We start from the raw sequence: 57,671 nt of genomic DNA, 5'->3' as shown, positions 1-57,671 counted from the left end.
AGCGATCTTGCCCGGTCGCAGGAAATCCCCCGCCCCCAGGCTTGTGCCGGACGCTTTCAACCCAAGGCCCGCAAAGCTTTCGAAGACGATGCGCGCCAGGCTGTTCCAATTGCTGATCAGGTAGGCAAAGACGCCGACAAAGAGCGTCTTCTTGACGAGGCGTGCGATGATGTCCTCGTCCGGCCCCCAGCTCCAGAACAACGCGGCAAGCGTGATGTCGATCGCGGCAAGCGTAGTTGCGAGATATCCCACGTCGCCACCCAGCAGCCCGAAGCCGTTGTCGATATAACGCGTGAACGTTTCCAGGAATTGATCAATGATCCCCGTACCAGTCATGGCTTGCTCGCCTCAGGGGCCGCCAGGTTCGGATATCCGTGCGGGATCCGGCTTTGATCCTTTGGAGCGAGCGCCACGCCGGCGGCGGAATCGTCGCGGCCTGGAACTGCGCCACCGTCTTTCTTGCCAAAGAAGCGACGGCGGTTTTCGGCCCAAACCTGCTTGCAACGCTCATAACCCGCTGCGTGGTCCGCAGTGACGTTGCGGCAGCGCGCGAGGTCTGAGCTGGTTGCGTCTGCCGTCTGCTCCGCCTTCGGCGGCGGAGGAGAACGATCTCCGCCACGAAGTTGAATCGTGCAAGCAGCGACGGCCACTACGCCGATTGTCGTAAGCAGCGACAATGCCTTGAATGCCCGGATGTCGGTCATCAGTGGAACATCTGCACGTTGGATGATTGATGGCCCTGCCCCGCCGTCAGGAAGCGCCGAAGCTGTTCTCGTCCCTGATCCTGGGCCGAGGCGCGCTGAGCCGCTTCAAGGCTTTGCGCTCGCCCCTGCGCCGTCATGACGGCTGTGAGGTCGGCGAGCTGCTGCGCGTGCAGCGCGAGAATCTGATTGCCCGCCTGCGTTGCCTGCAGCGCACCGCTCGCGCCTTGGCTTGAGGTTACGAGCGCGGACGTCTGGATACGGTTGGTGTCGAGGTTGCCAACGATGCCAGCCTGGACACGAAGCGCATCTTGCGTTGCCGCATAAGTGTTTTGCCACCGCGATTGAGCGTTGGTGACCAGCAACTGGCTGGATTGGTTGCCAGTGGCCGGCGCGTAGCTCGTCGAGAAGGCATGATCGATCTGCTGGACGTCATAGGCAATACGCTGCGCCTGGGCCAGCAATTGCTGAGTACGCTGGATCGAGGATTGCAGTTGCTGCAGCGACGAATACGGCAGGTTCGCCAGGTTCTTCGCCTGGTTGATCAGCATCTGCGCCTCGTTCTGCAACGAGGTGATCTGATTGTTGATCTGCTGGAGTTCCCGCGCAGCCGTCAAGACATTCTGGACGTAGTTGTTGGGATCAAAGACGATCCACTGGGCTCGCCCGGGCACTGTGATGCCCAGGATCAGCGCGACCGTGCCAGCGGCCGTTAACAGGCCAAGACGCCTCATAGTGATTTCTCCAGATTGACGAGATTGGGGAGCAGGTCGAGGGTCCAGGCCAAACCGCGGTGCTGGAGCCAGGCCGGTACGAAGCCGTGAGGTCCATGTTCGGCCAGGAGCTGCGTAATGGCAGCCTGGTCGGTCTTGGCAGAGGCCGCAGTGAATGCGAGCGCAATCTCACCAAGGCCAAGTTCGAACATCCGGTTGCCGCGACGGGACTGGCAGTAGTAGTCGCGCTTGGGCGTTGCCCGGCTCAGTAGCTCAATCTGCCGGTCGTTGAGACCGAAGCGTCTGTAGATGGCTGCGATCTGGGGTTCGATCGCCCTCTCGTTCGGCAGCAACAGCCGCGTTGGACAGCTTTCGATGATCGCAGGCGCGATTGCAGAGCCATCGATGTCCGAGAGCGACTGGGTCGCGAAGATGACGGAAGCGTTTTTCTTCCGAAGGGTCTTCAGCCACTCCCGGAGCTGTCCGGAAAAATCATCGTCGTCGAGGGCAAGCCACCCCTCATCGATAATAAGAAGAGTCGGCCGGCCGTCCAGATGGTCTCCAATCCGATGAAAGAGATAGGCCAGCACGGCAGGTGCCGCGCTCGTTCCAATCAACCCTTCGGTCTCAAACGCCTGAACGGAGGCCTCGCCAAGGCGCTCAAATTCGGCATCGAGCAGGCGCCCGGAAGGACCGCCGAGGCAATATGGTTGCAAGGCGCGTTTCAGAGAGTTCGATTGGAGCAGGACTGACAGGCCCGTCAGGGTACGCTCCACCCTCGGCGCCGAAGCGAGAGATGTTAGCGCCGACCACAGATGAGCCTTGACCTCCGGGGTGATCTCGACCTTTTCCCGGGCGAGGATCGCGCCGATCCATTCGGTCGCCCATCCGCGCTCGGCGGGATCGTCAATCCACGCCAACGGCTGGAGGGCGACTGGCTTTTCGCTCGCGTCGGAGAGTGCGCCGCCGAGATCGTGCCAATCACCACCCATCGCGAGCGCGGCCGCCCGGATCGAACCACCGAAGTCGAACGCAAAGACCTGAGAGTTCGGATAACGCCTGAACTGCAACGCCATCAGAGCGAGCAGCACCGACTTGCCAGCGCCTGTCGGTCCTACCACAAGGGTATGCCCGACGTCGCCGACATGGAGCGAAAATCGGAACGGGGTTGATCCCTCAGTCTTGCCCAACAGAAGCGGCGGACCTTTGAAATGCAGATCCTTCGCTTCGCCCGCCCACACCGCCGACATCGGAATCATATGGGCGAGATTGAGGGTGGACACCGGTGGTTGCCGCACATTCGCATAGACATGCCCAGGCAGACTGCCGAGCCAGGCTTCGACGGCGTTCACCGTCTCAATCATGCAGGTGAAATCGCGCCCCTGAATGACCTTCTCGACCAAGCGGAGCTTTTCGTCGGCCGCATCGGCATCGCGGTCCCAGACAGTGATGGTCGCTGTGACAAAGGCTTGCCCAATATGATCGGACCCCAGTTCCTGCAACGCTGCGTCGGCATCGATCGCCTTGTTGTGGGCGTCGGTATCGAGCAGCGTCGACGCCTCGTTGGTCATGACCTCCTTGAGAATGGCCCCAATCGACTTCCGCTTGGCAAACCACTGCCGCCGAATCTTGGTCAGCAGCTTGGTGGCATCGGTCTTGTCGAGCATGACCGCGCGGGTTGACCAGCGATACGAAAATGGCAGGCGATTTAGCTCGTCCAGGATCCCGGGGGTCGTCGCCCCCGGAAAACCGACAATCGTCAGAACCCGCAGGTGGGCTGAGCCCAACATCGGCTCAAGGCCGCCGGTCAGCGGCTGGTCGGCCAACAGCGCATCGATGTACATCGGAATTTCGGGCACCCGAACCCGATGACGCTTGATCGATATCGTCGAGTGCAGGTAGGTCAGCGTGTCCTGATCATCGAGCCAGGCACATTCGGGCATGAACCCTTCGACGAGCTGCAATACGCGGTTCGTTTGATCGGCAAATCCCCGCAGCACCTCGCGCGCGTCGGCGCCAACGGTGCGGTCGCGACCTTCATAGAGCAAGCGCTCCGCCTTAGCCGCTCCTTCCTCCGGCGGCAGATAGAGGAAGGTCAGGAAATAACTGGACTCATGGTGGGCACCCGCCTCTTCGAACTGAGCTCTGCGCTCGGCGTCGACCAATGCAGATGCGACATCCGGAAAGGTGTTCGGCGGATAGTTACCTGCAAAATGGCGCTGCGCTTCGACGAATACGGCCCAGCCGGATCCCAGGCGGCGCAAGGCGTTATTCAAGCGACCGGCGACCGCGACAAGCTCAGCCGGCACTGCGCTGTCGAGATCAGGCCCCCGGAACTTCGCCGTCCGCTGGAACGAGCCGTCCTTGTTCAGGATGATTCCCTCGTCCACCAGGGCTGCCCAAGGCAGAAAGTCGGCGAGCCGGGCATTGGAATGGCGATATTCGGCAAGGTTCATCATGACCGAGAGCTCAGGTGTTGAGATGACCGGGGATGCGCAGATGTCGGCGCACCACATCGACGAAGGCCGGGTCGCGCTTGGCGGCCCAGACTGCGGCCATGTGGCCGATAAACCAGAGGACCAGACCCGCGATCCAGAGCCGCAGCCCCAGACCTAGGGCTGCCGCAAGCGTGCCGTTGACGATCGCAAACGACCGCGGCGCGCCACCCAATAGGATTGGTTCGGTGAGCGCGCGATGAACGGGCCCGGCAAAGCCTGTGATCGGCTCATCCATCAGATCACCACGCCGCCGCCGAAGGAGAAGAACGACAGGAAGAAGCTTGAGGCGGCAAACGCGATCGATAGACCGAACACGATCTGGATCAGCCGGCGGAAGCCACCTGATGAGTCCCCGAATGCGAGTGTAAGCCCGGTCACCACGATGATGATGACGGCGATGATCTTGGCGACCGGCCCCTCAACCGATTGCAGGATCTGATTGAGTGGCTGCTCCCATGGCATGTTCGAACCAGCGGCCCATGCCGGCACCGCTGCCAAAAGCACCGTGGCGAAGGCAGCCAGCGATGCACCTCGAAGAAAACGAAATTGCACACGCATGTCAGTCTCCTGCTGATGAAAGATTGTAGTCGCCGCTGGCGCTGAGCCCCGAGATGAGGGCGAGTTCAGCGAGGCGACGATCGGCGCCGCGGCCTGCAAGCACGGCGACGAGGTTGATGGTTTCGGCGATCAGAGCACGCGGGACCGTGATGACGGCTTCTTGGATGAGTTGCTCGAGCCGCCGCAGCGCCCCGAGCGCGGTACCCGCATGAATGGTGCCGATGCCGCCGGGATGGCCTGTACCCCAAGCCTTAAGCAGATCCAGCGCTTCGGCGCCGCGAACTTCGCCAACTGGAATGCGGTCGGGCCGCAGTCGCAACGAGGAGCGGACGAGGTCCGACAGCGTCGCTACGCCGTCCTTGGTCCTTAACGCCACGAGATTGGGCGCTTTGCACTGAAGCTCGCGCGTATCTTCGATCAGCACGACCCGATCGGAGCTCTTCGCCACCTCGGCCAGGAGCGCATTCGTCAATGTTGTCTTGCCGGTCGATGTCCCACCGGCGACCAAAATATTTTTCCGTGCGGCGACCGCGCTCTGCAGGATCTCGGCCTGCTTCGAGGTCATGATCCCCCTGGCGACGTAGTCGTCGAGCGTAAACACGGCGACTGCGGGCTTGCGGATGGCAAAGGCTGGCGCTGCAACGACCGGGGGCAAGAGTCCTTCGAAGCGCTCACCGGTCCCGGGCAGTTCGGCCGATACCCTCGGCGCACCGGCATGCACCTCCGCGCCCACGTGATGCGCAACCAAGCGAACAATGCGCTCGCCATCGGCTGCGGAGAGAGTTTCGCCTGTGTCGATCAGGCCATTCGACAACCGGTCGATCCACAACCGTCCATCCGGGTTGAGCATCACCTCAATGATCGCTTCGTCTTCGAGGTAGCCGGCAATCGCAGAGCCAAGTGCGCTGCGCAGCATTCGCGCACCGCGCGAATTCGCTTCCGATTGAATGGAATGGATTGCCACCGCTCGCCCCCACGAATGAGGACGCCCAAAGCGCGTCCTCAGATGGGGATGATTAGAAAAAGCACCAATGGACTTGGCGCAACAAGCGCTTTGCGTGATCGTAGGCTAGCGTAGAAAAAGAAAGACTGAGAACCGATGTTTGAGGCCTACTTAATCGGCCGGCAGCTCACCACTCCGCATCGTCATCCGCAGGCAGGAGGATGATCGAATCCTCATACAACCCAACCGACTCGACGGCTCGGGAATCATCAGCCGGCTTGAAGACGAGGATTGAACTCATCCACGGAGTGATGGATCGGCGCCCGGGCAGCGCGAACCAGGCCAACGCCGCGATCTGCAGCGCTAGGTTGAGACCGAAGGCGACTTGATAGGCCTGGAGCGGCCGATGGCCATCGTTCGCCGACCATTGCTCCAGGATAAGACCTGTCGCGTATTGTGCCAGAAAAGCCCAACCAAAGTGCAAGACGTTCAAGGCGCCGTTGGCACGACCGGCAAGTTGCGGCGGAAAGTAATCCGCTATCACCGCGAAGCTGACCACAGTCGCCGTGCCGGCAATTGCGACAACGGACCAGGGCAGGATGGACGGCAGAGGCACTCGCAGGATCAAAGCTAGCTGCGCTGCGACAAACAGCACCGCAACCGTCGCTAACACCGTCTCCGCCCTGATTCCTCTTCGCTTGACGTAGTGGACGGTCATCCCGAACAACAAGGCGCCGCAGCTCAAGACGATCGACATTATGAACAGCTGTCTCACGAGACTTGTGCGATCAAGCCCCTCCACGTCGGTCAGCCACGGTGATGCCCACAGTCCTTGCAGAGACCAGGCTGATCCAATGCAAGTCGCCGACAACGGGGCCACTCGCCAGAAGCGACGATCGGCAAAAACGGAGCCAAGGGTGGCGCGCGGTGTTGGTGGGACAATGACCCGCTCAGGCACGACGACATAGATGAGAATGGCCGTCGCTCCGGTAGCGGCCGCCAGAGTTTCAAAGAGCTGCCGCCATCCCATCCAGGCGAGCAGGTGTTCGACGGGGACCGTAGCGGTTACCGCTCCTAGCGATCCCAGCATGACCATATAGCCGTTCAGCAGGGCAACTCGCTCCCTGGGGAACCAGATGATGATGGACTTCAGTCCAGCAGTCAGCGCTGCAGCGACACCAAGCCCGATCATTGCACGCGCGATCAAAAGGGACAGGAAGCCGGTCGATACTGCGAACAGTCCGGCGCCCACTGCTGCGAGCAAGAGCAAAACACTCTGGACGCGACGCGGACCAAAGCGGTCCAACAATATGCCGACTGGGATCTGCGCCGCCGCAAAAACGAGGAAATAGACCGAGGTAAGCAACCCGAGGTCGGCAGCCCCAACCCCGGCATCAGAGCTGAGATGACTGGCGATCAAAGCGTTGATCGTTCGAAACAGATACGAAAGATAGTATCCGACCGCAAACGGGAGAAATACGCGCGCGGTGAGGCGCCATGCCCCTGAGATCTGCATGCTGGCCCCCCTTTCTGTCGGCTCGTGCAAGCCGATAGCGTGACCAGCTTTTCGCGGTTCGGCTAAATCGCTGCGGTCGTAGGCTGGCGTAGAAAAAGAAGGGTCGGCGCGTTTGCGCATCCATGACGCTCGGTCAGGATTCGTCGACCGGTTCCTGACGGCGGATATCTTCCGGAATCTCGCGGAGAAAGCTTTGCCCCTTTTGCAGGCGGCGCCCGAGTGCCTCGACAAATCCTTCAAACCGCTCCCGGCCTTTTACTTGCGCGGCCGCCTGCGCGTCATTCGGTAGTGGCGGCGTGATCGTCAGCCAGAACCGTATGAAGAGCGCCAGGCTTTCGGCCGTCAAACCCACGTCGCGCTCCAACCTCTGCATCTGACGCGACAGCCGATCGAGGCGCCGGGCGTACGCTGCCTCCCGCCTGTCCGCTCCGTCGGGTGAAAGAAAGGAGGCGACCGCAGCTTCCACGATGGCAGACCGGGAAAGCTTCTTGCGATCGGCGAGCTCCGAGATCTGTTTCAGCAGCTCTGGCGGAAAATAGACGTTCATCCGGTCGCGCATATTGCCTCAGAGCTCCATACCGTCATTCGGATCCATGGCGACTTGACTGGCGACACCGCGCATCTGTTCGCGTATAAACTGGGACCGGCGGACCGCGGCCTCGTCTTCGTCAAGAACGGCGGCAAATTCCTCTGCCGGCGTTGGTTCGGTCGTTTCCTTGGCGATCGCGACGTGGTCGGGTAGTTCGGGCTCGCGACGGAGACCGCTATTCGCGGTATCTTCGTCTGCTTGTCCTCTGTTGGTTGGAAGGAACGCTGGCTTGAGCGCTCCAAGTGTTGACCATCCGTCCGTTCGCCGTGATCGGCCGGACGCCTCGGGATCGGGCGGGGGCAGAACGCGCTCGGTAAACCGCCGATCCTCGTAGTAGCGGACCTTCTTCGCCCGGATCGGCGCCGTGCCCGCCACCATGACGATCTCGTCTGTCGGCGGAAGCTGCATGACTTCGCCTGGGGTCAGCAGAGGCCTTGCCGTTTCCTGGCGCGAGACCATCAGGTGCCCCAGCCATGGGTTCAACCTGTGGCCGGCATAGTTCTTCATCGCCCGCATCTCGGTCGCCGTACCAAGGGCGTCCGACACCCGTTTGGCGGTGCGCTCGTCGTTGGTCGCGAAGCTAACGCGGACGTGACAGTTGTCGAGAATGGCATTGTTGGGCCCGTAGGCCTTCTCGATCTGGTTGAGCGATTGCGCGATCAAGAAACTCTTGATGCCATACCCCGCCATAAAGGCGAGCGCGGACTCGAAGAAATCAAGCCGGCCCAGTGCCGGGAACTCGTCGAGCATCATCAAGACTCGATGTCGGCGGTCACGAGCGTGCAAGTCCTCGGTGAGACGGCGGCCGATCTGGTTCAGCACCAGACGGATCAATGGTTTGGTCCTAGAGATGTCGGAAGGCGGCACCACCAGGTAAAGCGTCGTGGGGCCTTTATCCGCAATCAGATCGGCGATCCGCCAGTCGCAGCGGCAGGTCACCTGGGCTACGACCGGATCGCGGTAAAGACCCAGGAACGACATTGCGGTGGACAGGACGCCCGAGCGCTCATTCTCGGATTTGTTGAGGAGCTCACGCGCGGTCGAGGCGACCACGGGGTGAGCGCCCTGCTCGCCGAGGTGCGACGTGGTCATCATCGCCCTCAACGTCGCGTCGATCGGCCGCTTCGGATCGGAGAGGAAAGCCGCGACGCCGGCCAAGGTCTTGTCCTCCTCGGCATAGAGAACATGGAGTATGGCGCCGACCAGAAGCGAATGACTGGTCTTCTCCCAATGGTTCCGCTTGTCGAGCGAGCCTTCGGGGTCGACCAGGACGTCGGCGACATTCTGGACGTCGCGGACCTCCCACTCCCCGCGCCGGACCTCCAGCAGCGGGTTGTAGGCTGAAGACTTTGGGTTGGTTGGATCGAACAACAGGACGCGGCCGTGCCGCGAGCGGAAACCCGCGGTCAGCTGCCAGTTTTCGCCCTTGATGTCATGCACGATGGCCGAGCCTGGCCAAGCCAGCAGGGACGGGACGACAAGACCGACGCCTTTGCCGGACCGGGTTGGTGCAAAACACAACACGTGCTCCGGCCCGTGATGGCGGAGGTAGTCGCGATCGAGCTTGCCCAGCACCACGCCATCCGGACCAAGAAGTCCGGCCGCTCGGACCTCTTCCGCACCAGCCCAACGCGCTGAACCATAGGTCTCGACATTTTTCCCTTCACGCGCGCGCCACACCGACATGGCGATCGCCACCGCGATCGAAACGGCGGTCCCTGATGCTGCGATGAAGGCGCCCTCGACAAAGACCTGCGGCGCATAGGCATCGTAGACGAACCACCACCAGAAGAAGATCGGCGGATAGTAGATCTTGAAGCCGAACAGCTCGAACCAGGGCCGCCCAAGCTCGGGCTGGTAGGCAAGTCGCCAGGCCGTCCACTCGGTTGCTCCCCAGATGGCCAGCACGACGATCAGGCCGACAACGATCAGCTGACCCCAGAGGATTTTGGTTCCGGACATTCCTAGCGCCCTTCCGCAACTGAATTGGCGAGATACCTAGAGGCCGAGGTCGCGCTTCCGACCAAAACCCCATTCGATGCCACCGCCGTCTTTCACGACGCCGGTGACGTGTTGGCCAAGCTTGTTCTCGAGTTCGCGCGACCACGGCACGAGTTGGAAGCCGAGCCCGTTATCGATCATAGCGAAGCGTCCCGAGGTGAGCGTCACCCGCTGGCGGTACGTGCCCGCCACATGCTCCCCGGACGCGTCGTTCACATGAGGAAGGCCGGTGTCGGCCGAGATTTTTGAAGCCACCTCGTCCAGCTCGCGTCGGCGCAACGTGTTCAGGAGGTCGCGCCGCAAGATGAGGCGCTGGCCCTGCCGCTGCGCCAGGCCCTCCTGGATCAGATGCTCGGTACGGGCTTTCATGGCGTCGCGGGTCTCTCGGCCGAATCCGCCCATGGCAAGCGGCATGGGGTCGCGTTCGACCAGCCTGTGGTCGAGCCAGGTTGCTCCCCTCGCAGTGATCTGCTCACCAAGATCGAGGTCGGAACGGGTCGCGAGCACCACGGTCGGCCGCGGATCGCCGGCTTGACCGAAGCGTCGGACTTCAACGATGCCGCCGGCCGGCGGAGCATGTTCGAAAGCCTCTAGGCCTCGAAAGCGCACATGGTGCGCCAGTCCGTCTGTTCCGTCGATCAGGACATAGGCCTCGCCGGTCAGTTCGTCATGCAGTCCACGGTCGACCAGTCGTCCGATAATCTGGGATGCCGGCTGTCCAACCTCGATGACGAAATCGGCAACGCCGCGCGCTTCCCCACGTTCGGTAAAGGCCCTGTGCATGGTCTTGATGATGTCGCCGCGCATACCGAGGTCACGCAAGCTACGCTCGGCCTCGAGCCCGACCATCCATTCTCCCGGTAGGGCGGACGCGGCAAGGCCCATCTTCTCCAGGTGTTGAAGGCGACCGATCATCAGGCGCCGGATCTCGGAATCGGACTTGCCGGGATTCTCTGCGCGAAGATCGATATGGCCGGTCTCATCGGCCGCCAGCCGGATCTCCCGATCGAGCCGCGTCCATCGTTCCGCCGTGACTTCCCTCTCCAACGAATTCCGGATCTCGTGCTCCGGTTTTGGGCCCAGTTCGATGGCGACCAGTTCCTCAGCGCGCGAGCGCAGGCCCTTGCTGATATAGTCGCGAGAGATCACGAGATCCGCCCCTTCCTCATCTATCCCACGGACGAGAAGATGGACGTGAGGGTTGTCGGTATTCCAATGATCGACAGCCACCCAATCGAGCTGCGTGCCGAGGTCGGTCTCCATCTGCCTGGCGAGGTCGCGGGTAAACGCCTTCAGATCGGTCATGTCGCCGCCGTCCTCCGGCGAGACGATGAACCGGAAATGATGCCGGTCGTCCTTGCAGCGTTCTGCGAAAGCCGCGCTATCAGCGCGGTCGCCGCCGGCATCGAACATCTCGGCCCGCTCACCGCTCCGGGTCACGCCGTCGCGCTTCAGATATGAAAGGTGCGCGGTCAATGGTGCGGAACGGAACGCTCCGCCTTTGTGACGAACCACGCGCGCCTTCACCACAACGCGCCGCGTTGGATTGAACATTCTGGCGCGGCTAAAGGCCAGGCGCCCGCGGCCAAACGTCGAGTGCCCATAAGCCGTCGAGCGCCTGCCCACCACTGTCTGACCCGAGGTATGTCCTGCTTTCTTCGCCGCCCGCAGCACCTGATTGATGAAGCTCTTGGGCTTCGGCGCGCGGGTACTACGAATGCGTCCAGGCCGTATACGCAGGTCGCTGTCGCCCACGCTCACTACAGGGCCTCCCAACGATCAAAAGCACGAACGGTGCCGAAAACACCTTTGATCGCATTCGTAAAATTGCTAGGCGCGGCACGCGCCCCGACCGACCGGCACGCCAGAACCCAAGCCATGCCAATGGCTTGCGGTTCGACCGGCGAGCCCCTTTTATCTAGCCGTCCTGCCATCGCGTTCTCCTGGCTGCTGATTCCCAGGACCCAACGTCCAAGCCACCAGGCCCTCGGAAGGAGCGGCGATTTGGAACGTAATGCAGTTCGGGTCATTGCGGCGGATCCTCGAATAGCCCCCGCCCGAGCACGTCGGCTGACCGCCTCATTGCGAAAGAGCAGCAGCGACTTGGCAGCCGACTTGCGAAGCCCGAGTGCTTCTGAGCGCTTGCGATAGCGATCGTTACCCGAAGGGCCGAGACACCCGAAGGGTGGCTCGGTGAGGAGCGAAGCGACGAGTAGAGCGCGGGCCGAAGGCATCGCCCATACGCCGTCAGCTTGCGGACCCGCACACCTGATCATTGCGATGTTCCCGAACCCGATTGACGGACGAACACGCCAATAGGCCGGGGGACCATGGGCGCATCGGGCGCCGAGATTGCCGTCATGACATCGCCCGGCGGCACGAGCGCCAGCAACTGACGGCGCGTTTTCATGAGATCGGGTCGCCTGACGAATAGCGTCCCAGCCTTTGATGAATGGCTGCTGGACGTCCACCTCGCCGGCAGGTCGATGGCAAGCAGATTTGTAAGCTTTGCGACGTATGCTCGCGTCTCTTCTGGCAGAGGGCCGCCTGCGAGATGCTCTTCATAGCGTGATGGTCCCACGTTGTACGCGGCAAACACGCCAGGCGAGCCATACCGATCGAGCAGTTCGCGCAAGTACGCCGTGCCGGCCAGAATGTTGTCGTGCGGGTCGTAGGGGTCGTTCCCGAGATTGTAGCGCTCGCGAAGTTCCGCCCAAGTCGCCGGCATGATTTGCATCAGGCCCATTGCGCCTTTTGGCGATCTGGCGTGCACATCACCAGAACTCTCGATGCTTTGGACTGATCGGATCCAGTTCGGCGCAATCGCAAAGCGTTGTGAGGCTTCATTGATGAAGCCGGCAAATGAGTGAGCGGTCTGACTGATCGCCGGCTGGGCGGCTGATCCACTCTGGGCCAAAGCCTCACCGTCGAACGCGGTCAGAAGAAGCATCAAGGGCACGACAGCACAAATGCGCGTGCCCAACCGACCCAACCACGCCGTCGGGCTCGCGCCGGTCTTGCAGACATCGATCGAGGCGGAGGAATGATCCCGCAATCGATCGAACAAGGGAATGGCGAGGAGAACACGTCGAATGCGCACGATCACTCCTCCCACGTCCACACCGGCATCGCATGGCCGATCACGCTAGACGCCGGAAGAAATCCAAAATACCGGCCATCAAGAGAGTCGTCCGACTGCCAGTTCATCAGAAACAGTTCGCCGTCGCCGACGACGCGGCAGCCCTGCCATCTCGGCAATGGCCGCCCGCGTCCGTCGCGATCCCTCGCCTCGCCCATTGCAATGTCGTCGACCGAAATCTTGAGGCCGGTTCTGCAAACACTCTGGCCGGGAAGAGCAAGCACGCGCTTCAGCATGGGTACGCCAATGGGCAAATAGCCGTTGAGGTCGAGGAAGGCCGCGAGCGGCTCCGGCGGCTGCACGGCGACCAATTCAGTGACTTGGAATTGGTCCGCCGGGCGGAGGCGGTAGAGACCGATCGGAACGCTCGCGGATGCGTTCCAGATGAAAAGCGGAAGCGGCTCCAGGACGATCGTCGCGACGAGCGCAGCAGCGGCCCCAATCATCATAGCCAGCATCATGAGGCGGCCTGTCATCGCATCACCTTTTGGCGATGAAGCCAGGCCCGGTGGCGTGCTTTCGTGTAGGACCGCGGGTTTTCGTTGACGGACAGACGGTTGTGAACGTGATGCCAATGATCAGGTGCGACATCAGCTGGATCGATGCCGAGCGCCTCGATGGCGTCGGTCATCTGCAGCACTCGCTCGACCTTCGGCCAACCAGCGAGCCGCAGCAAGATCTCCCCACCCGGCTTCACATACGGGATGGTCGAGCAGCGCTGTCCCGGTGTGACCGCGCGCAAGATGTCGATGCGCGAAATGATCGTCCCAAAGTCGTTTGAGGTCCATCGGACGAAGGCAAAGATGCTGCCGGGCGCAAATGACAGGACACGCCGGTGGCGATCAAGCTTCCGTTCCGCAACAACTCGACCGAACCGTATGCGGTTTTCGATACGCTTCTCAAGCCACAGAACTTCCACTTCCGTGAGATCGCTCATGCCGCGGCTCCCTGACGCTGGAGTTGGCAGCCGTAAGCATGGGGTTCGGCGAATAGCGTATGCGACTTGGAGAGCCAAACAGAACTGGCGGCCTGCTGCTGCCGATCGCCTCCAACGAGGTTTTCGGCCTGGTGCGTTAGAAGAAATCCGAAGGATTTCTGGTTAGTAAAGTTAGAGCGGCCGGAAAGCGAGGAGAAACAAGCTCTTAATCTCGCTTCCGGTCCCCGATAGCACGAGGATCGGGTCCCCGATAGCACGAGGGTTGCGGTCCCCGATAGCACGAGCTGATTCACAGGTTGTCCTCCGAATTTGGAATGAGACCGCGCCGACGCAAGCGTGCCGTTAAGGGATGAACAGGCGTTGGCGCGAAGTTCAGCCGCTCGGTGCCATCAGGATCCCGTGTGAGCACGAGCTGATAGCCGGGCAATGTCTGGCGCTGAACGATCTGACGTACGTCGTAGGCAAAATGCTTGAGCGGCGAGAGGATGCCGGACTTGGCATGGAGGTGCACAAGGTCAAAACTCCAGCCGCCGTCCTGGCGCCCACCGTGCTTGCGCACTAGGCGGTAGAGCCACCGTTCAAGCCCGCCGGTCAGATCGAAATAGGCTCGATCAATCGTCAGCACGAGCGCGTCGTCGATGACGCCGGCGTAGAACCAATCCGGCAGGATCAGCTCGAGCCCGAATGGGCGGCCATTTGCATCCGCCGTCTCCTTCCACTCGTTGATCCAGGAGAAGCGATGGCGTCGCCGTTCTGCCGGTTGACGGATCGACGTCAGCACGGTCGTTGACTGAAGTCTGTCAAGACCAGCCTTCAGGCGGTCATAGTCACGTGCGCTGGTGCCGCGGCCCACAAACGTCAAAATCTCGTAAGGCGTTGCAGCCATCAGGCGCGACGTCTTCAAGCCAGTATCACGGGCTTGGACGATCTGGGACGCGGCCCAGATCAGAACGTCTGCATCCCAGATCGTCGCCATGCCGTGTTCCGGCACGGCTTCGACACGAATTGAGATCGCACCCGCGCGGAAATCGATCGGCACAGTTCGCTTTGTTTTTGCAAGCGAGAAGAACGGATAGGCCATCAGATCCTGCGCATCGCGCGGCGCGAGATCGCCGGGCAGCGCCCGAAAGAGCTCAAGCAGCTCGCGCTCTGCATGGTGTTTGCGCCGCATAGTCACTGCTCTCACGCGGCTATCAGCGACGTTCCTGACCTGCATAGGGACGCAGGGCCGGATGCTTCTTGGCGGGCAGCACGGTCCCCTTGCCGGGATCCGATGTCGACGTCTTGGCGCCGAGATCGGCCCACGCTTTCAGGTCATCGACGGCGTAGACAACACGTCCGCCAATCTTACGATACGTCGGTCCAGTACCGTATGTGCGGTGCTTCTCCAGCGTGCGGCCGGACAGACCAAGGTAACGCGCGGCCTCAGGCGTACGCAGGAATCGCGGGGGGAGACCGGCCATCGGATCGGGCATTTGAGAACTCCAGGATGACAGCGCACTACGCTTGGCTAGGCCGGCGTGTGTGCGGTCATCATGGAGGAGCAGAACCTCGGAGGGGGATGCCGAATGTTGGGGGTGCGATTTTCGGCACCCTCGGGGACTGCGCTACTCATCCCTGCGCCCGGCCCAGGAGCAGCAGTTGCTTCTGCTTTTGCCTTGAGGATTGGAGAAGCGAATTCGAGAACTACTCGGCAAGGAAATCGTGCAGGAAAATTTGCGCGGATTTGCAATTGGTGACACGAGGTTCGCCGAATTTGAGCCTATCCTGAGGCCCATTTCATCGAGAGTAAACGGCTGGACTGATCGCCAGATTTCTCTGTTGGTTCATCTTCACGATCTTGGAGGTGACTACGCGGCGGGGCCTCGACATTGCCGCGTTGCCGACTTGCTGATTGAGGAATTGAGCGAGCGACAATGGATTGCCTCTATATGGCAACTGGCGGCGGATCCGCAGCTGAACGGATCGCCTACATCGTACTCGAAGACCCCGGGAACCGGCGAACACACGCCGATTGAGCAGAGGTCGTCGTGATGAGCAAACAGGGTTTGGGTCGCCATGTTGAGCGTGAGACAGGAATGACGTTCGACAGATGGGTCCGACGGTTCCAGATGGCATGGCGTCGAGGGAATTGCGATCCGGCGTCCTATCATAGCTTTGCCGATAAACTCGGATATGAATCCGCCGCTGCCTTCGGCAATGTTCAAGAAGTATATGGGGCAGCCGCCGGGCCGAGATTTGAGTACCTTGAGATTCTCGGCTAAGATCGGAGAGTAAAACTCATACCCGCTGGATTCCGGCCTCGCCTCCGGGAGGCGGGCTGATGATCCCGGAGGGACCAGACGCCGCTGCGGCGGGACCAAATCAGGGTGAAGCCCTCGCGGCCTTCGATCTTGACGGGCGAGGCGTAGATTGGGGGCCGCTAGGTTCGGATCGTTGAGCCTGACTGAGAGGTAAATCGCAAGCTGCCTCAGGCCAGCCGCGAAGACCCCGCCCGGCGGACCGGACGGGGCTTGGTGAGGCGCTCTTACTCGCCGCCCTTGCGTGGCCGCGACCAGAGGAGGGTGTAGCCTTCACCGCTCTCGTCATCGAACAGGTTGGCGTAGATCGGAGCGTTGAAGGAAGGATCGTCGAGCTTGAGCGAGAGGTAGTCCCGGCCCTCCTCGGAGCGCTTCGACCAGGCCGCGCCGATCTCCGCGCGACCCACATAGATGCGGTGGCTGGGAGCGTTGTCGTTGGAGCGGTTGGTCTCGGCGACGATGCGGACGCCCTTGGCCTGCAGGCTCAGGGTGACGATCTCGCCCTGGAAATCGTTGCCGACCTTCTTGAAGGAACCGATGTTAGCCATGTCACTTCTCCTGTTGTGTTTCGAGCCCGCGACCATCGCGGCCTCGATGGCGATCTGCAGGCCGAAGACGATCGGCGACGCACCCGCTCGCGGGCCGGAGCGGAGCGGAGGACGCCGTTGTGGCGACTTTCTTGTCTCGCGAGGAATGGGCGAAGCCCAGGGGAAGAAAGTCGCATCAACGGCGTTGCGGCTCAGACGATCGAGGCGAAGCCGGTCTTCGGCCAGATCCAGCCATCAACGAGGCCACGTGCGTCCGCGTGCTGAACCGCAATCTCGGGAGAAGACATGGCTTATCTCGGTTTTGCTGAACAAGAGGTTGGAACGATTCAGCGCAGAAAAAGAAACAATTTGCTGCAAAGGGCGGTATCGTCTCCCAGCAACGGAGCTAGGCAACACGGCTCCGCCGCGGCTGCGTGGGCCAGACCCAAATGCCGGCGGCTTTGATCGAGTAGTTCCGAGGAGGACTGGCCCCCCGCGCTCAGGGCTCGATCATCCCCCGTTCAGCGCGCCGATTTATGCGAACCTGTCGACGACGAAGGCGGTAAACGGTCATCCCTCGGGCCTTCCGGCCGTAAGAACTGGTTAGACGGACTCTCCATCACTCCACCCGGCTCGAGCGGGCGGGTCTTCGCCAGAACGATCAAGCGCGTCCATGACGTGACCCCAATGCAAACCGCGCCCAGCCAAACGAAGACCTCACGCCAAGCCAACGAAGGCACCCCGATCTGGGACGCGGCGAACACCACATAATAGCCGGCCACGGCGGCGGGAATAGCAAATGCTGTTGCGATCGCGATGCGCAAAGCCAAGGACCGGGTAATCGCGACGGCGGCCTGACCGAAGGCAAGCGTCAACGCGCCACCGGCCGTTCCGATAAGCAGCGCACCGACCACGCCGGCACCATTCTGAAACGCCGTTATTCCGATACTGAGAGCGACGAAAAACGGCAGGGCATACACAGCGAGCGCAAAGATCGCCCAGCAGAAGAAGCCGATGCCGAGTGTGTTGAGAACGAGCCCAAGGGCAAGCATAGTGGTGGCTCCATATGCATAGATCTGACAGTCGCGCCTTCCACCACCACCACGGCGCAATTTTCGATATGGAGCCGAAACGAGGCAGAGTTGCGACGCATGCAACTCCGCGTTCACGCCGGAGGCGAGAAGGCAGCGCTCACGCGCCGCCGAACCTCCAGACGGGGATGCCGAGCCGCTTCGCTTTGTCTGCCAGGTTGTCCTGGATTCCCGTGCCCGGGAAGTGCATGACGCCGATCGGCAGGAGTTCGAGCATGGCGTCGTTGCGCTTGAATGGGGCTGCCTTGGCGTGCTTTGTCCAGTCAGGCTTGAATGCGATCTGAGGCACCTTGCGGTTGCTTGCCCATTTCGAGGCGATAAGCTCCGCACCTTTGGGCGAGCCGCCATGGAGCAGGACCATGTCGGGATGCTTGGCGTAGACCTTGTCGAGGCGGTCCCAGATGAGGTGGTGGTCATTGAAGTCGAGCCCGCCGGTAAGTGCGATTTTCGGTCCTGCCGGCAACAAGACCTCGGTTTCAGCGCGACGCTTGGCTGCAATGAAGTCGCGGGAGTCGATCATAGCTGCCGTCAGCGTACGGTGGTTTACCAGCGATCCCGATCGAGGGCGCCAGGACGATCCGGTGTGAGCCTCAAAGCGCTCGATGGCCTGATCGCGGAAGAGCTCCAGGCAGTTGCGTCGCTCGATCAAGGTGATGCCTTCGGCCGTCAAGCGCTCGAGTTCGACTGATCGAACCTCGGAGCCATTCTGCTCGCGTTGGCTCTTTTGCTGCGCCTGCTCGTTGTCGTCGAGATGGCGTTCGATGCGGTCGACAGCACGATGGAACAGGTTGACGGTCGACCAGAGCAGATCGCCTAGGTCCGGCTCGAGTCGCGTGTCGCTCAGTGTCGCAACCAGGGCGTCGAAGATATCAGCGACGGCGCCAGCGATCATCTTGCCCTCGGGAAGCGGTCGTCGGTCAGGTTGGTCGTCGAAGGGATGGTAGCCGAAGAGCTGTAGCTCGATGAGGACGTGGTCAGTTGGAGAAGAGGCGTGCGGAGGTTCGATGTCATCACGGTCGGTCATTGGAGGGACCCTTTGCCGGATCGGCCGCGCCCATCGCGGCCTTCGTGGCGATCACTCAGACGGCGGGCGGAGCGGGCCAGAACCCGCAAGGGCCGTAGCGGCAGCGGAGGATGGCGGAGGCCGGCTATTTTGCTTCGCGATGCAAAGCGCCGGTTTGACGGCTGTTACGTATGCTTATCGCCGGCGCGCGGCGGAAAATAGCCGGGCGTAGCCATTGCCGGCCCGGTCCGCTTGCCGTCCGATCGCCCTCTAGAAGGCCGAGGTCGCGCCTCTTCCGGGCAATGGCCTCGTTATGACCGAGCTATCAACGTCGATCGAAGCACCAGCCTATTCTGCGGCGACCATCGACGAATGCAGGAAGCGGACGACGTCCTCTGGCACGAGTTGAAGCCGCAATGCTGCTCGGAGGGTCTCGAGACCGAAGATGTGCAGATCTTCGTTGAAATCGCCCAGCCGGGGCGACAACGCAATCGTTTCAACGCCGACGGCTTTTGCACGCTGGGTGAGAGTGGCCTGCACTGCATCTCCGGCGGCATCTGCGTCGCGGGCGATATAGAGCCGACGCAGGCTAGGTGGCAGCAACATGGCAGAGAGGTGATTGGCTGAGAGCGCCGCCGCCATAGGCATAGTCGGCAGCACGCAGCGCAATGACAGCATGGTCTCGATCCCCTCGCCCGCGGCGAGCACGTCGTCCACCACGCCGAAGCGAACGGCGTTACCAAGCAGGTCGCCCATGGCCCGTCTTGGCGTATCGATCGGGGCCTTGCCGAGCCGCACGCGATCAAAGCCGTGTGGATCGAGCCAGGTGCGATGCACGCCGGTGATCCGTCCATCGAGCTCCGTGACAGAGGCTATCATCGCCGGCCACGTTTCGGTCGACGAATGCTCGTCCGGTCGATAGTAGCAACGAGGGTGGAAGCGCAGGCTGCCATCATGATGAGCAAGGGCTATTCCGCGGCGCTGCAAGTACGTTTCGGCTACCGTCCCCTCGATCGGGCTGGATATCGCAAAGAGCCGGCGGGCGGCTTCCTGCGATCCAATTGGCGCCACCGAACGAATGGGTTTCGAGGCAGGCTGCGGCTCAGGACGAGGCAGCTTCAGAAACCGCCTCGCTTCCTCAGTGACCTCGCTGAAGTCGCGCAAACCCCGGCATTCGCGGATAATGTCGAGGAGGTCACCATGTTCTCCGGTCGCAGCATCGGTCCACTTGCCGGCTGGACCCTTCGGCGATTCGTGCAGCCGCACGAACATCGAGCGGCCCGGCGTGTTGCGGACGTCGCCCACCACCCAGTACCGCCCCGCCCGCTTGCCATTCGAGAGATAGTGTCGGCACACCGCCTCAGCCTCGCGCGAGAGGCGGCGTGCCAGTTCGGAAGCATCGCGGGACATCAGGCGGCCTCCCGCTCGCTGATGCGCGCTACCGGATACGTGTCGAGCACCCTGGACAGGACCTCCACGCCGCTCGTGTCCGTGGGCACGAACATGCTCAGCTTCCAAGAGATGATCTCCCCAATGAGGCCGTAAGCCCGCAGGCGATCGCGCATCGTGTCGTTGAAGCCCGACAGCTCGATGCGGTAGGCCCCCATCACCCTAACGCGGCGAAGCTGGAGATCCTCCCCGAGGTCGAGGACGGTTCGTCCGTCCATCAGCGCGGCAAAGGCAGCGTCCGGCGTGAGCGAAGGCGCGTCCGCCGCAAGGACGTTTACGACCCACTTGGCAGAAACCTTGCGTCCGATGACGCGTTCGCCCGCATCGCTCTGGAGCCGATAAACACGAGTCGATTCGTTCGGCAACCGTTTCCAGATGGGTAACAGCAATCCCGCAGCGACGTGGATCGTGCTCTCCGTGAACTCGGGCACCTCGGCAAGCTCCGCCAGCCACGCCGCGGCAAAACGTTCGCGATCCGCTTCAACCCAATGGCTCTCCGCCATCATGTTCAAGGGGACCTGGTGCTGCTCCATAGGCCGGATCAGGCGGATGCGGCGCTCGATCTCGCCGTCGTCGAGCATGATGCTCGGGGCCGGAATCTGCACGGCGGCCCTTCCCGAACGCTCGTTGATTAGCAGGACAGCATGATTAGAAAGACGAGCAAGGGCGTCATCCAAACCAACAGGATGGTTACGCTCGCGCTGCACGATGGTGAGCAGCCGCGTCTCGGCACTTGTGCGCGGATGGACATAGATCGTCCGCCGGTCAGTGACGACGAAGCTTTCGGCGCGAAGCGTTTCCAGACCGAGGTCGTAGGTGCCGGACGAAACAGTGCCCTCGATCCGAGCGGTCAAAAGCTGCTCGAAGGCAGTGAACAGGACATTCTGCAGGCCGATGGTGAGCGCCAACAACCTGTTCAGGAACGTCGTGATCGGTGGCAGGTCATCCCTGAGCCCATTGGCATCTGTCAGCTTCAGGCCGGTCGCATCCTCGAACCTCTCGAGCGAGCAACCGTCGACCTTGCCTCGGACGAGCAACGTGTAGAGCTGACGCAATGCGTCGCGCCCATACTGGCTTTCGAGATTGTCCTCGGGCCGGAATAGTCCCTGCCCTCCGGTTTGGCGCTGGCCGCGCGTAATGGCCCCCAACGTGTCGAGCCGGCGGGCAATGGTGCTGAGAAAGCGCTTTTCCGCCTTCACGTCGGTCGCGATGGGACGGAACAGCGGCGGCTGGGCCTGATTGGTCCGGTTTGTCCGGCCGAGCCCCTGGATCGCGGCATCCGCCTTCCAGCCGGGCTCGAGCAGGTAGTGAACCCGCAAGCGGCGATTTCGCGCTGACAACTCGGCGTGGTAGCTCCTCCCCCTACCGCCCGCGTCAGAGAGCACGAGGATACGCTTGACGTCGTCCATGAAGGCCGACATCTCAGCGAGATTGGCTGAACCAGCGCGATTTTCGACCACCAACCGGTCGCCCTTACGAATGATGCGGCGCAAGCGGCCAGTCACTTCGGCGACCATGTCGGTGCCGAAGCGCTGCACGATTTGATCCAGCGCGCCGGGTTCCGGAGGCAGCGAAGCAAGTTTCTCGATGAGACGGCCGCGTCGAGCGACGGCCTCCCGGCTCTCGACCGGCCGGCCATCGTGATAGATAGGCCGAGAGCAGAGGTTGCCCTCCGAGTCTGTAAAGGGCTCGTAAAGCTGGACCGGGAAGGAATGGGCGAGATAGTCGAGCACATACTCGCGCGGGGTGATGTCGACCTGGACGTCTCCCCAATCTTCGGTCGGGATCTCGGCGAGCCGGCGCTCCATCAGCGCTTCGCCCGTTGAGACAATCTGGATGATAGCGGCATGGCCGGCGTCGAGATCGCGGTCGATCGATCGGATGAGCGACGGCATCTTCATCGAAGTCAGCAGATGACCGAAGAAGCGCTGTTTGGCGCTCTCGAAGGCGGATCGGGCCGCAGATTTCGCCTGCCCATTCAGCGTTCCGGTTTCGCCGGTGATGTTGGCGGCCCGCATCGCCGCGTCGAGGTTGTTATGGATGATGCTGAACGCATCGGCATAGGCGTCGTAGATGCGAACCTGCTCCGGCGTAAGCTGGTGCTCGAGGAGCTCATACTCGACGCCTTCGTAAGAGAGCGAGCGGGCCGGGTAGAGGCCGAGCGCCTTGAGATCACGGGCCAGCACCTCCATCGCCGCGACCCCGCCCTGCTCGATCGCTTCGACGAACTCGGCACGAGTGGCAAACGGGAAGTCGGCACCGCCCCAAAGGCCGAGGCGTTGGGCATAAGCGAGATTGTGGACAGTGGTGGCGCCCGTCGCCGACACATAAACCACGCGAGCATTCGGCAAGGCATGCTGGAGCCTCAGGCCCGCGCGCCCCTGCTGAGAGGCCGCCTGATCGCCGCGCTCGCCCTTGCCCCCAACCGCGTTCTGCATGGCGTGGCTCTCGTTGAAGACGATCACTCCGTCGAAGTCCGAGCCCAACCATTCAACGATCTGCCTGACACGCGAAAGCTTTTCGCCACGCTCGTCGGTGCGTAGCGTGGCATAGGTGCCAAAAAGGATGCCTTCCGATAGCCGGATCGTTGTGCCCTGGCGAAACCGGGACAGTGGCGTAACAAGCAGCCGCTCGTTGCCGAGCGCGGACCAGTCGCGCTGGGCATCTTCGATCAGCTTGTCGGATTTGCTGATCCAGACCGCACGGCGGCGGCCCTTAAGCCAATTGTCGAGAAGGATCCCGGCGACCTGCCGCCCCTTGCCCGCGCCAGTACCATCGCCGAGAAACCAGCCGCGGGGAAAGCGGACGGCAGTCTCAGCGTCGTCACGCGCGGCGGCCACAACATCAAACGTCGCATCGACCGTCCAGGAGCCCGCAAGGAATTCGGAATGCGCCTCGCCCGCATAAATGACGCTTTCGATCTGGGCGTCCGACAGAACTCCGTCTGCCACCAGACTTAAGGGTAGATGCGGACGGTAGGACGGCTTCGGCGGCGCAACGGACGCCATCGCCGCGGATTGCACGAGCTTGGTCGGATGTGCGCACGATCCGGGAATACGGATCGACTGCAATCCGTACTCCTCATACAGCGCATCGGTGAGGCGGGCGCCTTCCGGCGGCGACCATTCGACAGTCTCGTACGCAAGTTCCACACCTTCCGGCGCGCTCCGCGAAGTCGACGAGGGGCTTGGTGCAATGGCGCCGGCCGATCGGAGCATCGCAGGGCGCCTAACGATGTCGGCCACGACCGGCACTGCGACGGGCAGCCTCGCTGGCACATACTGGGTCACCCACTCGAGCAAGGTGGCGACATCGCTGGCCATGCCTTGCGAGGCGGGAAAAGCCTTCGGATCGGCGGAGGGCAACTTATCGATGACGAGCAGCCTTGTGTCCGTCTGGGTGCCGTGCCTGGCGTAGACGGCGCTGTCGATCGCGGCGGAAAACACGACCCGTCCGCGCTCCTGGAGGCGAACGAAGGCCTCTAGCCACGCCGGGTTATCCGGCGCAAGGCCTGCGCCAGTGATGGCGACGAGGCGCCCGCCGTCGCGAAGACGCGCGAGCGCCGAAGCGATGTGGCGGAGTGCCGCATCCGCCATCCGTCGATCGACATTCGCCACCGCGGAGAACGGCGGGTTCATCAGAACGACGCTCGGTACTACACTCGCATCGAGGTGATCATCGATCTGCGCGGCGTCGAACCGCGTGACGTTAACGCCCGCAAACAGATGCTCGAGCCACCCTGCCCGGCTCTCGGCCAACTCGTTCAACATCAAGGCGCCCCCGGCGAGTTCTGCAAAGACGGCGAGCAAGCCCGTTCCAGCGGAAGGCTCCAAAATGCGATCGCCCGATGTAATGCCGGCTGCAGTGCATGCGACCAGTCCCAGCGGAATCGGCGTCGAGAATTGCTGAAGTGCCTGGCTGTCCTCCGAACGCCGCGTGTGGGTCGGCAGACAGTTCGCGACTTTCGACAGCATCGGCAGCATGGCAGCGGTTGAGCCAGCCCTGGCCCGTATGGCCGGTCCGAACTTGCGGAGAAACAGAACGGTTGCCGCCTCGCAGACGTCGTAGGCGGTCTTCCAATTCCAGGCACCGGCCGCGTCGGAGGCGTCGAAGGCAGCCTCCATGGCGCTACGCAGAACAGCGGCATCGATGCGCCGGCCGCGTTCGAGCTCGGTCAGGAGCTGTTGCGCGGCCCTGACAGCGGCGGAGGTGAGAGTAGCAGCGGCACGCATCGAGAGCGGCGCGGCGGTAGCGCCGCCCGCGAGAGATTCGGTCATGACAGGATTTCTTTCGGAGAGCGGGAACGGGTCGAACCATCAGGCGCTCTCCTTTGACCTAACGGCTCAAACCCTTCCCGGCCCGGCTCTCCCTCTCAAGGCTCGCCCATAAAAAATGGGGACCGGCGTTACACCCGGTCCCCAAGCAACTGTGGGATGGCCGGAGCCATCCCGTTCTGTGTCACTCAGCCGCATCAAGCTGCGGGTCGTCGCCGGCGTTCTCCCGATCCTCATCGTCGGCGAGGAATTCCGGCAGCGGACCTGCTTCGCCCTCCTGCCCCACCGGCGCTGCATCGGGATCAACGAGACGCAGCGGCTCCGGCAACCAACCTGAGCCGTCCAGAAGGCGCTCGGCCTCCTTGGCCATGTCGGCCTTCTTCAGATGGTCGATCAGTTGCGCCGACGACTCGCCCTTGGCTTCCCGCACCGCCTCCAGAATGCGCGGCTTGGTGACCCTACCGAGATAGTTGTCGACGGTCGGCCGCCAGCCGGCCTGCACCATGTCGAGCCCGACTGCGCGCGCCAGCACATCAGCTTGGTCGAGACGGGTGCGGACACCGTGAGCGGAGACACGGCCCTGATTGTAGCGGTTGGCCGGCTCATAGACGGCATTGACCGCAAACGATGCACAGTGGGCGAAGAGCGACGCCTGTGCACCACCATCGAGCGCCGTCAGCGCTTCCCAGAGATCGTTCTCGCTCTTCGGCAACCGTGCCTTCCAGCGCTCATGCCGCGCCTCGACGGCCTTGGCGGAGACGCTTTCTCTCAGCCCCGGAGCTTGAGCGGGAAAATTCGGCGTGCGAAGGCCGATCTCAAGACAGCTTCCGGACGATGCGAACCGGTAAAAGGCCGTCAGCACGAAGTTATGCAGCACCGCTTGGAACGCGATCGCAGGATTTTCTGCCAGCGCATCGCGCAATGCCAGCGTTCGATGCGCCGTCAGCTCGGTGATCAGCCGATCCGGCAGAGGCCTGGCCGCGTCCTCATCATCCTCTTCGGCATCAGGAGCGTCACCTGCGACTGCGATCACCATGCCCTGTGCGGAAAGGCCCCCTTCTTGACCTTCGGTCGACGACGCGTCGGCTCCCTGCCCGACATCAGGATCAGCTGCCGGCACCTCGTCCTCCGGCCGGACGTAACCCCGGTCCACGACGAGGCGTCCTTCGGAATCGATGCTGATGAAGACACCGGCTCGTGCGATCTCCGTCGGTTCGTAAAGCATCGGCCGGTCTTCGAATGCCGCCAGTGCTGCCTCGATTTCGCCGAGACGCTGGTCGATTTCGTCGGGCAGCTCGTCTGCATCCTGATAATCGGTTTCCAGCTTGGCTTGCTCGACGTTCAGCGCATCGATGGTGGCCTGCCCCTCAGGCGAGAGCTCGACAGGTCTGCCTTCGATTTTGCGCAGGCCGTGAACGTGTCCGTAGGGGAACTCTACGGCGACCGAGATCCACTTCCAGCCTTCGGCAGCAATCGCCTCAGCTTCGGCCTTGAGCTTTTCGGTCACGAGGCGGTCGAGCAACACGACGTCCTGAAGCCAGCCGCCGTCGTCGTGCTCGAACAAATCCCGCAGAACGCCGCCACCGGCGTGCTGATAGGTATCGAGGCCCACAAACTGCGCCCGGCGATCGGACCCGCGCACGGTCTTTTCAGTGAGCAGCCGGCGGATCTGGTAAGGCTCGTCATAACCGGAACGGCTGACGTTCTGCCAGACTTGCTCCTGGTGGGCGTGATCGGCTGTGACCGAGAACGCCATGAGCTGCTCGAGCGTCATGCCGTCTTCGGCATAGACCTCATGCAGCTTCGGCGACACCGACGCCAGCCGCAGCCGCTGCTTCACGATCGCAGGGTTCACGAAGTGCCGGGCGGCGATGTCTTCCTCGCTCATGCCGAGGTCGCGGAGCGTCTGGAAGGCCCGAAACTGATCGAGTGGATGCAGGCCGACCCGCTCGTCGTTCTCCGCCACCGAGTCATCCTCGGCGATGCCCCCTTCGCGGACGACGCACGGCACCGCCTGCGTCTTGGACATCCGCTTCTGTTTCACCAGGAGCTCGAGAGCCCGATAGCGCCTGCCGCCTGCCGGCACCTCGAACATGCCGGTCTCGTTGCCATCTGCATCAACGACGGCCCGGACGCTCAGACTTTGCAGAAGCGTACGCTGCGCGATGCTCTCGGCGAGCTGCTCGATCGAGACACCGGCCTTGACGCGGCGAACGTTCGACTGGCTGAGCACGAGCTTGTTAAACGGAATGTCCCGGAAGGCGACAGCGTGATCTTTTGTACGGCTTTCGTCATTTCGGCTCTCCACGACGGGCGGCCGTGAGACTCTCTCCCGGCTTCCAACCCGTCGCGAACAGCCTTCCCTCCTCTCACTCTCGCGCGAGGCCGAGCATCACGCCGGCTCGCGATCGGCGACAGCCGAATCCAGCGACGCGGGCTCAACGGACCGGGGAATGAAGTCGAGCAAATAGTCCGCGGCCTTGCTCGCTTGCGAGGCGGCACGCACGATGGCGCGATTGTCTTCGCGCAGGACTTCAAGCCAGGAGCCGATATAGTCGGCATGACGCACGGTCGGGACGATCCCGAGCGACGCGCAGCTGAACGCGGAACTCAACTCGGCGACCAGTTCTTCGAAGGCATATTTCTTCGTACCGTAGGATCCGCTCTGGTCGCGGTTGAGGCGCGAGGGATGCCCAGTCGCATGACCGAGCTCATGCAACGCAGTGCGGTGCCAGTTGATGGGTTCGAAGTAGGCCTGCGGCGGTGGGACCTGAACATAGTCTTCGGCTGTTGCGTAGAATGCGCGATCTCCACCGATCCGAAATGGAATTCTGCTGGCCTTGATCAGGGCGTTCACCGTGGGTTCGATGAGGCCAGCCGGCGGTGGCGGCGCAGCGGTGGCAATCTCGTCAGGCAGATCTGCGCACTGATCGACATTGAAAACGGTAAATCGTTTGAGGAATGGAATCGCCTGGGCGTCTTCGCCGGTCTCGGCGGCGCGTCGCCTTTCGTCATTCGGCACGAAACGATCCGCGTAGACAACGGTGGTACCGCGCTCTCCTTTGCGAACGTGACCACCAAGCGAGAGCGCCTGGCGGAAAGTGAGCCAGCTTTGCCCGGTGAATCCGCGTTCGATCACGGCTCCCCAGAGAATGAGGATGTTCACGCCACTGTATTGCCGATTGGTCGACGCATTTTTCGGCATGGCCAGCGGCGCTTTCGCCGCGGACGTACCCCAGGGTTGAACCCAGGGGACGCGTCCGGCCTCAAGCTCGGCAATGATCTTGTCGGTAATTTCGTTATAGAGGGTTGCCCGGTCCTGGCCGGCGCGCGCGCGAGCAGTAGCGTTTGACATCGCGGGTCTCCGCGACGGGCGCCGCGAGCCTCTCTCGCAACTTCTAACCCGTCACGGAAAAACCAGCCTGCACTCTTACTCTCAGCCCTTGCGCCATCTACCGAGGGCCTCATTCGCGATCAGGCGTGCGCCCAAGGGCGCATCGCCGCAACGGAAAATGGCACCCGGAGAGCGTGAGCATAGCGACCCGAAGGGGCACGCGGGTCCGAGTGCAGCGACGAGACCGGTTCAATAGCGGCACCCGGGAACGGGGCAGTGATAGCGATCGCCGCAGGCGAGCCCCTTTCCCGAGTGTCCCCCGGCGAGGAGCACCAAAGCTCTAGCGCGAGGGATCGAAGCCGCAAGGCCGAGACGCTGCGCGGCTCGGTTCACGAGAGCCCGGTGCGGCCCTGGCCGCACTCGCCAAAACCTGAGCGAACGTGATGCAGGCAATGATACGAGAATCGCCCGACATTTTCACAGAGTCTCACAATTATGGAAGAGAGGCCTGTGGGCGGAGCGACAGCGAAGACCACTCGCGGACGCGGCGAAAGAGGCACCCGCAGGAGGGTCAGCATAGCGCCGACGCGTAGCGGCGGGACCCTGGAGCGAGTGCAGTCGCGAGACCGGTTAAGAAGGCACCCGACCCGAAGGGCAGTGATAGCGACGCCGGCATGCAATGACGGCGGGCCCGAGGGCGAGTGCCTCCGGCGAGCGACTCAATACGGCTTCAGGTCTGCTTGGTATCAATTTTGCTTTTGTGATAGCGTCTCACTCGTGCGCATGTCTATGCACGGCGTGGGCATATTCACTGAGAGCCAATTCTTACAGAGGACGACATGGCCAAGAAAGCGAAGAAGGCAAAGAAGACCGCGAAGGCAGCCACCAAGAAGGTGGCAAAGAAGACTTCAAAGAAAAAGAAGTAGTCATATCGGCTGCTGATATATTGCCGCCTTCGGGTCGCAACCCGGATAAAAAGCGAGACCTCCCAAAGGATATGAAGCGTCCTTTGCAGCCGTTTGGTATCGCGGCACGCTAAGATAAGGCCGGACCTTTGTGCAGGTGGCTGCTGCATAAAGGTCCGGTTTTTCGTTTCTGCCCCGCGAGGGCGTGATTTGCTCGTGCGCGAGGGATCGAAGCCGTAAGGCCGAGACGCTGCGCGGCTCGGTTCATGAGAGCCCGGTGCGGCGACAGCCGCACGCGCTAATCGGACAAGGAGCAACCACCTGAGCTCGGACGTCTGAAGTATCGGAGATGGATTCTTCAGTTCGTTCTTGCCCACCCTAGCACCTCGCCAAGCTGAAAATTCAGCCTTCGAAAAACCACGAGATCCCACGATCCCGAAATCCCAGTCGTGTGTTAGTGATGGGGAACGTCTGCGGGACTAAACGATTCGTCTCAGCGTGGGAGAACCTTTCAATGCTGATGACCAAGCAGCGACGGCCGGCGATCCGTACCCTGCGCGGTTGGGCGATCAACGTGCTGAACGAAGCCGGCGCCATCCGCGAGTGCGAGGAGCACGGCTGGATACAGGATCGCGCCGATCCGCATGCACGCGAGCGCGCCTTCGATATCGCTCGTGAGGACCCGCAGCAGACCTATCCCGCGGCTTCCGCTACTTCACGGGTTGGCATCGATACTTAGCGTCGGTTCTCCTCGTCAGGGGCGCATTCTGGGCAGGTGTCACCAATCGAGTCCAGCACGTCACGAACCGGTCTCCTGCTCAGCGGCCTAGCCGTTTCTCCACCCGCTTGCGCGCAGTGCCGACCTTTTTGACTGCCTTCTTCACCGCCGGCGCCGACTTTCCCGTCTTCTTCGCCTCGTACTGCACTTCGTAGTCCTGCCCGCCGGCCACCCGTGCCCGGTCCTGCTTTCGCCCGCGCGCCGTCTTCGACTTCTTCGCTGCCGCCACGGATACCTCCTGTTCGTGGCATCGAGGCAACGCAACAAGGATTCAGCGGTTCCGGAACGAATCGAACTGTGCCAATTTGAATTGGCTGTAGCGTGGAGTTAGTCAGTGGCATTTCAGCGTAAAATGCCGGCGGCCATCGGCATCAAGGCGCCTTTCCCCGGCTTCATCGAACCGGCCCTGGCCACCTCGATCGAGAAGGTGCCGTCCGGAGATCGCTGGATTCACGAAATCAAGTTCGACGGCTACCGCGTACAGGTCCATCTGGTCACCGAGACGGCGAAGATCTTCACCCGGCGCGGCCACGATTGGACACATCGCTTCAAGAAGGTCGCTCATGACGCCTGGCGGATCAAGGCGAACTCCGCGGTGGTGGACGGCGAAATCGTGGTACCGGCCGCCGACGGCACGACAGACTTCTCGGTCCTGCAGAACGAGCTCAAGGGCAAATCGAAGAGCATCGTGCTCGTGGCGTTCGATCTTCTCTATCTGAACGGCCGCGATATCCGGAAGCTGCCGCTCTTTCAACGCAAGGCCGAACTCAAGAAGATCCTAAGCGGCACAGACATCCAGTTCAGCGAAAGCTTCGAGATAGACGGCCGCGAGATGTTCGCGCACGCCTGCAAGCTCGGCCTCGAAGGGGTCGTTTCGAAGGTCCGGGGCAGCGCCTATCCGACGGGACGCACGAACGACTGGGTCAAGAAGACCTGCGTACAGCGTGAGACGCTGACCATTGCCGGTTTCGCACTCGATGGAACGAAGTGGGACGGCATCTACGTCGGCCGGCGCAAGGGCGACGATCTGGTCTACGCTGGCAAAGTCGACCACGGCTTCGACAAGGTCTCGGCCGCCGATCTGCAGAAACGGCTTAAACCCCTCATCCGAAAGACCCAACCGTATACCAAGCGCGTCGGTCACAAGGGCATCTGGGTCGAACCCAAGCTTCTGGCGGAGATCGAGTATCGCGCGAAGTCGGCCGAGGGAAAGGTTCGCCACCCCTTCTTCCGGGGCCTGCGGGAGGACCTGTGATGGATGCGTTCGATCGCTTCTGGCAGTGGGCGAACAAGCCCCCGGAAAGTCCGCCGACGATCCCGGCCGAGCTGCATCGAGCGGTCATGGAGCTCGCTCCCGAGGACCGACGGGACCGCACCGCGGTGAACCGAGCGGCAGCGCGCGTACCAGATCCCGACCGATGAACGCTTGACGGTGACCTCTGGCCTTCACTCGGTACCGCGGAGCAAGAACCCGTCAAGAAACTAGCTTCGCGCTCGCCGCAGCGCAGCTTCCAATCGCTCCCTCTCCTTGTTCCAGCGAACGTCTTCGGCTTGTGATCTCTTCGCGAGAGCCTCAACCTCGGCCTGGATGGCGGCGGCCCGTTTCGCGTGCTCCTGCTCCGCCTTGTCCAACGCAGCCTGCGCCTTGTCGACCACCTGCTAACGGCGCTCACGCTCTTTCTGCCTGGCGGCCTCTTCCCTCGCCCGTTCAGCTTCCCGGCGCTTCTCCTCTCGTTCGTAGGCAAGTGCGGCCTTCCGCTCCGCCGCCTTGTCGACCGGACGCGAGGAAGGCTTCTTCGGAATAGCACTCTTCGATTTGCGCGCGGCTTTCGTCGATCTTTTGTCCCCGCCAAGATCGGAGGGCAGTTCGGCTTGCTAAAGGATCCGTCGGATCCGACCGGGCGCCTGAGAACGACGCCAGGCTTCTTCATGGCCGCAGCGATGACGGCCGGATCGTCGCTTTCCTTCGCCGCTCCCTGGTGGAAGAGATTGCTGTTGGCGCCCCAGGCTTCGAGGGCCGCTTTCATGGAGGGAGCGGCGATCGCCAGATCGAAGAAGCCCAGCGAAGTCTGAAAGGTTTTCAGTTTTCTCGCCATCGGTCTGATCCGCCCTCCTTAATCGAGCGTCAACGTCGCATGCCACGGAGCCTGCGGAACACGACGCGGCCCCGAAGCGTTCCCTAATCCTTGAAGGACGTCCATGCATTTCGCAACGTGCTCTTAAGGATTGGCCTCGAATGAGCCGGACGTCGACCCTGCCCAAGCGCCTGCAGCCGATGCTCGCTACGCTCACCGACGCGCCGTTCGACGATCCCGGCTGGGTTTTCGAGGACAAGTATGACGGCTTCCGGATGATCGCCGAAATCCGGCGAGGCAAGGTTGCGCTCTACAGCCGAAATGGCAAGATCATCAGCCGCAACTATATCGAGGTCGCTAAAGCGCTGGAGGGCGTGAAGGGCGATGCCGTGATCGACGGGGAGCTCGTCGCGATCGGAAAGGACGGCGTCTCGCATTTCCAGTTGCTTCAAAACGCGCTGCGCCATGAGGCGAAGCTTTTGTACTGCGCGTTCGACCTGATGTTCGCGGATGGCGAGGACCTGCGCGTGCTGCCGCTCCTCGAGCGCAAGAAGCGGCTCAAGGCCATCCTTCCGCGCCACAAGCTCATCGCGTTCAGCAACCACCGCAAAGGCAAGGGAACGAAATTCTTCGCAGATGCCGAGCGGAGGCATCTCGAAGGCATCATGGCCAAGCGCGCCGATAGCCCGTACGCGTCCGGACGCCGGACCGCCGACTGGCTGAAGGTGAAGACCGCGCAGCGGCAAGAGGTCGTGATCGCCGGCTTCACGGCGCCGAGGCGAACCCGGCCTTTCTTTGGCGCTCTCGTCCTCGCGGTACGCGAAGGAGATGCATGGCGGTACATAGGCCACGTTGGCACCGGCTTCAGCCACCAAGTTCTCGAAGAGCTTCATGGCAAGCTCATGAAGCTCAAAACCGCCAAGTCACCGTTCCCTGCAAAGGTGAAGGATGAGCAGGTCACGACCTGGGTGCGTCCTGCGTTGGTCGCAGAAGTGAAGTTCGCGGAGTGGACCAGCAACGGCGAGCTGCGCCAGCCGGTCTATCTCGGGCTGCGGTCCGACAAAAACGCGAAGGACGTCGTACGCGAAAAAGAAGTGGTCGCGAAAATAGCGCGCCGAGACGAAGCGTAGACCTGTTCAGCCGGCGTCGCGCTCGGATGCCGAAGGCCATGGCGGCAAGGGCGGCAACCCGAGAGCCTTACGTACCGGTCCGAACGATCTCCGGTGAGCCGCGCATGCACCAAGCCTGGCGAGCGCTTCATAATGAGCCGGCACCGGGTAGCCCTTGTGATCCGCGAAGCCATAGCCGGGGTGTCGTACATCGAGCGTCCGCATGACGGCGTCGCGCTCGACCTTCGCGAGGATGGAGGCGGCCGCGATGCTGGCGGACTTGGCGTCGCCTTTGATGATGGCCTGCTGATGAATATCGATTTCCTTCAACCGCTTCGCATCGATCAGCAAGTGCTGCGGCGTCAACCCCAGTCCCCGGACCGCACGCTGCATAGCCTGGATGCCCGCCCAATAGATATTGATGCGTCGATCTCGTCGACTTCGACGAACGCCACACACCAACTCTCTGCCTTTTGCTTGATCTCCTTGGCGAGTTCTTCGCGAGCCGCGGCATCGAGCTTTTTTGAGTCGTCGATTCCGACTATCCGCGTGCCCGGTTTAAGGATCACGGCGCCAGCGGAGACCGGCCCGGCGAGAGGGCTCATTCCGGCCTCATCCACGCCTGCCACGGCATGATGGCCTGTTTCCCAGAGAGAGGTCTCGAAGCGGAGGATCTTGCGAAGGCGCTGCCCTTCCGACCTATTTTCGAAGCGGCCTTTATCGATTGAAGCCAGGATGGCACGCGCTCCGGCGCGGGTGTCGGCCCGCAAGATCAGCTCGACGCTGGCCTCGAGCGGTCTTTTCTCGACGACATAGCGCTGACGCAATACATCGAGTGAGTACTGGGACATTATGGCCTTCGTGAAGATTGACTGTGGGGGAGCATGTCAGCGAACTTTATGGCGATTGTCTGAAGTAGCTATACAGCCTCACCGACCGCGGAACCGCTCTCTCAAAAAGGAACCCGGCCAGCTCTCCCGCGCGGGTTCAGCCTCCATTTCCTCGCTATATTGTCGCTCGCCGGCTCGGTAGAAGGACCCGTGCTCAGTCGCCGTCCCGAGTAGATCGGGGCCCGCATGGCCGCAAACAACGTAACGGCGGTACGCTTGGGGCTGGGGAGGCAAATCGACAGTCCGGACTATCAAACCGCTGCTACCATTTGGCGGATTTTTCTTCCCTCAGTCGCGACCTCAAGACGCGTTTGCTCTTGCCCGTTCGCGCGCCTCGCGCCGACGTTCACGTCTTTCGCGCCGTCGCTTGGCACGATCGGCGGGCTGCCGCAGCGGAGGAACAGGCGCCGGCGAGGTCGCACTCGTCTCCAGAACTGGAGGCGCCTCGGCCCTTTCCAAGGCCGTTGGCCGCGCTTCCATCAATTCGGCAACGCCCGTCCTTTGGACGTGATCTTCCATCCTCCGCTTATCCGTTCGACCAATCCTTGTGAGAAGATGTCGAGGTCGGGCACTCTCGCCGCGAGGCGCCTGGTCCGGTCGGCCCAGTCGCGGCCACTCGTTGCCAGGATGGCCATATCCCTCTTGAGGTCCTCCATCACGGCAAAGCCGTCCGGATAAGCTACCAAAATCTTCAGGAGGGTGACCTGGAAGTTCACGCCGGCCCCCGCGATCAGCGCCACATCGTCGGCGCGTGCGAGAGGGCGTCGCGACCAACCTGTTTGAGACCTTCGGGAGAGATCTCGCCTCTCGTCGCAGCCTCTAGGATTTTCGACGCGACGTGGGTACGTGCCCCGATCTCGCAGTGCGAGATGCTTTCACAGACTTCATCGAGAACCACGCGTAAAAGCGCGGTGGTTGCCGTGTCGAACATATGCTGCCCCCATAAGGGAAAATCTAATCCTAGCGCGGTTTCGCCAGCTTGGGGATTCAAGCATGTTAAACTTTGCGGATGGTGCACTGCACCCATAGCTGCGTCTCGCCCCCAACGGATCGTCTCACTGGCCGAAGCCCCCCAACCGAACTGATTAGGCTGAAAGACTATGCTGCCCAAACACTCTCCCCAGGGCAAATCACGTAATTTGATAAACTTCCGCAGTGGCGCGGCCAGCGGCGCGCAAAGTGTCCCCCTCATTTCAAATCGCGAGGTCGACGGCTCTATGCGCCGTTGGTTCGGCCTCGCCGGCTGTCGCATTTCTGCCGGTCAGCGCGATAGTCTCACGCGACCTCGTCGAGATGGGATTTACCATCCGCCAGAGCCTGCGCGGATGACGAAGGAGTGACCGTCTGGCGTGACCGGTGCTTCACGATAGGCTAGGCCGACTTTCGCTGCGGCTTTTTCGCCGCGCTCTCTTTCGCCGTTTTTTTGCCGGTGATCGGCATCAGCATTTCCTTCTGCCCGGCCGCCGCCTTGCGCGGCTTCTTGGCTGTCTTCTTCGGCGCCTCTGTCGGGCCTGTCGCGTCTCGTCCGATGCTCTTGCGCAGCGCGTCCATCAGATCCACGACGTTCTCACCTCGAGGACGCGCTTTCGCTGTGATGGGTTTGCCGGCGCGCTTCTGATTAATGAGATCGATGAGGGCGGTTTCGTACTGGTCTTCGAACTTGTCCGGCTCGAAATGGCCCGCCTTCTGATTGACGATGTGCTTGGCGAGATCAAGCAAGTCCTTGGTGACTTTGACATCTTGAATGTCGTCGAAATACTCATCCGCGGCACGGACTTCGTAGGGGTAGCGCAGCAGCGTACCCATCAGTCCCTTGTCGAGCGGCTCGAGCGCGATGATGTGCTCGCGATTGGTCAGCACCACGCGACCGATTGCAACCTTGTTCATCTCGCGGATGGTTTCCCGAATGACGGCGAAGGCATCGTGCCCGACTTTACCGTCGGGACTCAGGTAGTAGGGGCGAATGAGATATCGCGGATCGATCTCGCTGCGGTCGACGAACTCGTCGATCTCGATGGTTCGCGTCGATTCCAGCGCGACGTTCTCAAGCTCCTCCTTGGTCACCTCGATGAAGGTGTCGGTATCAACTTTGTAGCCCTTGACGATGTCCTCGTTGTCGACCTCCTCGCCGGTGTCGGCGTCGACCTTGGCGTACTTGATCCGATGGCCGGTCTTTCGGTTCAACTGGTTGAACGAGACCTTTTCGGATTCCGACGTAGCCGGATAGAGCGCAACCGGACAGGTGACGAGGGAAAGACGAAGGAAGCCTTTCCAGTTGGCGCGGGGGGCCATCGCGGGGGAACTCCATTACTGATGCCGGATTCAAGACGAACGGCTCGCCTGGTTCCGCATCGCGACCCGTCCAACAGGCCGATTTTTCTCACCTAGGCCCTTGGACGGACTCGACATTTGTTCTTGTTATGTTCTGATTCGGGCATGACCGACCGACCCGCGAGCTGGCGCATGCCGACCCCGAAGCAAATGGAAAAGCTGTCTGCCGAAGCCGCCCGTAGGCCGGGCTCTTCGACTCCGGCTCCGGATTCGCAGCTTCCAGCCGAATACTGGGAATCAGTCCTCAAAGACCCTCGCGCCGGGAGGACAGCGGCCGGAGCGCGGCAGCGACGTCTTTCCTAAATGCAGCGTCACGTACTGCGCGTCTCCTGCCGCCGCTGCGAGCGGACCGTAGAAATCCAGACCGCCGATGCCATCCGCTTGTATGGCGCCAACGCCGTCTGGAAGGACGTGGCGCAGCGGTTGCTCGACAACACCTGCCAGCAGCGCACCGGCAGGCATGAAGAAGACGGGTGCTGGCCCGCCTTCGAGACACCGTAGTTCCTCTGGATTTGCCGATCCGTTCTCTTTGCGCCTGGATGTCCGGATGGCCCCGAAGTATCACCCTACGCCGCTGTCGGGCGGCGACCGTAAGGCTCTGACGAAGGAGCTCGGCAAGGCACGCGCGATGGCTAGCATGCTGGCTACCCAATCGGCGGAGATGCGGGCCAAAGGCGAGGCGATGATCCAGCAAGCCGATAGACTGCTTTGCGAAAGCTGGAACGAGCGGATGTGGAGTGACGGCGAACCGATCGATCCGTCACCCACCATGGATCAGGCGGTGAACGGAGGCTTCCCCTGGTTGGAGATCAGGTGCGCGCGCTGCAAGACGCCGAGCGACGTCGACCTCGCGGCGATGAAGCACCCGCCGACCACCTTCGTGCACGATCTCGCCAGCCGGTTGCGCTGTCGCAAATGCGTCAAGGCGGGCCGGCGTCCATCCGCGACTCTGCTACAGTTGACCTGGCAGCCGCGCCATCCTCGAACCGAATCCTGACCGATGTGCAATCTTTATTCGATCACGACCAACCAGGCCGCGATCAGCGCGCTGTTTCGTGTCGTGAACCGATACGTTGGCAATCTGGCACCGATGCCCGGGGTTTTTCCGGACTACACGGCGCCAATCGTACGTAACGGCGCCAATGGCCGCGAACTCACGACTGCGCGCTGGGGAATGCCATCATCGTCAAAAGTGCTGATGGACGCCACGAAGAAATGGGCCGAAAAACTGCAGGCCAAGGGCAAGGCAGTGGATTTCAAGGAATTGTTGCGGATGGAGCCGGACGGCCGCACGACAAACATCCGCAACGTGAAAAGCAAGCACTGGACGAGATGGCTCGGCACAGAAAATCGTTGCTTGGTGCCGTTCAACTCGTTCAGCGAGTTCAACAAGGGCGAGGGCGGTAATATCTGGTTCGCGCTCGATGAGACCCGTCCCCTCGCCTGCTTCGCCGGCATCTGGACCAACTGGACGTCCGTCCGGAAGGTCAAGGAAGGTGAGACGACTAACCACCTTTACGCATTCCTCACGACAGAGCCCCGACGTCGCGGCCATCCACCCCAAGGCGATGCCCGTGATTCTAACGACACCGGACGAAGTCGAAGCCTGGATGACAGCAACTCCGGACGAGGCCTTGAAGCTGCAGCGGCCGCTTCCGGACGGGTCGCTAAAAATAGTCGCTCGCGGCGTCAAGGAAGATCCGACTGGGCCGGCGCCGTGACGGACGAAGACGACGATCAGGGGGCGGTCCCCCGCCAACGCAAGATCATCCACATCGAGATGGACGCCTTCTATGCGTCCGTCGAGCAGCGGGACAATCCCGCTTCGAGGTCTACATGGCGATCTCCCGACAAATCCGAGAGATATTCGCCAAGCACACGGCCATCATAGAGCCGTTGTCACTGGACGAGGCCTACCTTGATGTCACCGAAAATCTGCAAGGCATTCCGTTGGCGCGGGACGTTGGCGATTCCGCCTTGTGCTACGATCCCTTGCTAGTGGCGAGGAAGACTTCGGGCCAGGACGCGCCGTTGCCCGCATTGCGCCCTGCGATAGGCCTCGCAAGGCACAAGGATCGTTAGCACAACGAATGGGTTTAGAGTCGGACCGAAAAGCTCCCTAGATTGGCGTTCGGCGCTTCGGTGAGACCGCCGAGCGTTGCCATTTCCGGCGCGCCGAGCTCCATCTGAAGAAAGACCGGTGCCGGCTCCAGCGTGGCAAGCCGTATCGCCTGACCGATAACGATCGCGCCGGTGGCCGCGCCGACGAACGGGACGGCTACACTCGCCTGGGCAAAGCTCACCTTGCCGCATTCGCCGACATGCTGCTCGAGCACCATATAGGCCGGCCGGTTCAAGAGGCCCTTCGTCCCGTCCGCGGTATCCTCCGCCTTGGCAGACTCGCTCCAGAGACTCTCGGGCGGCTCCCCGTTCACGATGGTACGCACTTGAACACCCTCGAAGTCGCCGGGCCCGTGCCCGATCCCGGCGTCGATCATGAACGGGAAGCCATGCTTGGCCAGCACCAGCCGTGGCTTCAGGCGGTCGAGGCCCGAAAGGAGAATAGGCGGATCATCCTCGCCGAGGGCGAGGTCACCGACATGGCGGCGTTCGATCAGGCTCGTTTCCCAGCCCGCCTGCTTGAGCCAGACGCCGGCGACGCGCACCTTCTTCTCACCGAGCTCGCCATCGCCGGGGAGCACAAGCAAGCTCGTTGCCTCGTTCTCTTCGCTTATCTTCTGATTGTCCTGAAGCACCACGAGGCGCTCGTCCTGCCCGGGCAGGAAGCAAAGAGTCCACACGAAGGCTTGGCCAAGATGGCCGAGCCCGAGCAGCCAGAGCTTGTCAGGCACGTCGAAGCGATCGGGTCCGATTTCGTCCATGCTCGCCGGCAGCCAGGGCGTCCACAGCGACACTGTGGTATCGCGCGCGCGGATGTCATGTCCGGCCAGAACACAAGCGAAGACCTGCCGCACGGCAACCGCGCCCGCGAAGACGCCCGATAGCGGAAGACGGCTGTCCCCAATCTCGTCGCCATCGAATGCCCGCGTTCCAGCCAACCAGCGATCCCACCAACACCGAATATTCCAGCTCGCGCCGGCCGGAGCATCGCCGATGCCGATCGTGTGCGTCGCGAGCCTACTCGGCCGCGTGTCGACACGGGCGCCAAGGCGCCGGGCCGCCGCCTTCATCGTGCCCCCAAGCGGCAAGGCGGCGATCAGCGGCACGTCGCGAGCAATGACCAGCGTCACCCGACCGAAGCACTTTCGGGCGGTTGCCACAGCGATCAACGCCGCGGCCTGCCCGGCGGTGGTAGACACCTGGTCACCGCCCACCACGACATCAATGCGCACGGCGTTCAGGCGTGCCTCCGCCTCCTCGAACGAACCGGCGCGGCCGCCGTCGGTCAGCGCCTTCGTCACGCGCGAGCGTTTCCAGAACTTGTTCATCGCGAAGCCTCCAGGCGAAAGAACTTCCTCCCCGCGGCGCTGTGCTCGGCCCAGTTTCCGTTGCCGAGAAACTCGAACATGCCGATGGTGCCTGGACGCGGGTTGTTGCGTGCAAAGTGAGGGAGGATCAGCGCGATGTGCCCGGCGCGCGGCATGATTGGGTTCGCTTTGTCCGAGTCGCTCTGGCCATACCCATGCGGGTGAACGTGGATGTCGGCGACCACGCCGTAGCCGCGAGCGCGGCAGATCTCCCACAGGCGTGGCAACGCCGTCTCGCGAACGGTCACGATCCCGGTCGCCAACGCTTCGGGATCGACGTCGTCGTAGTAGATGAAATCGAGAATATCCCGGCTGCCATCGCGGCGTGGCCGACCCAGCAGGTAAGCTCCGCTCTCACGGCGGCCGCCCAGCGTACGCCGTGCGAGTTCCTGCACGCCTTCATCCCAGATCAAGGCGCTGCAGCGCAGCCTAGGCGGCGCAAGACCGAGCCAACCAAGCAGCGTGTTCACAAGCCAGTCCATACAGGTGCTCCATTATGAAAGTGATGTGGCGGTCGCGCCGCCATGCTTCGTCCGGGCGCTTCGCCGCCCAGCCGTTGTGAAGCGCCGCATAGCGCTGCCATGCGCGGTAGATGCCGCCGTGCTCGTTCGTGCCGTCGCGCGTCCAGTCCTTCAGCGCGTCGAACACACCGGAGACGTCGTGCCGGCCGCTGGCGCCGCCGGCCGCGCATTCGCCGCGTGATCCCACCGCTGAACAAACGGGCCCAGCGCGGGGAAGTTGTCGCAGAGCAACTGGAACTCGACGCTCGCCGACTGCACGCGACAAGGATCGTGGCCGGTCACCCGTACTTCGAGGATGGGAAAGGCGTAGCGGAGGATCGCCCACCGCCCCTCTTCGGCACCGCACTGGAAGCGCAGCGAGTTGAGCTGCGCTTCCAGCGTGCGCTGCGAGGCCGAGATGGTCTCGTCAGCCATTGGTGAAGTCCTTCAACGTGAGGTCCACCACCAGCGTGCAGTGACCGTGCTTGACATATTTCGAGAGGACGTCGTCGCGCGGCAGCGGCTGGTCGGCACCCGGCAAGATCAGGTTCGCCTTTGCCGCGGTCATCGGGTCGAGGTTGAAGCCGTGCTTGCCGACCGACCACTGCAACGCGCGGAATACCGTCGCCGACGGCGAGAAGTGGTGATGCTTGACGAGGTGCTCGTAACGCACCTCCAGCGTCACCTGGTGGCAGCGGTGGCCGACGACACGCAGGTGCTTGCGGCCGTGCGGGTGATGGTGGAGAGGCTGATCGTTATCCCGCTCGAACAGATGCACATCGGCTTCCAGTTCCAGCTTCGTGCGGATCACCTCCACCAACACCATGTCCTTGGTGACCGGGACCACCAGGACCTCGACGCGGTCCTCGATCTCGACCTCGACCTGGACCGCCTCGTTGTGAGGCTGCCCCTCCGTATGCTGGTGGTGATTATGTGTATTCATTCCAAAACCTCGTGTTTTCAGATGTTTCCACGACGATTCCGCTTGAATATGCCGATGTCGTCGTGTATATTATTGACGAATTCGTCAAGTTGCAGGCCCAGAAAATGGGCCCTTAGCCCATAACGTATCCGTCAACTACAAACTATACGCATTCGTCATGTCATCGTCAAGCCCCCCTCCGGCACCGTCTGCCGTTTTCCCAGATCGCCTCAAATCCGCCCGGGATCTGCGAGGCCTCAACCAAGATCAGCTGGCCAAGCGCTCCGGCTTGCAAGGCTCCGCCATATCCCATTTCGAGACCGGCACCCGAAAGCCGTCGTTCGACAACCTGCGGCGCCTTGCTGATGCGCTCGGAGTCACGACGGACTACCTCCTCGGCCGGTCGGATGATCCGGAAGGTTACGCGGTACCGAGTGACCCGCTCTATCGAGATGTTCAGCGGCTCAACAAGAAGAACCGCGACCTTGCAAGCCAGATCATTCGATCGCTGGCCTTCCCTTCCGAGGATGGAAACTGATGGCGCGGCGGGGGCCCTACGATTTCGCCACGGCCTTCGCCGAGAAGCTGCTTCGCGACGAGTTCAAAGTCGACAAGCTGCCCGTAAATCCCATCACGCTTGCGAAGAGCCAGGGGATCCGCGTCGTACCGATGCCGAAGGATCACGACGGCGTGTCCGGGATGTTCATCCACGCGCACGGCAAGTCAGCGATCGCCTACGCGACGCATATCGAAAGCAAAGGATTCCAGCACTTCAGCGTCGCCCATGAAATTGGGCATTGCTACCTGCCGGGCCACATTGATGCGATCCTGCCGGATGGCGCGACCGAGCACTACTCTCGAAGTGGCTTCGTGTCGGACGATCGCTATGAGTTGGAAGCCGACCACTTTGCTGCCGGCCTACTTATGCCGACGCGGCTGTTTACGCGGGCGATGGAAACGGCGGGCGACGGACTGGATGCCATCGAGCATCTGAAAACGCGGTGCGAGACTTCGCTCACAGCGACAGCGATCCGCTATCAGCAGCTCAGCCGGGAAGCCGTCGCCATCATTCAATCGCACGGAAACCGGATTGAGTTCTGTTTCATGTCCGACCGGTTCATTTCCCTGAAACCGGGCCGGTGGCCGCGCAAGGGTGACGCGGTGCCTCGTCGCTCCGTGACCCATCGTCTCAACGCAGACCCAGACCGTGTCGCACAAGCCGAGCGCATCGCCGACGAGACACACGGCATTGACTGGTTCGGCGTCTTTCCGGATATCGAGCTTTACGAGGAGGTCGTCGGCCTTGGGCGCTACGGGCGTTCGCTTACGGTCATCACCACGGTGGATTCGCTGGACGACGACGATGACGATTCTGGTTCCGACGGCCCCTGGGAACCTCGATTCGGGTAGCCCTCAAGCCTTACTAGTCCACCAAATAACATGCATTACACGTTGATTATACTACATGTTTTTAGTAGATGGACTAGTTTTGAATCCTTAATTGTGAATTAGCCCACCCTGTACTACATTATCCGCCTTCTCTCATACGGTAGGACCATGGCGGAACGAACAAAGCAAATAACCGGAGATTTCGTCGATCTGGCGCGGCTCGCGCTGACCGGAAGGCCCCAGGATGTGCAGCTGCTCGTCCACCGGGCGGTCAAGCGGTATCAGCCCGAATTCCCCGAAATGGCGGCGAACCTCGCCGCGCTTCTACGCGAGTCACCGACACGCGCCTCCCCACTACGCCGGCAATCCGAGGTGCCCCTTCCGGTCGATGCGGACTCCCGACTTCATCTGTTGCGCGTGGAGAATGCGATTTCGCTCGACCACGAGATGGTGCTGGCACCGGACATCGAAGCCAGCCTCAAGCAGCTTGTCGTGGAGCGCCGCGAACCGGAGGCGTTGCAGAAGGCAGGCTTGCATCCCACGCGCACGATCTTGTTCACTGGCCCCCCCGGCGTAGGCAAAACGATGGCGGCGCGATGGCTCGCCCGCGAACTCGAGCGCCCGCTCCTCATTCTGGACCTTGCGGCTGTCATGAGCAGCTTTCTTGGCCGCACGGGCAGCAATCTCCGTCATGTGCTGGATTACGCCAAGAGCATCGAATGCGTGCTTCTTCTTGATGAACTCGACGCGCTCGCCAAGCGCCGCGACGATCGCGGCGAAATCGGCGAGTTGAAGCGGCTCGTCACGGTGCTTCTGCAGGAAGTCGACGATTGGCCAGCCACCGGCATCTTGGTCGCGGCCACCAACCATGCCGAACTTCTTGACCCGGCCGTGTGGCGGCGGTTCGAGATGGCGGTGGCCTTCAGCGTACCCAACCCGCCCCAAATCGAGCAGCTAGTGAGGACCCTGCTGAAACCGTACTTCGGCGACGCCGACAAGTGGGGCAAGGTCCTCTCGCTAGCGCTCAAAGGAAAATCTCACAATGACATCGAGCGCACTATCACGCTTGCACGCCGTTCGTCGGTGACCTCTGGGGCACCGCTCGATGAGCAGCTCAAGGCGCTTGTACGCGCTGACGAGCTGACGCGTTCCGAGCGCATCGATCTCGCCCGGCTTCTGGAGCAATCCGGCATCACGTCGCAGCGCGAGGCGCAGCGCATCACGGGCGTATCCCGCGACACGATCCGCAAAGAGGGCACGACATCGAGCCGTGTCCGCCGTCGAAAGGTGATCGCATGAAAAACCGAAATTTTCTGCTGGCTCGCGGCGAACGCCTCGCACACCGCATCGAGATCAAGTCCGGTGGAGCCGAGAAGCAACACCCTTACACGTTTGCGGAAGCCCGATCCCGGATTGCGCCGATGTTGGCCACCGTGTCGCGCAAGCTGGACGCGCTGCCGGCGGCCGCCTGCCCGAACGATCAGGCTGTTGCGACCGTAACCTTGAACCCGGAGTACATCGCCAAATCCTATTTCCCGGGAGACCTGCTGCGGTCGGTCGGGCTAACTTCGGTCGGCAGCCGGCCCAAGCGCATTACACCGCAAAAGCGCAGCGGCGGCCGGGAGCCCGCCGAAACCGTCACCACTGAGCTCTTCCTCATGGGCTCGCGACGTGCGTTCCGCCGTTGGTCACAGCAGGTCGAAGGCTGGCAGCCGGACACCGATGGAGCCAAGCAGCTGCCGACCATCGAGGAGGTCAACGTCCCAACCCCGACGGAAAAGCTGATCCATATCGAGGAATCCGGCAAGACCGGCGTCTTCGAAGTGGTCCTTCATGCCAACGAAGATGACGGCGAGGAGGACTACGTTCCGCTGTTCAAGAAATATCTGGAGTCCCTTGGCCTGCGGGCGCCGCTCGAGAAGCGATTTTATGCCGGCGGCCTTTGCTTTCTAGAACTTGAGGCGCCGCGCAACAAGATGAAGGACGTCGCCGCGTTCAGCCTCGTGCGCGCCGTCCGCCCGATGCCACCCTTGCGGATGCTGCGGCCGACCATCCGCACGGCCGGCGTTGGTTCTGACTCCGTCACTTTGCCAAAGGAAGGCCCGATCGATCCCAAGATCCGCGCCGCGATCTTCGATGGCGGGCTGCCAGCGAAACATCCGCTGACGAAGTGGGCCACGCCCATTGATGCGCCAGGCGTGGGCGCACCAGAGGATACTCTTCTTCGCCATGGCGTCGGCGTCACTTCCGCTTTTCTGTTCGGCCACCTTCAGTCCAACAAGCCCGCACCGCGGCCGTTCGCGCCCGTGCATCACTACCGGGTCGTCGATACAACCCCGGGCCAGAACCCCTACGAGCTTTATGAGGTGCTTGACCGCATCAAAAACGTGCTGGCCAGCACCAAGTACGACTTCATCAACCTCAGCCTCGGGCCCGAGCTCCCCATCGACGACAACGAAGTCCATGCCTGGACGGCGGTGTTCGATGACTTTTTGTCCAAGGGCGAATGCCTTGCCGTGGTAGCGGCTGGCAATGGCGGCGAAGGCGACGAAATGATCGGCGCCAACCGGGTTCAGGTCCCGGCCGATTGCGTCAACGCCTTGGCCGTGGGCGCTGCCGACAGCCCCGACGTGGGATGGCTTCGTGCCGGCTACAGTTCCGTCGGTCCCGGACGCAGCCCGGGTCTCATCAAGCCCGATCTCGTCGCGTTCGGTGGATCGACGGCCCGACCGTTTCTGGTCTTGCGCACCAAGGATGCTCCGAAGATCGAACCAACGGGCGGCACCAGCTTTGCGGCTCCCTCAGTGCTCCGCATGGGCTCCGGCGTCCGCGCGCATCTCGGACCGCTCCTTAGCCCACTCGCCATCCGCGCGCTGCTGGTCCACTGCGTCGAGACCGCAGACATTCCGCATGCCGAGATCGGCTGGGGCCGCCTCCCCAATCATCTCGACGACCTCGTCATTTGCAATGATGACACGGTGCGTGTCGTCTACCAGGGCACCGTTACCGCCTCGAAGTACATTCGTGCGCCGATCCCGATGCCTGACGAAGAGCTGAAAGGCATGGTCAAGGTCAAGGCGACCCTCTGCTATACGACCGAAGTCGATCCGCATCACCCAAGCAACTACACGCGCGCCGGCCTCGACGTCGTCTTCCGGCCAAACAAGACCGTGTTCAAGGATGACGATGCCGCGCACGCGGCCAGCAAACCGTTCTTTGGCAAAAACCGGCCGCAAGTCACCGAAGAAGAGCTACGACGTGACGCGTGGAAATGGGAGAACTGTCTGCATGGCGAAGGTAATTTCCGCGGCCGATCGCTGGACGGCCCGGTATTCGACATCCACTACAACGCGCGCGCCGAAGGGCACGGCATCCGCCAGTCGCTGGAGCTGAAATACGCGCTCGTCGTGTCCGTGACCGCACGGCGCGTCGCCGATCTCTACGAACGCATCGTCCGGCGCTACCGCGGGCAGCTTGAAGCCCTCATCCCGCTGGTCGAGATTCCCGTGCGCGTCCAGAACAAGGATGAAACGGAATAGTGAGTTTTGAGAGCGTGCAGTCCCCGCCCGCCTTCGCCGGACCGTGGGATTTGCGCAGAGCGGCATAGAAGGCGGCTCGCTCGGATTAGCGACTGAGACTAATCGCCCGATCGGCTCGTGGGGAGAGCGTGTGTAATAGAACTGATCATCCGCCGAGTATATCTGCTTCAACGCGAAGCCCATCACTGTTGCATTGGCGCTGGCGACGGTATGGAGACCGACCTCAATAACGTCCTCCTCGCCTTCTTGCCGTCCAACCAGACAAACGAGAGGAGATAGCGGAAATAGGATGTCGCGATCCGCTAGTCCGAAGCCGGGAGCATAGAGCTGTCCATAATTTACGGGAGCTTCCGGCTTGTGCACGCACACCGGATGATCCGTGGTCACGAATCCACCCGTCCCCTCTTTCGCCTTCAAAATACGCCATCGTCGTTCATCGAAAATCGGGTGCATTTTTTCTAACGCCGCGAGTTCCATCTCGAGCGTAAGGTTTTTATGCGCGTAGAGCTTGTCCTTGTTCTCCTCGACATACCTTTTGAAGCCCTCGAAATCAGTAGGCTGCCCTTCGGGCCACTGGCCCATCTCCTTCATCTTCTTGACAATGGCATCCCAACGCTTCGGATCCTCGAACGGCGCGACGAGCATCGCGCGCAAGAGATCCGTTTCGAGTCGCTGTATGCCTTCGCGAACTTTCGGATTCCGTACCGCCAAGAGCGTCACGAGATTAATGATATCTTCGCGATCCTCGTCATTCGTCCCAAAGGACGCTGTTTCGCGGACCCTCTTGATGGCGGGCGCTATGAGGCCTTCGAGCCTACCGAGCTCCTTTTCTAGAGCGTCTTTCGGCACCCCGTTGATGTCGATCTGATTCCAATCGCGCTCCGCGGCAATGTTGGCGGGGCCTGCTGCAAACGTTTTCGATATCGAGGCATCGCTGGCCCATAATTGGCCCTTTGAGTTGGCGAAACCTGACAAGTACATCTGTGGCACGTAATGATGCTTCCGAGCCTCGGCCATCGCCTTCCTCGTCTCCTAATGGGTCGGTTGCTCGCGCTCGCTGATAAAACCCATGATGTAATGTAAGAGGCTAGCGGGTCCTTGCAAGCTGCCAGCATAAGGAGCGCGTGCATCTAACCGCGCTAATCAGGCTGTTGATGCATTTCGATGCTTGCCGCAGATGGTCTGCTAGCTGTCTCGACGGGCCAGCGCGCAATGGCCTCTTGGATGGTATACTTCACATCTGGCTGATCTGGAGCATAGATCGCGAGGAAAAATCAAACAGGCGCTGCTCGGAATGCGACCACGCCCAACTCAGCACAAGTTCGCTGGGTCGCGCCATGTCTATTTTCGCTTCGACTGACTAGGCATCTGTGAACTTCATTACTGATTCTAGAGCAGACGTGGTCCGCATCTGCTCGAAGGCTTTTACTCTGGTATAGCGCTCGTACTGCCGAGGCCCTTGCGCATGGAAATCGTTGATGAAGGCGATTGCGGCGTCTGTGCCCGCCTTCAGATACGCGACGTAGAGCGGCAAGGGCTTTCCCAAACTTGGTTCTGAGCATTTGGCCCCGCCTTGCTTTGGTAGATTGCGTTCCACCTGCCGCAATTATGATCGTACAAGTCGCGAGTGGCTTTGCGCGCGTGCTGTATTCTTCCGGACCGAGTCCGAACTCGGTGCACCGCCGAAGATGCGGAAGCCTTCATTTGCGGCACGGTAAACATCGCGCATTCGACGCATGGAGCGCGGCCTACCAGATGCGAGCACTTCGCGTTGCTTGGGGGCGGATCGCATATCGTTGTGGCGGTCACTGGCGCTCGAACTTCCAACAGAGCTGTCGGTTCTATGCCGCTCGAACCTGCGTGGTCGGATCCCTGAGGGAGTGTGTCGGGGTTCGCCAACGTCCGCCGACGCTTATTCAACGGATATTCGACGACTTCTCCATCGCGGTTCTAAGTTATTGAATTGTCTGGCGCTCCCTAGGGGAATCGAACCCCTGTTTCAGCCTTGAGAGGGTAAAGTCGCTGATCATCGTTGAGAGTCCTGCGATGGAGACCTTACGGATGTCAGGCCCGGCTCGTTTGCATAAGCAGGCGTTACCACACTAGTTTCGCACCAGAAACGACCCAGCCGAAGCGCAACGAACGCGATCGGATTGAAACAAAAAGTCAGCAAAATCAACGAAACCAATCGCTATCCCGCCGCTCATAACGGTCTGGTGCACGTTCGAGTCCGCTGACCGGTCAGGGAAATCGGCGCCTCGTGATGCGCGGGTTCGTTCGCCGCACCAGTTTCACGAATCCGCGAAAGCGGCGGACGAATGTCGAACATGTTAGCACCGGAGCATCCTATTCGTACTCCAAAGAAGCCGAATTCCCTCCACCCGATGGGGAATGCTTTTCGCCTCTAATCTTATTTGCTCATTTTGCTTCACCAAGACTCCGATCAAAAGGCCAAAAGCGGCGAGGCATTATGCAGTTGCGCCCCGAGAGCATTGAGCCACCCTATTCTTCGACCGAGGTCGCAGCGGCGATTGGCGTCTCTCTGGATACATTCTATCGCACGCGCCGCCGAAGGCACGAGCGCGACGGCTTGCCTTCGCCGATCAGCGAGCGAGGACCGCTGAAATGGGAACGCACTGGCTTCGATGCTTGGCTTACCCGACATCATCCTATGCGCCCAAAGACGATTGCCAATGACGCATTCGCGCCGCCGCCAGCAGCAAGCGACGAGGATCACCGCGAGCGGCTGCGGAGAGCTTACGGCCAGTACGACTCTTGACAGACTAGATCGCGCTAGATTCCAATGGGCGCTATCTCTTACTGGCACTGAGGCTTTTTATGGCCGATCCAAAGTTTCCGCATGTGAAGTGGCGTGATGGCCGCCCTCGGTCGTCGCACGGCGCTTATGCCAGAGCTCTCGGCTTTGTCGATGCCGACTTGCGCCATCCGCCGCACGATGAAAAAGGCCGTCCTGTCGGTGCGTGGTTCAATCTCCAAGAGGCCTCAGACTTTTCAGACAAGCGAAAGTCAGAGATCGAGGCGGCGCGCCGCGCCGGCAAGCTGCCGAAGAAAATTACGATCCGGAAGCGTTCTACGATCGAAGATCTTCTGGACGATTGGAGCAAGTCGGTCGAGTTCAAGGCGTTGTCGTCCGCCTCGCAATCTTCCTATCGCAAATGTATCTCCGCCATCTTGTACCGACCGCAATCACGCGAATCCGCCGCGAAGATGCGCGCCGAAATGCGTGCCGCCAAGCTTCTCGGCGTAGCCGAGCCCGTCCGAGAACTCGAGGCGATAGCGACTGCCACTCCGACATCAATCGGCAAACCGGAGTTCCGCGCCTTCTATAACTATGCGAAATCGGCTCGCGGCCATCATATGGCGCTCTCTATGATAGCCACGCTCTCAGCGGCGTTCACTTGGGGGCAGGAAAGCGTCTTGTGGCGCCTCGGGCCCAACCCGCGAGAAGGCATGGAGTTCGATCATCCAGACGGACGCATCGTACAGGTTGCCATGCCCGAATTTTCCGCATGGGTCGCCGCAGCCGATGCGATCGAACGGCCTTCGGTCGGCGATAGCTTTCATCTGGCGTTGTTCACCGGACAGCGCCAGACTGACCGTCTGATTATGCGCAACGAGAGCGACCTTGAGGGCCGGCACGCGTTCCGGCAGAGCAAGACTGGTGAACTTGTCGACATCAAAGAGGCGCCACAACTCAGCGCACGGCTGAATGCCTCGCGTGCACGAGTAAAGGAACTGAAGCTTCGGCTTCAACTGGATAAGGTGCCGCCCGAACTCGTGGTCAATGAGGACAATGGCGAGCCTTATAATGAGAGTACATATCGCCATTGGGTGTCGACCGCCCGGGCCGTGGCAATCTTCGGCTTTCTCGCGCGCGATAACGCGCGACAGGCAATTGTACGCGCAGAGCGACTGAACGCTGAACTGATTAAAGATGTTGACAGGCTGTTCGCCCCTTTTCCGCTGGATGAAGAGAATAAGGCGCAGCGCGCTCGAGCGGTCGATCAGCGCAAGAGTGCATTGGCTAAGTGGTTGGATGCGCAGACCGCACGCGACAGCAGTGGCGATGAGACAGCGTGGCGCCTGACGCCCTGTCCTTCGCTGATGTTTGTAAATGGCGCCGGCGAACTCGACCAGAAGCACGACCAAGACCTACGTGATACCTGCGTCATGCTTCTTGATCGAGCTGGCTGCGACCTGCTGACGATTTGCGACATTACTGGGCATTCATACCGAAGCGCGCAGACCATCGTGAAGCACTACCGCGCCCGGAATGCCGCTCGCGCCGATTCCGGCATCGACAGGCTTGAACTGCAGGTGCGTAAGGAAGGCATGAAGGGCTGAACGCAGGCCGGTAGGTCTCATTTTGGCTGGTGTCCAGCGGAGCGCGGGCTCCGGCCTAAAGGTCGCGCAGCGCGCGGCCAATCTCGCATTCTATGTTTCGCCTCATTTGAACGAGAGCCGCGCCCTCAGCCTAGGGCGTCTGTGAACGTGCCAAGTTTGCCATCTACGATGGCAGACCGGTGACAGGGCACCCCAATTATCCAACTCGTCGCACGGCGTGCGACGTACGACCACAAAAAGCGTCGCACGAGACCTGGTTTGTTCTGTCCCAGAAATGAAAAAAGCCCTTGCGGGCCAATCCCTTGAGAGTGGTGGGCGCACCAGGGCTCGAACCTGGGACCCGCTGATTAAGAGTCAGCTGCTCTACCAACTGAGCTATGCGCCCGAAAGGCGGTCAAGGCCTTGCGAGGCCGGTCGTTTAGCAAAGCGTTCCGGGTCTGGCAAGCGATCGGACGCAAGTTTTCCAAGGTCTCGTCCGCAGCCCCGAAAATGCGAAAAGCCGCTGGATTCCAGCGGCTTCGCCAGGTTTACGGCCTGAGAACCGGTCCGTTCAGAGCCGGCCCTCCCGGTCCCGGTCGGGACCGCGGTCACGGTCGAAGCGGTCGTGGTGGAAGTGGTCCATGCCCCGTTCCATCATGCGGTCCATGCGCTCCTTGAAGTGGTGGTGGCGCGGGCCGTCCTCGCCGCCGCCGAACGGACCGCGGTGCCGGGTCAGCACGGCGAGACGCCGTTTCTGGCCCTCATCGAGGGTCTTGTAGAGCGGATCGGCGGCATCGGCGATCTTCTTCAGGGCGGCGGAGCTGGCGCCCATGTCCTCGGCGCGCTGGCGCAGGCGGGCGATCGGATCCTCGGCCCTGTCGGCATCGCCCGGCCCGGCATTCATCCGCGCATTGGCGCGGTCGATGCGCAGCTTGGCGAACTCCCGCACCGCCGCCTCGACCGGCGGCCACAGCTTCTCCTGGTCTGCGTTCAGCTTCAGCCCGGCATGGACGGCGGCGATCCGCGCATCGACGAAGGCGGCGCGGTCCTCGGGGCTCATGCGCATGTGGCGGACGTGCTCCATCCACGGGCGATGATATTGGGCATAGACCGCGCCCGAGCCGGCGATGCTGAGCACGGCGATGGCTGCGATGGTGAATTTCTTCATCCTGACCTCCTCTGGAAGGATACCCGTGAGGATGAGCGCGAGGGGGCTGACGCGCAACTTACAACTTGGACAGGAAGCGCGCTCTTACAGAGATGTAATCGCCGTGAATGTCCGTTCAGATGCGAACAAAAATAATTCGCAACAAAAAGGGCTTCCGTGCGCTGCGCGGAAGCCCTTCGTTGGGGTCGCCCGTCGAGGTCAGTTCGTCGGGCTCTTGGCTTCCTTCAGGAACTCGTCGATCAGCCCCTGGCCGATGCGGCCCGCGGCCTCCTTGTAGACCGGCTCCATCGCCTTGCGCATCGCCTCGTCCTGATCGGCCGTCAGCTTGATGATCTCGCTCTTGCCGCTCTTCTTGATCTCGGCCAGCGCGTCATCGTTCTCCTTCTGCGACTGCGCGTTGCTGAACTCGGTCGCCTCTTTCATCGCCTTTGACAATGGGTCACGGATGTCGGCCGGCAGATCGTCCCAGAATTTCTTGTTCACGATCACGACGTAGCCGATGTAGCCGTGATTGGTTTCGGTGATGTACTTCTGAACCTCGTGCATCTTCTGGGTGTAGATGTTCGACCAGGTGTTCTCCTGGCCGTCGACCACGCCGGTTTGGAGTGCCTGGTAGACTTCCGAGAACGCCATCACCTGCGGCAGCGAGCCGAGCGACTTGAACTGGGCCTGGATCACGCGCGAGGATTGGATGCGGAATTTCACGCCCTGATAGTCGGCCGGCGTGATCAGCTTCTTGTTCGCGCTCATCTGCTTGAAGCCGTTGTCCCAATAGGCAAGGCCGGTGATGCCCTTGGCATCCAGCAGCTTCAGCAGCTTGGTGCCGAGCGGCCCTTCCGTCACCTTCCGCAGCGTCTTGATGTCGGGCAGGATGTAAGGCAGGTCGAACACCTCGAACTCGCGGATGCCGAGCGGCCCAAACTTGGAGTTGGACGGCGCCAGCATCTGCACGCTGCCGAGCTGGAGCGCCTCGAGCTCTTCCTTGTCCTTGTAGAGCGTCGAGTTCGGATAGACTTCGACCTTGACCTTGCCGCCGGTATACTTCTCGGCGAGCTCCTTGAACTTCTCCGCGCCCTTGCCTTTCGGCGTGTCGGTGGCGACAACGTGGCTGAATTTGATGATGATCGGTGATTGGGCCGATGCCGGCCCGCTCAAGCCAAGTGCCAGAACCGCGATGGAGGCGGCGATCGCCGAGGTGCGCATGGTCTCTCCCTGTCGTTTGTTTGAGCCGCCCGGCGGCGCCGGGTGGCCAGTCTTATGCCGGCTGCATCAATAGCGGCTCGCTTACACAGCCGCTATTGTCCCTTAGCAGGGCAGCCATTCAGCTCGCCGCCGCCGTCACATTGTCGCGCTGGCGCTTCATGACGATCTTGTTGAGCGCGCCGAGATAGGCCTTGGCCGAAGCCACCAGGGTATCCGGATCCGCCGCGCGCGCCGTCATCGAGCGGCCGTCCTGCGCCAGCCGCACCGACACTTCCGCCTGCGCGTCGGTGCCCTCGGTGACCGCGTGCACCTGGTACAGCTCGAGCTTGGCCTCGTGCGGCACCAGGCGCTTGATGCAGTTGAAGACGGCGTCGACCGGGCCGTTGCCTTCGGCTTCCTCGATCTTGATCTGGCCGTCGACGTCGAGCTTCATGGTCGCGCGCTGCGGACCGTGGGTGCCGGCGATCACCGTCAGTGAGGTCAGCTTGATGCGGTCGTGCGAGGCCGCCATCTCCTCGTCGACCAGCGCCTCGATGTCCTCGTCGTAGATGTCCTTCTTGCGGTCGGCCAGCGCCTTCATCCGCGTGAACGCATCTTCCAACTGGTTCGGACCGAGCTTGTAGCCCATCTCCTCCAGCTTGTGCACGAAGGCGTGGCGACCGGAATGCTTGCCCAGCACCAGCGACGACTGCTTCAGGCCCACCATCTCGGGGCGCATGATCTCGTAAGTCGAAGCGTCCTTCAGCACGCCGTCCTGGTGAATGCCGCTCTCATGAGCGAAGGCATTCCGGCCGACGATCGCCTTGTTGTATTGCACCGGGAACGAGGTCGCCGCCGAGACCAGCTTCGAGGCACGGGTCAGCTGCGTCGTGTCGATCTTGTTCCAGTAGGGGAATTTGTCGTTGCGCACGTTGATCGCCATAACGATCTCTTCGAGAGCGGCGTTGCCGGCGCGCTCGCCGATGCCGTTGATGGTGCACTCGACCTGGCGCGCGCCGCCCGTGATGCCGGCCAGCGAGTTGGCGACCGCCATGCCGAGATCGTTATGGCAGTGCACGGAGAACACCGCCTTGTCCGAGTTCGGCACGCGCTCGATCAGCGTCCTCATGAAGTGGGTATATTCCTCCGGCACCGTATAACCGACGGTGTCGGGGATGTTCACCGTGGTGGCGCCGGCCTTGATCACGGCCTCGACGATGCGGCACAAAAAGTCCATCTCGCTGCGGGTGCCATCCTCGGCCGACCATTCGACGTCGTCGATCTGGTTGCGGGCGCGCGCGACCATCGCGACCGAGGTCTCGATCACCTGCTCCGGGGTCTTGTTCAGCTTCACCCGCATGTGCAGCGGCGAGGTCGCGATCACGGTGTGGACGCGGCCGCGCTTGGCGAACTTCACGGCTTCGGCACAGCGGTCGATGTCGGCGGGATGGGCGCGCGACAGACCGGCGATGACGGCGTTCTTGGAGCGGCGGGCGATCTCACTGACCGCCTGGAAGTCGCCTTCGGAGGTGATCGGAAAGCCGGCCTCGATGACGTCGACGCCCATATCATCCAGCAGTTCGGCGACCTCGAGCTTCTCCTCGAAGGTCATGGTGGCGCCGGGGCACTGCTCGCCGTCGCGCAGCGTGGTGTCGAAAATGATGACGCGGTCCTTCTCGGACTTGTTCACGGTGGCCATTTCTAGATTTCCTTTTGAGCGTTTGCGCCGTTCAGAGCCGTTTCAGTCCCTTGGCGCTTGAGGTGTCCGTTGATCTCGACCAACCCCTGAGCGCCCAGGCGCATGGCGCCCAGCCGGCCCTCAGGGGCAAGTAAGAAGAAGGCCGCCAATAAGGAGGGTGGGCAGCAGCGCAGCCGGGATCGCGGCGGCGGCCAGAGCCACCTCCCCCGAAATCCCCTCGAATTGGCCGCGAATCAGCATTGCCAGACCCTGTAGAGCCTCAAATCCTCGGTCAAAACCGTTGACGGTTGGTTTCGGGAGAGGCCCGATGTGGCCGTTTCTAGACGAGAAATGGCCGCAACTGCAACGCCAAAAAGAGGGTCAACATAGATGACCTAAAAGGGTAGGCCTAGGCCGTGCCGGTGCGGCGGGCGCGCGCCCTGTTCTCCCAACGGTTCAGCATTTGGCCGAGCTCGCCGGTGGGCGCAGCGGTGCCGGTCTTCGCGATCTCGTTGGTGTTGGCCGGCGCATTGGCTGAGAGCCAGTCCGGCTCAGCGTACTCGCGCCAGCGGCGTGCCTCCGCGCGCCTTTTTCGGGAGACGTAATCCCGCGTGAAATAGCCGGCCGCAAACGCGAGTGAGAGAAGGATGACCAGGATGACGACTTGCACAATGAGCTCCGGCTTTATCCCCCGCTAGCGCCCTGCAATCCAAACGCACTCGAAGGTGACGAAATTGCGACCTGCGATCACGCCGCGGTTTCAAGTCTGCCTCTCGCAACCGGACGCGGACCGGACTAACCTTCGCCGCGCTTGGCCGGATCAACCGGCCGGCCGAACGTAACCGGGAGGATACGATGACACGCCAGGAGGCTCCTGAGCGGGAGCAGCGTGCGCACGATGCTGCGCTTTCACGACGAACGCTGGTCGGGGGGCTGGCGCTCGGCGCCGCGGCCACGTTGGCGGGCCCCGCGCTGGCCCAGACCGGGCCCGCCGCACCGCCGACGACGATCACGACGCCGCCGCGCGACTTCGGCCCGGGCGGCGCGCCGACGACCTATTTCTGGGACCCCGACATCATCGCGGTCGATCCGTCCTTCAACGATCTCGCGCAGCCCAACACCGCGATCAAGCGTCTCTACACCGGGCTGCTCTGGGCGGAAGGCCCGGCGTGGAGTGCGCAGGGCCGCTATCTCTTGTGGAGCGACATTCCCAACAACCGGCAGATGCGCTGGACCGAGGACGACGGCCGCGTCAGCGTATTCCGCTCGCCCTCCAACAATTCCAACGGCAACTCGTTCGACTTCCAGGGCCGCCAGCTCTCCTGCGAACACCTGACGCGACGGGTGACGCGTTACGAGCATGACGGTACCGCCACCGTGCTCGCCGAGTCCTACCAGGGCAAGAAGCTGAACTCGCCGAACGACATCGCCGCGCATCCCGACGGCAGCTATTGGTTCACTGATCCGCCGTATGGCGGCCAGCTCTACGAAGGCGAGCCCGACGTCGCGGGCGGCCCGAGCAATGCAGGCGGCAAGCTCAATCCGCGGATCGGACAGCCGGCCGGCTTCGTGCCGGGCAAGCGCGAGCTGCCGACCAATTGCTATCGCATCGATCCCTCCGGCCGCATCGACCTCGTCGTCACCGAAGACCAGGTGCCCGACCCGAACGGGCTCTGCTTCTCGCCCGACTACAAGAAGCTCTACATCGCCTCGACCGGCAAGGGACCGGGCGACACCGGCCCCGGCGGCAAGGGCGAGATCTTCGTGTTCGACGTCGGCAGCGACAACAAGCTGTCGAACCTGAAGAAGTTCACCGATTGCGTGATCGACGGCGTGAAGTGCGGACCGGATGGCCTGCGTTGCGACGTCAACGGCAATCTCTGGGCCTCCAGCAATGCCGGACGCGCCGTCGGCTACAGCGGCGTCACGGTGTGGTCGCCGGAGGGCAAGCTGCTCGGCCGCATCCGTCTGCCGGAAGTGTGCGGCAACGTCTGCTTCGGCGGCCCCAAGCGCAACCGCCTGTTCATGGCCGCAAGCCAATCGCTCTACGCGGTGTATACGGCGACCCAAGGCGCCGGGCCGGGCTGAGCGGCGCCATCCACGAACGAACGCGCCGGCGTGAAGCGCCGGCGCCGAAGAACCTCGACTTTCGCGATGTTGACTTTCCGCCGTCCAGCTCCCCATACTTTGCGAACAACAACAAGATCGAACGACGGTTTTGAGGGAGGATAGGATGCCGACTTCACGCAGGCAGCTGCTGAAGACATCGGCGGCTGCCGCCGCCGCACTCAGCCTCGATTGGACACGCGCCCAGGCACAAGCCGAGACTATACGCATCGGCCTGATCTACGACCTCACCGGCCCCTTCGCCGCCGGCGGCTCGGTCGCCTCCTCGATCGGCGTGCAGATCGCCATCGACCTCGTCAACGAGAAAGGCGGTGTCGGCGGCAAATACAAGGTTGCTCCGGTCGCCGCGGATTCGCAGAGCAAGCCGGACGTTGCGATCAACGAGGCCGAACGCCTGATCAGCCAAGAGAAGATCGACATCCTCAACGGCGTCTATGCCAGCTCGCATGCGGTGCCGCTCGCGGCCAAGGTCGAGCAGCAAAAAAAGATCCTCTGGATCACGACCGCGGTCTCGACCGCCGTGTTCAAGGACAAGAACCTGCAGCACGTATTTCGCGCGCAGATCCATTCGGATCAATACGGCCAGGCCTTTGCAAGCTTCCTCACCGAGCACGCCAAAGCCAAGCTCGGCATGGATCCGAAGGAGGTCAAGGTCGCGTTGATCCACGAGGACGGCCCTTATGGCGTCGGCGTTGCCTCCGCTGACGAAGCCTATGCGAAAGAGGCCGGCATTCCGGTGGTGCTGCGCGAAGGCTATTCGGCCTCGGCGCCCGACCTGTCGGTGCTGGTGACCAAGATCAAGCGGGCCAAGGCCGACGTGATCTCGCACGCGGGCTACAACCCTGACATCACCCTGTTCCTGCGCCAGGCCCGCGAGAGCGGCCTGCGCTTCAAGATGCTGTTCGGAGCCGGTGCCGGCTACAGCCAACTCGACAAGTTGCGCGCCACGTTCGGCGCCGACATCGACAATTTCTGCAACATCGACCCGGTGCCGGCACAGCTGCTCGATCCCGCCAAGCTCGCGCCCGGCATGGGCGATCTGATCAAGACCATGGTCAGTCGCTACCAGGCCAAGACCGGCGCCACCGATGTGCCACCGCACTGCTCGATGGGCTTCAACCAGACCTGGGTGCTGCTCAACAACGTGCTGCCTGTCGCCAAGGAGAAGTACGGCAGCTTCGAGCCCGAGGCGATCCGGAAAGCGGCGCTCGACGTCGACATCCCCGCGGGCGGCACGATCCAGGGCTATGGCGTGAAATTCTTCCCGCCGGGCACGCCGCTCTCCGGCCAGAACGAACGTTCGACGCCGGTCGTGATGCAGAACGCCGGCGCGCACATCTCCGTCGTGTGGCCGACCAACATCCGCACGCAGGACCCGGTCTTCCCGCTGCCGAAGGGCTCGACCTACGGGGCGTGAGGGGGCGGCACGGGCAGTGTACACCCTCTCCCCTTGCGGGAGAGGGTGGCTCGCCGCGTTGCGGCGAGACGGGTGAGGGGTCTCCCTCCGCGTGTTCAACTCTCATTGGGATGCGCGGAAACAACCCCTCATCCGGCGCTTCGCGCCACCTTCTCCCGCAAGGGGAGAAGGATTTGCAGTGGGCCTGTGGCCCCGTTCAGCGACTTCGTGTCGCCTACAACACCACCCGCCGCCCCTCCTCCTGTCTCTTATACAC

Annotated in this window: 45 protein-coding genes, 1 tRNA gene and 9 pseudogenes (1 of these 55 running past the window's edge); 14 read left to right on the top strand and 41 right to left on the bottom strand. The window is 62.0% G+C overall.

Annotated elements, in window-relative coordinates; all coding sequences use genetic code 11:
* From trbL to I6F12_RS00160, 24 genes and pseudogenes are all read right to left on the bottom strand, one after another.
* Positions 1–336, bottom strand: partial view of a P-type conjugative transfer protein TrbL gene (trbL, locus tag I6F12_RS00275; RefSeq protein ID WP_225134415.1) — the 5' end (the start) only. Its footprint begins 891 nt before the window's first position; 336 of the gene's 1,227 nt are visible here — the first part of the coding sequence; the start codon lies at positions 334–336; its stop codon lies off the left edge, out of view.
* A complete protein-coding gene (trbK-alt, locus tag I6F12_RS00270; protein ID WP_036006838.1) occupies positions 333–704 on the bottom strand; it encodes a putative entry exclusion protein TrbK-alt in 372 nt (123 codons plus the stop codon). Before trbK-alt ends, trbL begins: the two co-directional genes overlap by 4 nt.
* On the bottom strand, positions 704–1,435 hold the full coding sequence (gene trbJ / locus I6F12_RS00265) for a P-type conjugative transfer protein TrbJ (protein ID WP_225134414.1): 732 nt from the start codon (positions 1,433–1,435) through the stop codon (positions 704–706). Before trbJ ends, trbK-alt begins: the two co-directional genes overlap by 1 nt.
* On the bottom strand, positions 1,432–3,873 hold the full coding sequence (gene trbE, locus I6F12_RS00260; RefSeq protein WP_225155235.1) for a conjugal transfer protein TrbE: 2,442 nt from the start codon (positions 3,871–3,873) through the stop codon (positions 1,432–1,434). Before trbE ends, trbJ begins: the two co-directional genes overlap by 4 nt.
* 10 nt (positions 3,874–3,883) lie before the next feature.
* Positions 3,884–4,147, bottom strand: coding sequence for a VirB3 family type IV secretion system protein (locus tag I6F12_RS00255; RefSeq protein ID WP_225134412.1), 264 nt, complete (start codon positions 4,145–4,147; stop codon positions 3,884–3,886).
* Positions 4,147–4,470: a TrbC/VirB2 family protein gene (locus tag I6F12_RS00250; protein WP_225134411.1), complete on the bottom strand. Its 324-nt coding sequence runs from the start codon at positions 4,468–4,470 to the stop codon at positions 4,147–4,149. Before I6F12_RS00250 ends, I6F12_RS00255 begins: the two co-directional genes overlap by 1 nt.
* Position 4,471: 1 nt before the next feature.
* Complete coding sequence (gene trbB / locus I6F12_RS00245) at positions 4,472–5,386, bottom strand: P-type conjugative transfer ATPase TrbB (protein ID WP_036037569.1); 915 nt, start codon at positions 5,384–5,386, stop codon at positions 4,472–4,474.
* Between the two features lie 214 nt (positions 5,387–5,600).
* The gene (locus I6F12_RS00240) at positions 5,601–6,929 is read right to left on the bottom strand and encodes an MFS transporter (protein WP_225134546.1); all 1,329 of its coding nucleotides are present in this window, start codon (positions 6,927–6,929) and stop codon (positions 5,601–5,603) included.
* A gap of 133 nt (positions 6,930–7,062) precedes the next feature.
* A complete protein-coding gene (locus I6F12_RS00235) occupies positions 7,063–7,488 on the bottom strand; it encodes a CopG family transcriptional regulator (RefSeq protein ID WP_225134410.1) in 426 nt (141 codons plus the stop codon).
* 6 nt (positions 7,489–7,494) lie between these two features.
* Positions 7,495–9,480: a conjugal transfer protein TraG gene (locus tag I6F12_RS00230; protein ID WP_225134409.1), complete on the bottom strand. Its 1,986-nt coding sequence runs from the start codon at positions 9,478–9,480 to the stop codon at positions 7,495–7,497.
* Between the two features lie 36 nt (positions 9,481–9,516).
* Positions 9,517–11,280: a DUF3363 domain-containing protein gene (locus I6F12_RS00225; protein WP_225155234.1), complete on the bottom strand. Its 1,764-nt coding sequence runs from the start codon at positions 11,278–11,280 to the stop codon at positions 9,517–9,519.
* 511 nt (positions 11,281–11,791) lie between these two features.
* Positions 11,792–12,625, bottom strand: coding sequence for a lytic transglycosylase domain-containing protein (locus I6F12_RS00220; protein ID WP_225155233.1), 834 nt, complete (start codon positions 12,623–12,625; stop codon positions 11,792–11,794).
* On the bottom strand, positions 12,622–13,134 hold the full coding sequence (locus I6F12_RS00215; protein WP_225155232.1) for a S26 family signal peptidase: 513 nt from the start codon (positions 13,132–13,134) through the stop codon (positions 12,622–12,624). The genes I6F12_RS00220 and I6F12_RS00215 overlap by 4 nt, the downstream gene beginning before the upstream one ends.
* Positions 13,131–13,595: a DUF2840 domain-containing protein gene (locus I6F12_RS00210; protein ID WP_225155231.1), complete on the bottom strand. Its 465-nt coding sequence runs from the start codon at positions 13,593–13,595 to the stop codon at positions 13,131–13,133. Before I6F12_RS00210 ends, I6F12_RS00215 begins: the two co-directional genes overlap by 4 nt.
* A gap of 289 nt (positions 13,596–13,884) precedes the next feature.
* Positions 13,885–14,766, bottom strand: a complete 882-nt coding sequence (locus tag I6F12_RS00205) for a replication initiator protein A (protein WP_225155230.1) — start codon at positions 14,764–14,766, stop codon at positions 13,885–13,887.
* Positions 14,767–14,788: 22 nt separating this feature from the next.
* Complete coding sequence (locus I6F12_RS00200; protein WP_036006809.1) at positions 14,789–15,070, bottom strand: helix-turn-helix domain-containing protein; 282 nt, start codon at positions 15,068–15,070, stop codon at positions 14,789–14,791.
* An 869-nt stretch (positions 15,071–15,939) separates the two neighbouring features.
* Positions 15,940–16,051 (bottom strand): annotated as a pseudogene (locus I6F12_RS00195) (DUF736 family protein); the annotation flags it as partial.
* 71 nt (positions 16,052–16,122) lie between these two features.
* A complete protein-coding gene (locus I6F12_RS00190; RefSeq protein ID WP_225155229.1) occupies positions 16,123–16,443 on the bottom strand; it encodes a DUF736 domain-containing protein in 321 nt (106 codons plus the stop codon).
* Between the two features lie 500 nt (positions 16,444–16,943).
* Positions 16,944–17,474 (bottom strand): hypothetical protein, encoded by a 531-nt coding sequence (locus I6F12_RS00185; protein WP_225155228.1) that lies wholly within the window; start codon positions 17,472–17,474, stop codon positions 16,944–16,946.
* A 139-nt stretch (positions 17,475–17,613) separates the two neighbouring features.
* Complete coding sequence (locus I6F12_RS00180) at positions 17,614–18,537, bottom strand: DUF2493 domain-containing protein (RefSeq protein WP_225155227.1); 924 nt, start codon at positions 18,535–18,537, stop codon at positions 17,614–17,616.
* Positions 18,538–18,864: 327 nt separating this feature from the next.
* Entirely contained in the window at positions 18,865–19,926 is a 1,062-nt protein-coding gene (locus tag I6F12_RS00175) for a toprim domain-containing protein (RefSeq protein ID WP_225155226.1), read from the bottom strand.
* Entirely contained in the window at positions 19,926–24,242 is a 4,317-nt protein-coding gene (locus I6F12_RS00170) for a strawberry notch-like NTP hydrolase domain-containing protein (RefSeq protein WP_225155225.1), read from the bottom strand. The genes I6F12_RS00175 and I6F12_RS00170 overlap by 1 nt, the downstream gene beginning before the upstream one ends.
* 181 nt (positions 24,243–24,423) lie before the next feature.
* Positions 24,424–26,534: pseudogene (locus tag I6F12_RS00165) on the bottom strand (ParB/RepB/Spo0J family partition protein).
* Positions 26,535–26,631: 97 nt separating this feature from the next.
* Positions 26,632–27,594, bottom strand: coding sequence for a zincin-like metallopeptidase domain-containing protein (locus tag I6F12_RS00160; RefSeq protein ID WP_225155224.1), 963 nt, complete (start codon positions 27,592–27,594; stop codon positions 26,632–26,634).
* A gap of 1,398 nt (positions 27,595–28,992) precedes the next feature.
* On the opposite strand from I6F12_RS00160, the gene I6F12_RS00155 reads away from it, so the two are divergent.
* The gene (locus I6F12_RS00155; RefSeq protein ID WP_225155223.1) at positions 28,993–29,217 is read left to right on the top strand and encodes a hypothetical protein; all 225 of its coding nucleotides are present in this window, start codon (positions 28,993–28,995) and stop codon (positions 29,215–29,217) included.
* 79 nt (positions 29,218–29,296) lie between these two features.
* Here I6F12_RS00155 and I6F12_RS00150 read toward each other — a convergent pair whose 3' ends face one another.
* Positions 29,297–29,485, bottom strand: a complete 189-nt coding sequence (locus tag I6F12_RS00150; protein WP_225155222.1) for a DUF3606 domain-containing protein — start codon at positions 29,483–29,485, stop codon at positions 29,297–29,299.
* Positions 29,486–29,590: 105 nt separating this feature from the next.
* Here I6F12_RS00150 and ligD (I6F12_RS00145) point away from each other — a divergent pair, with 105 nt between their 5' ends.
* A complete protein-coding gene (gene ligD / locus I6F12_RS00145) occupies positions 29,591–30,511 on the top strand; it encodes a non-homologous end-joining DNA ligase (protein ID WP_225155221.1) in 921 nt (306 codons plus the stop codon).
* A 227-nt stretch (positions 30,512–30,738) separates the two neighbouring features.
* Here ligD (I6F12_RS00145) and I6F12_RS00140 read toward each other — a convergent pair.
* Positions 30,739–31,352, bottom strand: a pseudogene (locus tag I6F12_RS00140) (cell envelope biogenesis protein TolA).
* A gap of 140 nt (positions 31,353–31,492) precedes the next feature.
* Between I6F12_RS00140 and ligD (I6F12_RS00135) the strand changes: the two are divergent.
* Entirely contained in the window at positions 31,493–32,461 is a 969-nt protein-coding gene (gene ligD, locus I6F12_RS00135; protein ID WP_225155220.1) for a non-homologous end-joining DNA ligase, read from the top strand.
* A gap of 6 nt (positions 32,462–32,467) precedes the next feature.
* On the opposite strand, the pseudogene I6F12_RS00130 reads toward ligD (I6F12_RS00135), so the two are convergent.
* From I6F12_RS00130 to I6F12_RS00115, 4 genes and pseudogenes are all read right to left on the bottom strand, one after another.
* Positions 32,468–33,291: pseudogene (locus I6F12_RS00130) on the bottom strand (ribonuclease HII).
* Positions 33,292–33,630: 339 nt separating this feature from the next.
* Positions 33,631–34,046: pseudogene (locus tag I6F12_RS00125) on the bottom strand (hypothetical protein).
* A gap of 14 nt (positions 34,047–34,060) precedes the next feature.
* Entirely contained in the window at positions 34,061–34,261 is a 201-nt protein-coding gene (locus tag I6F12_RS00120) for a hypothetical protein (RefSeq protein ID WP_225155219.1), read from the bottom strand.
* Positions 34,262–34,701: 440 nt separating this feature from the next.
* Positions 34,702–35,622 carry a Ku protein gene (locus I6F12_RS00115; RefSeq protein WP_225155218.1) on the bottom strand — a complete coding sequence of 307 codons (921 nt, stop codon included), beginning with the start codon at positions 35,620–35,622 and terminating at the stop codon, positions 34,702–34,704.
* Positions 35,623–35,766: 144 nt separating this feature from the next.
* Here I6F12_RS00115 and I6F12_RS00110 point away from each other — a divergent pair.
* The 4 genes and pseudogenes from I6F12_RS00110 to I6F12_RS00095 form a co-directional block, all read left to right on the top strand.
* Positions 35,767–36,162, top strand: a pseudogene (locus tag I6F12_RS00110) (hypothetical protein).
* A gap of 46 nt (positions 36,163–36,208) precedes the next feature.
* Complete coding sequence (locus I6F12_RS00105) at positions 36,209–36,658, top strand: hypothetical protein (protein ID WP_225155724.1); 450 nt, start codon at positions 36,209–36,211, stop codon at positions 36,656–36,658.
* 3 nt (positions 36,659–36,661) lie between these two features.
* Positions 36,662–37,382 (top strand): annotated as a pseudogene (locus I6F12_RS00100) (SOS response-associated peptidase family protein).
* Between the two features lie 59 nt (positions 37,383–37,441).
* A pseudogene (locus tag I6F12_RS00095) lies at positions 37,442–37,626 on the top strand (DNA polymerase IV); the annotation flags it as partial.
* Positions 37,627–37,757: 131 nt separating this feature from the next.
* On the opposite strand, the gene I6F12_RS00090 reads toward I6F12_RS00095, so the two are convergent.
* The 4 genes from I6F12_RS00090 to I6F12_RS00075 form a co-directional block, all read right to left on the bottom strand.
* The gene (locus tag I6F12_RS00090) at positions 37,758–39,083 is read right to left on the bottom strand and encodes a hypothetical protein (RefSeq protein ID WP_225155217.1); all 1,326 of its coding nucleotides are present in this window, start codon (positions 39,081–39,083) and stop codon (positions 37,758–37,760) included.
* A 23-nt stretch (positions 39,084–39,106) separates the two neighbouring features.
* Positions 39,107–39,631, bottom strand: coding sequence for a hypothetical protein (locus I6F12_RS00085; RefSeq protein WP_225155216.1), 525 nt, complete (start codon positions 39,629–39,631; stop codon positions 39,107–39,109).
* A 150-nt stretch (positions 39,632–39,781) separates the two neighbouring features.
* Positions 39,782–40,084, bottom strand: coding sequence for a hypothetical protein (locus I6F12_RS00080; protein ID WP_225155215.1), 303 nt, complete (start codon positions 40,082–40,084; stop codon positions 39,782–39,784).
* Entirely contained in the window at positions 40,077–40,592 is a 516-nt protein-coding gene (locus I6F12_RS00075) for a hypothetical protein (protein WP_225155214.1), read from the bottom strand. Before I6F12_RS00075 ends, I6F12_RS00080 begins: the two co-directional genes overlap by 8 nt.
* A gap of 157 nt (positions 40,593–40,749) precedes the next feature.
* On the opposite strand from I6F12_RS00075, the gene I6F12_RS00070 reads away from it, so the two are divergent.
* From I6F12_RS00070 to I6F12_RS00055, 4 genes are all read left to right on the top strand, one after another.
* Positions 40,750–41,109, top strand: coding sequence for a helix-turn-helix transcriptional regulator (locus tag I6F12_RS00070; protein WP_225155213.1), 360 nt, complete (start codon positions 40,750–40,752; stop codon positions 41,107–41,109).
* Positions 41,109–41,981 carry an ImmA/IrrE family metallo-endopeptidase gene (locus I6F12_RS00065; protein WP_225155212.1) on the top strand — a complete coding sequence of 291 codons (873 nt, stop codon included), beginning with the start codon at positions 41,109–41,111 and terminating at the stop codon, positions 41,979–41,981. Before I6F12_RS00070 ends, I6F12_RS00065 begins: the two co-directional genes overlap by 1 nt.
* Positions 41,982–42,128: 147 nt before the next feature.
* Complete coding sequence (locus I6F12_RS00060; protein ID WP_225155211.1) at positions 42,129–43,259, top strand: ATP-binding protein; 1,131 nt, start codon at positions 42,129–42,131, stop codon at positions 43,257–43,259.
* Positions 43,256–45,499: a S8 family peptidase gene (locus I6F12_RS00055; protein ID WP_225155210.1), complete on the top strand. Its 2,244-nt coding sequence runs from the start codon at positions 43,256–43,258 to the stop codon at positions 45,497–45,499. Before I6F12_RS00060 ends, I6F12_RS00055 begins: the two co-directional genes overlap by 4 nt.
* Before the next feature lie 156 nt (positions 45,500–45,655).
* On the opposite strand, the pseudogene I6F12_RS00050 reads toward I6F12_RS00055, so the two are convergent.
* Together I6F12_RS00050 and I6F12_RS00045 are read right to left on the bottom strand one after the other, a co-directional pair.
* Positions 45,656–46,516, bottom strand: a pseudogene (locus tag I6F12_RS00050) (DUF4238 domain-containing protein); the annotation flags it as partial.
* A gap of 343 nt (positions 46,517–46,859) precedes the next feature.
* Positions 46,860–47,033, bottom strand: a complete 174-nt coding sequence (locus I6F12_RS00045; protein WP_225155209.1) for a hypothetical protein — start codon at positions 47,031–47,033, stop codon at positions 46,860–46,862.
* 1,304 nt (positions 47,034–48,337) lie between these two features.
* On the opposite strand from I6F12_RS00045, the gene I6F12_RS00040 reads away from it, so the two are divergent.
* Complete coding sequence (locus I6F12_RS00040) at positions 48,338–49,864, top strand: hypothetical protein (RefSeq protein ID WP_225155208.1); 1,527 nt, start codon at positions 48,338–48,340, stop codon at positions 49,862–49,864.
* A gap of 309 nt (positions 49,865–50,173) precedes the next feature.
* Here the strand turns inward: I6F12_RS00040 and I6F12_RS00035 are convergent.
* From I6F12_RS00035 to I6F12_RS00015, 5 genes are all read right to left on the bottom strand, one after another.
* Positions 50,174–50,249: transfer RNA gene (locus tag I6F12_RS00035), tRNA-Lys, on the bottom strand.
* A 165-nt stretch (positions 50,250–50,414) separates the two neighbouring features.
* The gene (locus tag I6F12_RS00030; protein ID WP_225155207.1) at positions 50,415–51,011 is read right to left on the bottom strand and encodes a Spy/CpxP family protein refolding chaperone; all 597 of its coding nucleotides are present in this window, start codon (positions 51,009–51,011) and stop codon (positions 50,415–50,417) included.
* A 198-nt stretch (positions 51,012–51,209) separates the two neighbouring features.
* Positions 51,210–52,214, bottom strand: a complete 1,005-nt coding sequence (locus I6F12_RS00025) for a TRAP transporter substrate-binding protein (RefSeq protein WP_036025066.1) — start codon at positions 52,212–52,214, stop codon at positions 51,210–51,212.
* Between the two features lie 118 nt (positions 52,215–52,332).
* Positions 52,333–53,892 carry a 2-isopropylmalate synthase gene (locus tag I6F12_RS00020; RefSeq protein ID WP_036006756.1) on the bottom strand — a complete coding sequence of 520 codons (1,560 nt, stop codon included), beginning with the start codon at positions 53,890–53,892 and terminating at the stop codon, positions 52,333–52,335.
* 388 nt (positions 53,893–54,280) lie between these two features.
* Entirely contained in the window at positions 54,281–54,544 is a 264-nt protein-coding gene (locus tag I6F12_RS00015; RefSeq protein WP_057026371.1) for a hypothetical protein, read from the bottom strand.
* 182 nt (positions 54,545–54,726) lie between these two features.
* Here I6F12_RS00015 and I6F12_RS00010 point away from each other — a divergent pair, with 182 nt between their 5' ends.
* The gene (locus I6F12_RS00010) at positions 54,727–55,959 is read left to right on the top strand and encodes an SMP-30/gluconolactonase/LRE family protein (RefSeq protein WP_225152276.1); all 1,233 of its coding nucleotides are present in this window, start codon (positions 54,727–54,729) and stop codon (positions 55,957–55,959) included.
* Positions 55,960–56,104: 145 nt separating this feature from the next.
* Positions 56,105–57,415 (top strand): ABC transporter substrate-binding protein, encoded by a 1,311-nt coding sequence (locus I6F12_RS00005; RefSeq protein WP_225155206.1) that lies wholly within the window; start codon positions 56,105–56,107, stop codon positions 57,413–57,415.
* Positions 57,416–57,671: the final 256 nt, after the last annotated feature.

Origin of the sequence: Bradyrhizobium sp. IC4059 (genome assembly GCF_020193615.1) — a bacterium.
GTDB lineage: Bacteria > Pseudomonadota > Alphaproteobacteria > Rhizobiales > Xanthobacteraceae > Bradyrhizobium > Bradyrhizobium yuanmingense.
This window is presented reverse-complemented; position numbering and strand designations above follow the sequence as displayed.

Coding starts and splice junctions, on each gene's coding strand:
- trbE (WP_225155235.1), bottom strand. CDS start 3,873: ATGATGAACCTTGCCGAATATCGCCATTCCAATGCCCGGCTCGCCGAC.
- I6F12_RS00240 (WP_225134546.1), bottom strand. CDS start 6,929: ATGCAGATCTCAGGGGCATGGCGCCTCACCGCGCGCGTATTTCTCCCG.
- I6F12_RS00030 (WP_225155207.1), bottom strand. CDS start 51,011: ATGAAGAAATTCACCATCGCAGCCATCGCCGTGCTCAGCATCGCCGGC.
- I6F12_RS00020 (WP_036006756.1), bottom strand. CDS start 53,892: ATGGCCACCGTGAACAAGTCCGAGAAGGACCGCGTCATCATTTTCGAC.
- I6F12_RS00010 (WP_225152276.1), top strand. CDS start 54,727: ATGACACGCCAGGAGGCTCCTGAGCGGGAGCAGCGTGCGCACGATGCT.
- ligD (WP_225155220.1), top strand. CDS start 31,493: ATGAGCCGGACGTCGACCCTGCCCAAGCGCCTGCAGCCGATGCTCGCT.
- I6F12_RS00025 (WP_036025066.1), bottom strand. CDS start 52,214: ATGCGCACCTCGGCGATCGCCGCCTCCATCGCGGTTCTGGCACTTGGC.
- I6F12_RS00180 (WP_225155227.1), bottom strand. CDS start 18,537: ATGACCGACCGTGATGACATCGAACCTCCGCACGCCTCTTCTCCAACT.
- I6F12_RS00200 (WP_036006809.1), bottom strand. CDS start 15,070: ATGCCCGATCCGATGGCCGGTCTCCCCCCGCGATTCCTGCGTACGCCT.
- I6F12_RS00205 (WP_225155230.1), bottom strand. CDS start 14,766: ATGCGGCGCAAACACCATGCAGAGCGCGAGCTGCTTGAGCTCTTTCGG.
- I6F12_RS00215 (WP_225155232.1), bottom strand. CDS start 13,134: ATGACAGGCCGCCTCATGATGCTGGCTATGATGATTGGGGCCGCTGCT.
- I6F12_RS00210 (WP_225155231.1), bottom strand. CDS start 13,595: ATGAGCGATCTCACGGAAGTGGAAGTTCTGTGGCTTGAGAAGCGTATC.
- I6F12_RS00255 (WP_225134412.1), bottom strand. CDS start 4,147: ATGGATGAGCCGATCACAGGCTTTGCCGGGCCCGTTCATCGCGCGCTC.
- trbB (WP_036037569.1), bottom strand. CDS start 5,386: ATGCTGCGCAGCGCACTTGGCTCTGCGATTGCCGGCTACCTCGAAGAC.
- I6F12_RS00120 (WP_225155219.1), bottom strand. CDS start 34,261: ATGTTCGACACGGCAACCACCGCGCTTTTACGCGTGGTTCTCGATGAA.
- I6F12_RS00075 (WP_225155214.1), bottom strand. CDS start 40,592: ATGAATACACATAATCACCACCAGCATACGGAGGGGCAGCCTCACAAC.
- I6F12_RS00070 (WP_225155213.1), top strand. CDS start 40,750: ATGTCATCGTCAAGCCCCCCTCCGGCACCGTCTGCCGTTTTCCCAGAT.
- I6F12_RS00230 (WP_225134409.1), bottom strand. CDS start 9,480: ATGTCCGGAACCAAAATCCTCTGGGGTCAGCTGATCGTTGTCGGCCTG.
- I6F12_RS00040 (WP_225155208.1), top strand. CDS start 48,338: ATGGCCGATCCAAAGTTTCCGCATGTGAAGTGGCGTGATGGCCGCCCT.
- I6F12_RS00155 (WP_225155223.1), top strand. CDS start 28,993: ATGCTGATGACCAAGCAGCGACGGCCGGCGATCCGTACCCTGCGCGGT.
- I6F12_RS00250 (WP_225134411.1), bottom strand. CDS start 4,470: ATGCGTGTGCAATTTCGTTTTCTTCGAGGTGCATCGCTGGCTGCCTTC.
- I6F12_RS00085 (WP_225155216.1), bottom strand. CDS start 39,631: ATGGACTGGCTTGTGAACACGCTGCTTGGTTGGCTCGGTCTTGCGCCG.
- I6F12_RS00235 (WP_225134410.1), bottom strand. CDS start 7,488: ATGCGCGACCGGATGAACGTCTATTTTCCGCCAGAGCTGCTGAAACAG.
- trbK-alt (WP_036006838.1), bottom strand. CDS start 704: ATGACCGACATCCGGGCATTCAAGGCATTGTCGCTGCTTACGACAATC.
- I6F12_RS00005 (WP_225155206.1), top strand. CDS start 56,105: ATGCCGACTTCACGCAGGCAGCTGCTGAAGACATCGGCGGCTGCCGCC.
- I6F12_RS00160 (WP_225155224.1), bottom strand. CDS start 27,594: ATGTCAAACGCTACTGCTCGCGCGCGCGCCGGCCAGGACCGGGCAACC.
- I6F12_RS00060 (WP_225155211.1), top strand. CDS start 42,129: ATGGCGGAACGAACAAAGCAAATAACCGGAGATTTCGTCGATCTGGCG.
- I6F12_RS00055 (WP_225155210.1), top strand. CDS start 43,256: ATGAAAAACCGAAATTTTCTGCTGGCTCGCGGCGAACGCCTCGCACAC.
- I6F12_RS00105 (WP_225155724.1), top strand. CDS start 36,209: ATGGCCCCGAAGTATCACCCTACGCCGCTGTCGGGCGGCGACCGTAAG.
- I6F12_RS00065 (WP_225155212.1), top strand. CDS start 41,109: ATGGCGCGGCGGGGGCCCTACGATTTCGCCACGGCCTTCGCCGAGAAG.
- I6F12_RS00115 (WP_225155218.1), bottom strand. CDS start 35,622: ATGGCCCCCCGCGCCAACTGGAAAGGCTTCCTTCGTCTTTCCCTCGTC.
- I6F12_RS00080 (WP_225155215.1), bottom strand. CDS start 40,084: ATGGCTGACGAGACCATCTCGGCCTCGCAGCGCACGCTGGAAGCGCAG.
- I6F12_RS00170 (WP_225155225.1), bottom strand. CDS start 24,242: ATGACCGAATCTCTCGCGGGCGGCGCTACCGCCGCGCCGCTCTCGATG.
- I6F12_RS00185 (WP_225155228.1), bottom strand. CDS start 17,474: ATGCTTGCCCTTGGGCTCGTTCTCAACACACTCGGCATCGGCTTCTTC.
- I6F12_RS00175 (WP_225155226.1), bottom strand. CDS start 19,926: ATGTCCCGCGATGCTTCCGAACTGGCACGCCGCCTCTCGCGCGAGGCT.
- trbJ (WP_225134414.1), bottom strand. CDS start 1,435: ATGAGGCGTCTTGGCCTGTTAACGGCCGCTGGCACGGTCGCGCTGATC.
- I6F12_RS00190 (WP_225155229.1), bottom strand. CDS start 16,443: ATGGCTAACATCGGTTCCTTCAAGAAGGTCGGCAACGATTTCCAGGGC.